A 56,851-nucleotide genomic window follows, 5' to 3' on the forward strand; every position below is an offset into this window, starting at 1 on the left:
TCTACGCGGATACTTCCAGCGTCCGCTGCGCCAGGTACTCAAGGAAGAAGCCGCGCTGCTCGCCTGGCTCGAACGCAAGGCGCAAAAACTCTATGATCGCAAGCAACGCTATGGGGATGCACTCTGATGGCGGGTTGGACACTGGCGCCAGGCTATCAGCCGCTGGCGGCGGACTTTGGCAGTCTCGAAGCGGTGTTCGCCTTGCAGGGCGAACACCTGACCCGTGACCCGTTGAGCGAGGTCATTCGTATCGAGCGTGACGGGGTCAACTACTACGTCAAGCGCTACACCGGCGCCGGTAAACACATGCGCCGCTTCCTTGGACGCCCGCGGATCAAGGCCGAGTGGCAGAACCTCAAGCAGTTCGCCAAGTGGGGTATTCCCACCGCTGACGTGGTGGCCTGGGGGCTCGAGCGCAACGGGCTGTCGTTTGGCCGTGGGGCGATGGTCACCCGCGAGTTGCCGCGCACCGAAGACCTCTCGGTATTGGCCGAGCGTAACGACCCGCGCCTGCACGACCGCGCCTGGGTCGATCACGTGAGCCGGCAACTGGCGCGGCACACCCGCCAGATGCACGACCACCACTTTGCCCACAACGACCTGAAGTGGCGCAACCTGCTGGTGGACGATCAGGGTACGGTGTTCTTCATCGACTGTCCGACGGGGGACTTCTGGCGCGGTTTCATGTTGCGCCATCGCCTGATCAAGGACTTGGCCTGCCTGGACAAGGTCGCCAAGTATCACCTGTCGGCGACCCAGCGCCTGCGTTTCTACTTGCAGTACCGTCGCCATGATCGCCTGACCCCCCGTGACAAGCGGCGTGTGCGTCAGGTGTTGAGCTTTTTCGAGGGAAGGGAATGACCGATTACCTGGCCAGCACCGACCAGGCGCTGCTCAAACGCCACGGCCTGAGCGATTTCGAGACGCTGTGGGCATTGCAGCTCGACGCGGTGGACGAACCCAATACCGGGCGCGGCGGTTGGAGCAGCGTGTTCCGCCTGGAGCTGGAGGGCAAGGGCTACTACCTCAAGCGCCAGAGCGATTACCTCACGCGGACCCTGCACCGTCCCTTCGGCGAGCCGACCCTGGCCCGCGAGTTTCGCAACATCAGCCGCTACCAAAAGCTAGGCATCCCGGCGTTGCAGGCGGTGTTCTACGGCGAGCGCAAGCAAGGCGGACAGCACCGCGCCATGCTCATGACCCGCGCCCTGGACGACTGGCGCGACCTGGATCAGTTGCTCGGCCAATGGCCACAACTGGCCGAGCCGCAGCGCGAGGGCATCCTGCGCGCCTGTGGCCAGTTGGCCCGGACGCTGCACCGGGCCGGCCAGGTACACGGCTGCTTCTACCCTAAGCACATCTTCCTGCGTGAGCGCCGCGAAGACTGGCAGGCGCAGTTGATCGACCTGGAGAAGACCCGCTCGCTGCTGTTCGGCATGCGTGATCGGCTCAAGGATCTGGAGCCGCTGTTGCGCCGCGCCGATACCTGGACCGAGGCCGACGTGCGCGTCCTGTTGTCTGCCTACCTTGAACAGCCGCTCGACAGCGCGTTGGTCGGCACCTGGGTGCAACGCCTGACGCAACGCCGTCGCCACAAAGAGGGCCGCTGATGCGCCTGTCCGAACTCAAGGCCGCCGGGCGCAGCCCGACCCTGCCGCTGACCATCACCCTCGCCGATGCGGCAGGGCCCGCCGACCTGCAACTGCTCAGCCTGCTGCGGGTGCTGCCTGGCCAGCGTTATGTGGGCGCAGGTATCTGGCGCGGCACCAAGGTGCTGGCCAAGCTGTTGGTCGGCGGCAGTGCCGCACGGCACTTCCAGCGCGAACGGGACGGTGCCCGGCTGATGGCCGATCAGGGTCTGAGCACGCCCCGCCTGTTAGCTGACGGCCTGCAGGACGGCGAGGGTGGCTGGTTGCTGTTCGAGTTCCTCGACCACGCCCAGAGCCTGGGGGATGCGTGGGCCGAGGTGGAACACTTGCCGATGCTGGCCGACGCGCAGCATGAGGTGCTCGGTGAGGCGTTGACGGCTGTGGCGCAGATGCACGCCAAGGGGCTGTGGCAAGACGACCTGCACCTGGACAACCTGCTGCGCCAGGACGGTCGGCTGTACCTGATCGATGGTGCCGGGATCAAGGCCGAAACCCCAGGCCAGCAGCTTTCGCGTCAGCGGGTGCTGGAAAACCTCGGGGTGTTCTTCGCGCAATTGCCCAAGCGTCTGGAGCCGTTCATCGAAGAGGCGCTGGTGCACTATCTGTTGGCCAACGCCGAACACGCATTGCCCCTTGAAGCCTTGCTCAAGCAGGTAAACAAGGTGCGCGCCTGGCGCCTGAAGGACTATCTGGAGAAAGCCGGGCGCGAATGCACGCTGTTCAGCGTCGAGCGCAGTCTGTCGGGGTTGCGTGCGATCCGCCGTGAAGAGCGTGAGGCATTGCTACCGGTGCTGGAGCAGGCCGATGCGCTGATCGACCGGGGGCAGTTGTACAAGACTGGCGGCGCCGCCAGCGTGGCGCGGGTCGAAGTGAACGGGCGTGCGCTGTTGCTCAAACGCTACAACATCAAAAGTACCGCCCATTGGTTCAAGCGCTTCTGGCGTCCGAGCCGGGCCTGGCATGCGTGGATCGAAGGCAATCGCCTGGCATTCCTCGATATCGCCACCCCGCGCCCGTTGGCGGTGCTGGAAACCCGCACCTTGGGGCTGCGTAGCCGTGCCTACCTGGTGACCGAGCATATCGATGGCCCCGACCTGGTCGCGTGCTTCGCTCCGTTCGTGGACACTGGCGAGGCCCCAGACGAACAGGTCGAGGCCTTGGTCCACCTGATGCAGCAGCTGATTCGCGAGCGTATCAGCCACGGTGACTTCAAGGGCCACAACCTGTTCTGGGTCGACGGCCAGTGGTCGCTGATCGACCTCGACGCTACGTGCCAGCACGCGACCCAGCTCAGCTTCGCCCCGGCCTTCGCCCGCGACCGGGCGCGCTTGCTGCGCAACTGGCCGAGCAGCAGCGCGTTGCACCAGCGGTTGGATCAAGTGCTGCCGCGTCTACCTGAGTAGTCAGGGTTTGGCCTTGCCGACCGTCAGGTGGGCATCGCCAGCCAGTCACTGCTGCGGCCGGCCTGGCGCACGCGGATGCGCCATTGCCCGTCCACGTCGCGCAGCACCGCCCACACCGGCACGCGACTGGTCGGTACTTGCAGGTGCAGGTGCCCCGGCAGCAGGTGGCGACGCACTGGCAGTTGCCAGTTCGCGATACGCAGGTACAACTGCCCATCGGCGTCGAAAAGGCTGTCGTCGAGCGCAGTGCCGGGGGCGGCGGTCTGGTGCATCCGGTGCGTAGACCAGCAGTGAGGTCAGGTGCGAGGCTTCGGCGTTGATCAACAGCACCCCGGTAACGGTATGCGTGAGGATCAGCAGCTGCCGCACGCTCAGCCGAGGCAGGCCGGGCGCGCTGCGGGTTTCGCTGTTGGGCTGTTCGAGCACCGCCCGGGCCCAGTGGTAGCCGCGTTGGAACGGGTCTTCGAGCAAGTGCCGGGCATAGTGCGCCTTGACCAGCTCGGCGTGCATGCGTGCCTTGTTGATCCGGCCGTGGGCGCGCTCGCGCCAGCCCCCCTCCAACGAATCAAGCAGGTGTTTGCGTACGAAGCGTGTATAGCCGGTGCCCACGTCCAGCTCGCGCACCATGTCCTTGACCCTGGCGGCGCTGAGACTGGGCAGCGCGTTACCTTCAGCGTCGTGCACGCGGGCGGTTAGCCAGTAGTCGGTGTCGAACCATGCGATGTTCATCAAGGCCAGCTCGTCCAGTGGGTAGGTGCGCTTGACCAACTCGATGCTGCCACCATGGCGTTGAGTATTGGCCACGGCTACGTAGCTTGAGGGTTGCAGCGGATTGAGCAGCGCACCGACCTGTCGCGCCAGGGTGACGCTGATCTGAATGCGCTCGGGCGCCAGGTCCAGACCAGGGTCGCGCCGCAGCCGTTCGCGCAAGCGGCTACGGGTCCAGGAAATCAGGTTTTCGCGCTGGTTGAATTGCTGGAGGTCGAGAATTCCCGGCGCTGCGCCTTGCTCGATCGCCACCGCCAGTTCCTGAAGGGTTTGCATGACGTGGCTGAGGGCTTGCGGCGGTGCCTGGCGCAGCCAGCTCGGGAGATGTTTTTCGAGTAGCAGGCTGTAGCGCGTGGCCAAGGCGTGACGGCTGCCCATCGGACCGAGCAGGTCCATGGCGTTACGCAGTGTGTGCTCCAAGGTTGGCAGTGCCGGGGGGCTGACGCCTTGCCAGGCCGTTTGCCAGGCATGCAGGGTGCACGCGTGCTGGCGTTCGATCAGGCTGTCGGTTTGCTGTTCTGTCAGGGCCTCGGCACACCATTCGTAGCGCAATCGGTCCGCTAGCAAGATCCCTTCGACCGGGTGATGAGGACTGAGCAGGCTAAGCAGCGGCAGGCTTTGCCACGGGTCGTCGAGGCGCTCGCATAACTCTGTGTGCAACTGCGCCAGGCTGTCGAATGCCTCGATCCCATGGCTGATGCTGCACAGCAAAGCCGCACCGTTGGTGGTCTCTGGCAGGGCATTGGCACCTTGGGCGTCGCTGGCGATCACCACCAGCACGCCGGGCAGCGGCACCCTGCGGTTGGGACTGAGGGTGTTGAACACCGGGCGGAACAGTTGGGGTTGTTGGTTGGTGGGCAGATGCTGGCGCTGCCAAGGCAGTGGCAGTTCGAGGCACGCGCGCACCAGAGCGGCGTGCTCGGCGGGCAGGGTGTTGTCGGCCTGGCGCAGGTCGAGTTCGGCGTGCAGTTGCTCAAGGCGGATACGCTGAAGTTGCTGTTGGCGCGAGATATTCGCAGGGCCATTTTCGCTCCAGAAGCTGCCCAAATCACCGAACAATTGCTGGCGCATTTGCGCCGGGGGCAGCTCGGTTTGCAAGCGTGGCAATTGCGCTTGCAGTTAGCTGATACGGCTGTCGAGGTGTTCCAGGCGTTGTAGCGGGGTCATGGTCAGAGCTCCTTGAAAGGAGCACAACCCTGCACCTTGGCATATGGCGGCATGCGGTAGTGGGTTAACCCCTGCGCCAGAACCCACTTAGGCCTAGCGCCGCCGAGGCACCGAGCCCCAGCCACGACAGCGCATCCCAGGCACCATCTCCCAGCAATGCCGCGAACAGCCCGGTCAGGCTGAGCACGGCCACCAGCGCCGGCCAGGCGAATATGCGTCGGGTGCTTTGCGGTGTGTTGCTCATGTGCGCACCTCCCTGGGCTTACGCTGCTTGCCCCACCACAGGTACAGCCCACTGCCGAGCACGACGATGCTCAGCACGTCGAGCAGCGCCCAGAGGATCTGCATCGGGCGTGCGCCGTAGTCGCCGAAATGCAGTGGCTGCGACAGGCCCATGGCGTCCATGTACCAGGGGCGCTCGCCCACGGCGGTCACCGCCAGCGAGCGGGCGTCGATCAGCACCGGGGTGAGCAGGTGCGAGGTCAGGTGGCTGGCGCCTTTCATGAACACCGCATAGTGGTGCTCGCTGGAAAAGCGCGTGCCGGGGAAGGCGATGAAATCCGGGCGCATGCCGGGGGCGGCGCGCTCGGCGATGTCCAGCAGTTGCGTGGCCGGTGCGCGTTCGGTGAGCGGCGGGGCATCGCGGTAGGGCGCGACCATCGCGGCCAGGCTGTCGTTGCGCCAAGCCGCGATGACCAGGTCGGACAGCGCGCTGATCACCCCGGTGACGCCCACCACCAGCGCCCAGCTGAGGGTGACCACGCCGATCAGGTTGTGCCGGTCGAGCCAGCGCAGCCGGCGCGACTTGTCATGGCGTACCGTGGCGAACCGCAGCCGGCGCATGAAAGGCGCATACAGCACGCTGCCCGAGACGATCGCCACGACGAACAGCACGCCCATGAAGGCCAGCAGCAGCTTGCCGGGCAGTCCTGCGAACAGGTCCACGTGCAGGCGCAGCATGACCATCATGAAGCCGCCATTGGCTGCCGGCATGGCCAGCGCCTCGCCGGTGCGGGCATCGAGCATGAACGTGTGGGAGGCGTTGGGTTCGGTGGCCGCGCTGGCGGCCATGATCGCCACCACGCCGTTGGGGGCGTCTTCGTCGTAGCCGAAGTATTGCAGCACTTCGCCCGGGCGATGCTGCTCGGCCTTGAGCACCAGCTGCTGCAGGTCCAGATGCGGGGTATCTGCTGGCAACGCGCGCAACTGCGGGGCATCGCCCAGCAGGTGCTCGAGTTCGTGGTGGAAGATCAGCGGCAGGCCTGTGAGCGCGAGCAGCAGCAGGAATACGGTGCAGACCAGGCTGCTCCAGGTATGGACGAAGGACCAGCGGCGGAGGGTTTGGCTTTTCATCGGGTCTTGATCTGACTGTTTTCATGGGGCCATTGCATGGCAGTCAGAATTCCAACTGAGCGGAGAACTGCACGGTACGCGGATCGCCCAAGTAGGAACTGTTCAGCCAATACGCCTTATCGGCCAGGTTGGCTACGTTGAGGCGCAGGGTTACGTCGTTAGCGTCTGCCAGGTGGATTTTGTAGCGGGCGCCGGCATCGAAGGTGGTGAACGATGGCAGGCTGACGGTATTGGCTTCATCAGCGTACTGCTTGCCGGTGTAGTAGGCGCCACCGGTCAGGGCTAGGCCGGGTATGGCATTGATGTCGTACTCGGCGTAGACCTTGGCCATCTGTTTGGCAACGTTGACGGGGGCGTTGCCGTCGTTGGCGGCAGTGGCGCCTTTCTTGATTTTTGGGTCGAGCACGGTGATGCCACCGACTACGGTCAGCTCCGGCGCGAGCTTGCCGGTGACGCTGAATTCCATGCCGTTGTTTTCCTGGCGGCCATCCTGAACGTAGACCCTTTGGCCATTGGTGTAGTTGTTCGGCTTGTCGATGTTGAACAGCGCCAGGGTGAACAACGTTTCGCCCACGGTCGCCTTGACGCCGATCTCGTACTGCTCGCTGACCTGTGGCGCCATTGCCTGGCCTGCGTTCACGGTATTGCTGGGCGCGGTACTGCCCGATTGCAGACCTTCAATGTAGGTGGCGTAGGTGGTCAGCCATGGCACTGGCTTATAGATGATCGAGACGTTCGGCGAGGTTTTGCTCTTGTCGTAGCGCGTCTTCTTCTCCGGGTTGGAGTAGATGAAGTCGTTGCTGTAGCTCTTGATCTGGGTCTGGGTTACGCCAAGGATGGTGGACCACTGCTCGTTGATCGTGATGATGTCGCCGAGCAGGAAATTGTTGTTGGTGGCTGTGCTGGCCAGGCGTTTGTTGCCATGGCCGATAGACCAGTCCGGCTTGTCGACCTGTGGCTGCTCGCCGATCGGCAGTGTGCCGACAGGCGATTGGTACTGCCAGGCCGTGGGGAAGTTGTCGTCGTACTTCTTGATCCGGCTGGTATTGCCCTGATAGCCAAGGGTCAGCTTGTGCCCGAGCGACCCGGTACTGAAGGCGGCGTCGAGGAACAACGAGGCGGATTGCTCCTTGGTTTGCATCGGCGCAAAGGCGTAAATCGGCTGGCTATAGGTGGTCGCGCTGGTCAGCGTCGGTCCAGTGTAGGTGTATTCGTCGGTGTACTGTTGCGCCGCGACTGCCGCGCGCAGGGTGAAGGTGTCGTTCATGCGCCAGTTGGCGCGCACGCCGGCCTTGTCGGTTTCGTTGTCCGAGAACGACCATTTCTGGCTGTAGAGTTTGTCGTTCTTTAGCGACGAGGCGTCCGGGCGCTCGATGCCGGCAGGGACGTACCAGTAGCTGCTCAGGCCGCGCATCTGGGTTTTGCGGTGGGACGCGTCGAACTGGATTTGCAGGTCGTCGCTGACGTTCCAGTCCAGCGCTGCGCTGATCATCTGGCGGCGACGTTTTTGCAGGTCGATGGCGGTCTCGCCATCCTGCGTCAGCAGGTTCAGGCGATAGGCAAATACCCCAGCGTCGTCGATCTTGCCGCCAAAGTCGCCATGCAGGTAGTAGTTCTCACCGCCAGCATTGCCCAGTGTGACGCTGTTGTAGCGTTGGTAGGTTGGGCGCTTGAGCACATAGTTGACCAGCCCGCCTGGGGTCGCCGGGCCATAGAGAAAGCCGGTTAGGCCGGTGATGATTTCCAGCTGTTCGGTGTCTTCGATGAAGTTGCCGGCATCGGCGCCATTGCTGAAGCGCAGGCCGTCGTTGGCGATATTCATGTTGCCTGAGCCGCTAAAGCCACGAATCGCCACGGCGCTGGCATACCCGGCAGCGCGTGGGCTGGAGATCTGCGTGGCTGGATTGCGCTTGAATACGTCGTCCAGGCTGGTGGTGAGGGTGTTCTTCAGATAGTCCTGGGACGCCACGCTCATCGAGTAGGGTGTGTCCTGCAACGTCATGGCGCCGAGGGCGCCGACGTTCCTCACGGTCTCGGCGCGATAGCCGGAAGCGGCGCTACCGTCGGCGTTGGCCAGCGTCGCGTTGATGTCGGTAGTGGGCAGGGCGATGGCATTTTCTTCGACCAACACCAGGCTGTAGCTGCCGGCACTGCTTTGCTGCAGCTGCAACCCGGTCCCCCGCAGCGCCGCTTGAAGTGCCCCGACTGCGTTGTACTGACCTTGTACCGGCGCTGACGTGCGTCCGCTGGCCAGCGCCGGATCCAGTGCCAGGGTAACTCCGGCCTGGCTGGCGATGTGGTTCAGGGTGCTGGCCAGCGGTGCGCTGGGCAGGTCATAGCTGTGTAGCGCCGATTGTTCGGCGGCGAACAGGGCGGGGCTGGCCAACGGGGTGGACAGGCCGATGGCCAAGGCCAACAGGCTGGGGCGAAGCAAGGCATCAACAGCGCGGGACATGCAGCGGCTCCTCGACGGATAAGTGCTAACTGCTTCCTTGCCGAGCGAGATTCAAAAAGTGACAGGGGGAGGAGGGGGAAAGCTGCAAGTTGCGAGCTGCAAGCTGCAAGCTGCAAGCTGCAAGCGGAGCGGTGATCTGCTTTAGCTTCAAGCTTGCCGCTTGCCCGCCTTCAGCGGGCGCTCACGGTCACCCACCACGGCGTATGCCGCTCGATCTTCACCGGCAGCGCCGGTAGCAGCGAGGCCAGGGCCAGGTCGGAATCATGCAACGGGAAGCTGCCGCTGACCCGCAGGTCGGCGACCTCGTCGGCCACGCCCAAGTAGCCGCTGCGGTACTCACCCAGGGTGGCGATCAAGTCGGCCAGGCGCACGTTGTCCACCACCAGCATGCCCCGGGTCCAGGCATCTGCCCCCACCGGCACGGCTTGTACCGGGCCCAGGCCGTCGGCGTTCATCAGCACTTGCCGGCCTTCGCCGAGCACCTGCTCGTCGCCGCTGTTGAGCGGTTTGGCCGCCACCTGCGATTGCAGCACTTCCAGGCGGGTGCCGGCGTCTTCGCGCTTGACCAAAAAGCGCGTGCCCAGCGGACGCAGACGACCGTCGTCGGTGCGTACCAGCAACGGACGGCTGTCCTCGTGACCGGTCTCGACCGAAATCTCGCCCTGGTGCAACACGATCACCCGTGCGCTGCCCTGGAAGTCGATATCCACTGCGGTCTGGGTGTTCAGGCTGAGCAACGTACCGTCTTCCAGGCGCAGGGTGCGTACTTCACCGGTGCGGGTGCGCTGGTCGGCCAGCCAGTAGCTGGCCGACAGGCTCGGTAGCCCGGCCCAGGCCAGCAAACCGCCGAGCACCAGCATGCCGGCCAGTCCACCCAGGCGCTGGCGCATACCCGCGCGCGACTGCAACAGCGCCTGGCGGGCGGGGCCGGCAGCGGCGTTGAAGCGTTGGTCGAGCAGGCCCAGTTGCAGCCAGGCACGTGCGTGTTCTTCGCTGGCGGCATGCCAACGCATGAACGCGTTGCGCTCGTCAGGTGTGCCGCTGTTCTGGTCCAGGCACAGCTTCCAGGCGATGGCCGCTTCCAGCACCTGGCTGGAAACCGGGGCGTCGTTCATGTCGGCTGGCCGTACAGGGCGATGTAGCACTGGCGCATGCCCTGGGCGATGTACTGGCGCACGCGAGACACCGACACGCCCAGTTTCTCGGCGATCTCGGCGTGCCCCATGCCATCCAGGCGGTTGTGCAGAAATGCGGCGCGGGCTTTGCTCGACAGCTTGCCGAGCAGGCGATCAATGGCTTTGAGGTCTTCGAGTATCAGGAGCAGCACTTCTGGCGAGGGGTGTTCGGCCTCGGGCAGTCGTGCCAGCTCCGACAGGTAGGCCTGTTCCAGGGCGGCGCGGCGAAAGTGATCGAACAACAGGCCCTTGGCCACGGCGACCAGAAAGGCCCGGGGCTCACGCGGGGTGTCCAGGTGAGCGCGGCCTAGCAGGCGCACGAAGGTGTCCTGGCTCAGATCCTCGGCACGCTGGCGGCAGGCAGTGCTGCGCTGCAACCAGGCTAGCAGCCAGCCGCGATGGTCGCGATAGAGCGCGCCGACCAGATCGGTGTGTGGGCTTTGCGCTGACGTCAAGGAACGGTCCCCAAGAAAGAATGCGTTAACTAACGATAATTATTCGCGATTCTGGCAGAGGCGGGGATGGGGTTGCAATTGACGCTTATCGGATTGCCACTATGTAAGTTGCATGTCGCAGTTGTGTGTGGACCGGCCGGGAAGGGCTGCACAGCAGCCCCGGCGATTGCGCAGGGTGCTCAGGCCTGGGGCTGCTGCGCGCTTGTGAAATCGGCTGTCTGCCCAAGGGCTGGGTGACCCTTACAAACCATGGCTCTGGATCTTGCGTCGGCGCCACTGTTTGAGCCGCTGCTCCAACTGCAAGGGGCTGTCCATTTGCTGGCGACGTGCCTGGCTGAACAGGATCAGGGCCAGCTCGGCGGTGACCTGGGCGTCGGCGCTGGCATGGTGGCGTGCCTGCACTTGCAGGCCGAAACGCGCGATCCAGTCATCCAGCCCGGCTTCGCGCAGCACCGTGTCGGGGTTGAGCAGCGGGGCTAGCTCGGCCACGTCGATGAACGTATGTTGCAGGCGCAGGCCCAGGCTGTCCTTGAGCGCGCGGGCCAGCATGCGCTGGTCGAAGGGCGCGTGGAAGGCCAGTACCGGACTGTCGCCGATGAACGCCATCAGGTCCAGCAGCGCTTCGGCTGGCTCGACGCCAGCGGCCAGGGCGCTGGGGCCCAGGCCGTGAATCAGTACGCTGGGGTTGGTCTTCTGTTCCGGGCGGTGCAGGGTACGTTCGAAGGGCCGGCCCAGGTCGATGGCGCCGTCTTCGATGGCCACCGCGCCGATCGACAGCACTTGGTCGCGGTTCAGGTTCAGGCCGCTGGTTTCCAGGTCCAGGACCACCCAGCGCTGCTCACGCAGCGAGCACACGCCCAGCGGTGCTGGCGCGGGCAGGTGGGCCAGGCGTTGGCGCAGGGCATCGTCCAGCATCGGGGCGGTTGGGCGCAGCCAGGCGAACAAACTCATAGTTGGTACCGCAAGGCCAGGCTTGCTTGCAGGCGCTGGGCCTGGCGCAGCGATTCGCGCAGGATGCGCCGGTCCAGGTGGTTGAGGCTGTCCGGGTCCAGGCGGTTGGTGTAGGCCAGGTTGTCGCGGCTCTGGCGTTGGTGCTGCTGCATGCGGGTCTGCTGGATGAAGTGGTAGGCCTCTTCATAGGCCGCCCCGTCGAGGGTATCGATAACCCCTTTGGCGATCAGCTCGCGCAGCCGTTCCACGGTGTTGCAGGCCTTCACGCCATTGGCCAGGGCCAGCAGCCGCGCGCCATCGACGAATGGTGTCAGGCCTTGGACCTTGAGGTCGAGGGTGGCGGCCTTGTCATCGCCCTGGCGGGTCAGCACGAATTCGCGCAGGCGCCCGACTGGCGGGCGCTGGCGCAGGGCATTGTCGGCCAGCATGCGCTGGAACAAGCGATTGTCGGCCACCTGGTCGAGCAGCCCCTGGCGCAGTTGCTCGCAGCCGCGTTCATCGCCCCAGACCACCCGCAAGTCGAAGTAGATGCTTGAACCCAGCAGGTTCTCGGGGCTGGCTTCACGCACGAAGCCTGCGAAGCGTCGCGCCCACTCGCTGCGCGACAGGCACAACTCGGGGTTGCCCGCCATCACGTTGCCCTTGCACAGGGTAAAGCCGCACTGGGCGAGCTGGTGGTTGATGTGCTGGGCCAGTGGCAGCAACTTGGCGCGGATGGCCTCAGCCTCGGCGTGGCTTTGCGCTTCGAAGAGGATGCCGTTGTCCTGGTCGGTGTGCAGGGTTTGCTCGCGACGGCCTTCGCTGCCGAAACACAGCCAACTGAACGGCACGCCCGGATCGCCGCGCTCGGCGATGGCCAGTTCGATCACCCGGCATACCGTATGGTCGTTGAGCAGGGTGATGATCTGGGTGATCTGGGTCGAGGAGGCGCCGTGGGCGAGCATGCGTTCGACCAACTGGCCGATCTCGCCGCGCAGCGACACCAGGCTGTCGAGCCTGGGGGCATGGCGGATGGTGCGGGCCAGGTGCACCAGGTCGACCCGTTGCAAGGAGAACAGGTCGCGTTCGGAAATCACCCCGCACAGGCGCTGGTTGTCGACCAGGCAGACGTGGGCGATGTGGCGCTCGGTCATCGCCATGGCCGCGTCGAAGGCGCTGGCGCTGGGGCTCAGGTGGAACGGCCTGGCGGTCATGTAGCGTTCGATCGGCGCGGTCAGCTCGGCGCTGGCGTCGGCCACTACCTGGCGCAGGTCACGCAGGGTGAAGATGCCCAACGGCGTGCGCTGGGCATCGACGATGACGATGCTGCCGACTTGCTGCTCGTGCATCAGGCGCACGGCTTCGCGCAGGGCGGTGTCTGGGTTGCAGACGACCGGGTGGCGTAGCGCCAGCTCTCCGAGCGGGGTATTGAGCGAATACTGGGTGCCGAGGGTCTGCACTGCCTTCTGGCGTACCTGCTGGTTGACCTGCTCAAGCAGGCTGCTCACCCCGCGCAGGGCAAAGTCGCGGAACACCTCGGACATGGAAAACACGCGGATGAACGCAGCCTTGTCCAGTTGCAGGCAGAACGTATCCTCGCCAGCCAGGTGCTCGGTGCGGGTAGCACGCTCGCCCAGCAGTGCGGCCAGGGGGAAGCACTCGCCGCCGGCGATCTCGAAGGTGGTCTCGGTGCCGGCACGGGTGACGTGCTGGCGCTCGCCGACCACTCGGCCTTGCTTGACGATGTAGAAGTGTTCCACAGGGCCGTCAGCAGGTTTGATGATGCTTTCGCCGGTTGCATAAAAGCGCAGCTGGCACTGTTCCACCAGATACGCCAGGTGACCCTGCTCCATCTGGTTGAACGGCGGGAAACGCTGCAGGAACTGCAACGTACCCTGGATGTTTTGCAGCACCGCAGTCCTGCCGGCCTGGGTGTAGGCGTCCTTTTTGCTCATGAAGCTGACCGTATCGCTACGCCGAACTATATATATCTATGTATAGGGCTCGGCTTTGTTGTTCTTGACCTTCATGGTCGGCTGGTGGCCTTGTGGTGCCCATTGGACGTAAGTCTAGAGCGTGGGCTGTCGACGATCCGACGAAAGGTTGGCTGGGTGACCGGCCGTTGCGGTCCAACCGCGTGAGCTAGAGATTCCTGACGAGATGGCCATGGCTGAGCATGACGAAATCCTGAGTGACGCCGAGCGCGAGGCGTTGGCCGTATTGAGTGCGCCCGTGGCACCCAGGCCGGTGGTGCTGGTGGTGGATGACAACCCAGTGAACAGGGATGCGTTGTGCCTCTACCTGAAAAGCCGGGGTATCGAGAGTATGCAGGCCGATGGCGCCCAGGAGGCGATGCTCAAGCTGTATTACGAGCCGCGCATAGCCTTGATGATTACCGACCTGCGCATGCAGCCTGCTGATGGGCTGGAGCTTATTCGGCAGATTCGCGAGTCCGAGCGCGCGGCGCTGTCGATCATCGTGGTGTCGGGCGACACCGATGTGAAGGAGGCGGTGGACGTGATGCACCTGGGGGTGGTGGATTTTCTGCTTAAACCGGTGGATCTGGGGAAACTGCTGGAGTTGGTGAAACGAGAGTTACGCATCGAATAGCGGTGCTGGAGGCGTCGCGGTGGTCCGGCGTACCGGACCCCGCGACTGGCTCTTACAGCCCGTTGCGCGCCTTGAACTCGCGGCGGCGACGGTGCAGCACCGGCTCGGTGTAGCCGTTCGGTTGTTTGGCGCCTTCGATTACCAACTCTACGGCCGCCTGGAACGCGATGTTGTCATCGAAGTTCGGCGCCATCGGGCGGTACTGGGCGTCGCCGGCATTCTGCTTGTCGACCACAGCGGCCATGCGCTTGAGGCTTTCCAGCACCTGTTCCTGGCTGACCACGCCATGGCGCAGCCAGTTGGCCAGCAACTGGGCCGAGATGCGCAGGGTGGCGCGGTCTTCCATCAGGCCGACATCGTTGATGTCTGGCACCTTCGAGCAACCTACGCCCTGGTCGATCCAGCGCACCACATAGCCGAGGATGCCCTGGGCGTTGTTGTCCAGCTCGTTGCGCAGCTCGTCAGCCGACCAATTGGTATTGGCCGCCAGCGGGATGCTCAGGATGTCGTCCACCGACGCTGGGGTGCGCGAAGCCAGCTCGCGCTGGCGGGCCTGCACGTCGACCTTGTGGTAGTGCAGGGCATGCAGGGTGGCGGCGGTCGGCGACGGTACCCAGGCGGTGTTGGCGCCGGCCAGTGGGTGGGCGATCTTCTGTTCGAGCATCGCGGCCATCAGGTCGGGCATGGCCCACATGCCTTTGCCGATCTGCGCACGGCCTTGCAGGCCGGTGGCCAAGCCCACGTCGACGTTGTTGTTCTCGTAGGCGCCGATCCACTTTTCGTTCTTCATGGCGCCCTTGCGCACAACGGCGCCGGCTTCCATGGAGGTGTGGATTTCGTCGCCGGTACGGTCGAGGAAACCGGTGTTGATGAACGCCACGCGCTCGGCGGCGGCCTTGATGCACGACTTGAGGTTCACCGTGGTACGACGCTCCTCGTCCATGATGCCGACCTTGACGGTGTTGCGCGGCATGCCCAGCAGGTCTTCGACGCGGCTGAAGATTTCGGCGGCGAACGCCACTTCTTCAGGGCCGTGCATCTTCGGTTTGACGATGTACACGCTGCCGGTACGGGTGTTCTTGCGCTGGGTGTTGCCGTTGAGATTGTGCAGGGCGATCAGGTTGGTGAACAGACCGTCCTGGATGCCCTCGGGGATTTCGTTGCCCTGGGCGTCGAGAATCGCCGGGTTGGTCATCAGGTGACCGACGTTGCGCACGAACAGCAGCGAACGGCCGTGCAGGGTGACGCTGCCACCGTTCGGGGCGATGTACTCGCGGTCCGGGTTCATGGTGCGGGTGAAGGTCTTGCCGCCTTTACTCACCTCTTCGGCCAGGTCGCCTTTCATCAGGCCCAGCCAGTTGCGGTAGACGATGACCTTGTCGTCGGCATCGACGGCAGCGACGGAGTCTTCGCAGTCCATGATGGTGGTCAGTGCCGACTCCATCAGGATGTCTTTCACGCCGGCGGCGTCGGTGCTGCCGACCGGTGTGCTGGCGTCGACCTGGATCTCGAAGTGCAGGCCGTGGTGCTTGAGCAGCACGGCAGTCGGTGCGCTGGCGTCGCCCTGGAAGCCGATCAGTTGCGCATCGTCACGCAGGCCGCTGTTACTGCCGCCTTTGAGCGAAACCACCAGCTTGCCGTTTTCGATACGGTAGCCGGTGGAGTCGACGTGGGAACCTGCGGCCAAGGGCGCGGCTTCGTCGAGGAAGGCACGCGCGAAGGCGATGACCTTGTCGCCACGGACCTTGTTGTAGCCCTGGCCTTTTTCGGCGCCGCCTGCCTCGCTGATGGCATCAGTGCCGTACAACGCGTCGTACAGCGAGCCCCAGCGGGCGTTGGCAGCGTTCAGGGCGAAGCGCGCGTTCATCACCGGGACGACCAACTGTGGCCCGGCCATGCGTGCGATTTCTTCGTCGACGTTTTGCGTCGTGGCCTGGAAATCGTCCGCTTGTGGCAGCAGGTAGCCGATTTCCTGGAGGAAAGCTTTATAGGCTGCGGCGTCGTGGGCCTGGCCTTTGCGCGCCTGGTGCCAGGCATCGATCTTGGCTTGCAGCTCGTCGCGCTTGGCGAGCAGGGCTTTGTTCTTGGGAGCGAGGTCGTCGATGATTTTTTCTGCCCCGGCCCAGAATGCAGCGGCGTCGATGCCGGTTCCAGGGATCGCTTCGTGATTGACGAAGTCATACAGGGCCTTGGCGACCTGAAGGCCACCGACTTGAACGTATCCAGTCATTGCTTGCCTCACCTCTGCTCAGCTATTTCGCTTTCGCGCATCGTATTAAGCCTGTAGCGCTTCTTTAAACACGGCACCAGTACATACCCGCAAGGGCGGCTGGGTGCGGCCTGGCAGACATGCTGACGGGCAGTTGGCGTATTTTCACAGGCGCCTTGGCAGACATCCAAACGACATTTTGTAGTCCGCGCCGACGCATACTACATGAAGCAGCAGGCCAGTGAACATCAGACTAAAAGCGTCGTTCTGCGACCGTTCGGTCGCATGGGGTCACGCTGGGAGAGAGTATGTTCGCAAAAAACAGGTAGATTGTTCCAGATAAATCTTGAAACGGTACACGATTGATTGGCTGGACTGTCCTGCGGCAGGTTGCCGCGGCTTGCCTATACTGACTCGGTTGCCGATTTTCGACTTGCAGAAGGAGTGGCCTGTGGACCATCTGGTACTCACCGTGATTGCCCCCGACAAAGCCGGGCAGGTCGAGCGTATCGCACAGTGCATCGCCGATCACAACGGCAATTGGCTGGAGAGCCGTATGTCGCGCATGGCCGGGCAGTTCGCCGGGATCTTGCGCGTGGCGGTGCCGGCGGAGCATTACGACGATCTGGTGATCGCACTGCAAACCCTGTCGAGCCATGACATCCGCGTGTTGATCGCCGAGAGCGGCAGCGAACCCGCATGCACCAGCAAGCCCATCGCCATGGAGCTGGTGGGCAATGATCGGCCTGGCATCGTGCGTGATATTACCCGGCTGCTGGCTGAGCAAGGGGTGAACCTTGAGCGTTTTACCACCGAGGTACGTCCGGCGCCGATGAGTAGTGAGCCGCTGTTCCATGCCGATGCGTTGCTGGCGCTGCCATTGACCTTGGCGCTGGAGGACTTGCAACAGCGCTTGGAGAGTCTGGCGGACGACTTGATGGTGGAACTGAGGTTACGGCCTGAGGATTGATCGCTAGCCGTTGGGGCGCGAAGCGCCCCCGACGGTTATCCCGATTTAACGGGGAAGCCCCTGTGGATAACCTGGGGGTTCAGCGCTACAGGCCAGTAGTTCTGAGGGCTACAGAGATTCGATCAAAAAACGTCCATCAATCAATGGCTTGTGCACAAACGGCGGGGACGAGGGTGTGGATAACCTTTGGAGACATTGCTGCAGGCCACGCAGTACGCGGCCTGCAAAAGTTTGATCAATAAATGATCAGGCACGCTTGCGCAGCGATAGCCAGGCATCGACGCTGTAAACCGCCAATCCTGCCCAGATACACGCGAACGCCAGCACGTTGCTCGCCGTCAGGTGCTCGTCGAACAACAGCACCGCTTGCAGCAGCACCAAGGTCGGCGCCAGGTACTGCAAGAAGCCCAGCGTGGTATAGGGCAGGTGCCGGGCAGCGGCGTTGAAGCACACCAGCGGCACCAGGGTCACTGGGCCTGCCGCCATTAACCACAGCGCCTCGCTGCTGCTGAAGAACGCCAGGTTGGCACTGTTGGAGGCGGGGTGCAGCAGCAACCAGCCGATGGCCAGCGGCACCAGCATCCAGGTTTCCACCACCAGCCCCGGCAGCGCTGCCACCGGCGCTTGCTTGCGAATCAGCCCGTAGAAGCCGAACGTCACCGCCAGGGCCAGCGATACCCAGGGCAGGCTGCCCACCTGCCACACCTGCTGGGCCACGCCCAGGGCTGCCAGCGCCACTGCCAGCCATTGCAGGCGGCGCAAGCGTTCGCCAAGCAGCAACATGCCCAGTAGTACGTTGATCAGTGGGTTGATGTAGTAACCCAGGCTGGCCTCGAGCATGCGCCCGTTATTCACCGCCCACACATAGGTCAGCCAGTTAGCGGCGATCAGTGCGCCGCTGAGCGCCAGAATCGCCAGGCGCTTGGGGTTGTCGCGCAGTTCGCGCCACCAGCCGGGGTGTTTCCACACCAGCAGCAGGAGCGAGCCGAACAGCGCCGACCAGAGCACCCGATGGACGATGATTTCCAACGCCGGGACGCTCTGGAGCGCTTTGAAGTACAGAGGGAATAGCCCCCAGATGATGTAGGCGCCGAGGCCCAGTAAGTACCCGCGGCGCGGGTTTGCGGCGTGCATGCAGAATCCTTGCGTGATGGTGCTGAAAAGCGCGATGCGTAGTGTAGCCAGCCCCTAGAACAATTTGAGCGGTTCTTCGTCCAGCGCCGCGATTTGCTCACGCAGGGCAAGGATCTGGTCGCCCCAGTAGCGTGGTTGGCCGAACCACGGGAAGCTCGGAGGAAATGCCGGGTCGTCCCAGCGCCGCGCCAGCCAGGCGCTGTAGTGCAACTGACGCAACGCGCGCAGGGGTTCGATCAGCGCCAGCTCGCGGGGGTCGAAATCGTGGAATTCGTTGTAGCCGTCGATCAGCTCGGCCAGTTGGCCCAGGCGTTCTTCGCGGTTGCCGGCGAGCATCATCCACAGGTCTTGCACGGCCGGACCCATGCGGCAGTCGTCGAGGTCGACCACGTGATAGACCTCGTCGCGGTGCATCAGGTTGCCAGGGTGCAGGTCGCCATGCAGGCGGATCGTTTGGTATGGGGTGCGCGCATAGATGTCCTCGACGCGCTTGAGCAGGTCGCGGGCGACCGACTCGTAGGCGGGCAGCAGTTCACGGGGCACGAAATTGCCGTCGAGCAGGGTGCGCAGCGAGGCGTGGCCGAAGTTGTCCACCGCCAGCGCTTCGCGATGCGCGAAGGCACGGGTGGCGCTGACGGCATGCAGGCGACCGAGCAATTGGCCAAGGCGATAGAGCTGATCGAGGTTACCTGGCTCCGGGGCATGACCACCTCGGCGCGGGAACAAGGCAAAGCGATAGCCCTGATGCTCGAAAAGCGAGCGCCCTTCATGTTGCAACGGCGCCACCACCGGCACCTCGCAGTCGGCCAATTCGGCGCTGAAGGCGTGCTCTTCGAGGATCGCGGCATCGCTCCAGCGTCCAGGGCGGTAGAACTTGGCGACCAGCGGTTGGGCGTCCTCGATGCCCACCTGGTAGACCCGGTTCTCGTAGCTATTGAGCGCCAGGACGCGGGCATCGCTCAAAAAGCCGAGGCTTTCCACGGCATCTAGGACGAGGTCAGGGGTGAGGGCGTCGAACGGGTGGGACATGCGGACTCCGGTGAACAGCGGCATCGCGGCGGCAGGTGCGCGATGCTCAGGTGCGGCAGCGTTACCCAATCCCCCTCATCGCGCAAGCCTCGGCTAGGCTGGCACGCCAAGCAGCACCAACGAGGGGTGGAACTGCACCCGCACCGTGCTGCCGGCTTGCAGGCCTTGCGCGTGCAGCCAGTCGGCCTCGGCGAAGGCGCAGAGGGTCTGACGATTGCCCAACAGCAGCTTCACTTCGGTGGGGCCTTGGCTGGCTGCCAGAAGCGCCTCGATCGTCGCCTCCAGGCAATTGCTCTGAGGGTCTGGCGCAGCGTCTGCGGCAAGCAGTTGGACCCAGCCTGCCTTGAGCAGGGCCACCACCGTGGCGCCCAAGGTCAATCCCAGGCGCTCGGTGCTGTCCTCGGTGATCAGTGCGGCGATCTCCAGCCCGCCGCTCAGTGTCAGGCTGATGCGGTCATAGCGGCCCTCTCGGCGCAGGCCGCAGATCTGTCCCTGCAACTGGTTGCGCGCACTGGTGCGCAACATCAGGCGGCCCAACAGGTCGAGGTCGCCGCTGTGCTCGGCGGCCTCAAGAAATTCTGCCTGCAAAGCGTGCAGGCGCTGGTAAAGCCGCAGGACCCGTTCGCCGGCCTCCGACAACCGTGCACCGCCGCCACCACGCCCCCCGGTGCTGCGCACGACCAGCGGCAGCTCGGCCAGGTTGTTGAGTTCGTCGATGGCATCCCAGGCCGCTTTGTAACTGATACCGGCGGCCTTGGCGGCGCGCGTGATTGAGCCTTGCTCGGCGACATGCTGCAACAGGGCGATGCGCTGCGGGCGGCGGGCGATGTGTTGGGTGAGCAGGACGGGCAAAGACATGGGCGAGCATCGGGCAGTGAGCGTCGTGCGACGGTGCCGCCCGTACCGGCTCAAGTCAAGCCTGGCCGGGCCGCGGTGTGCGGGCCAGGCAATACACATCGACCCGGCGCGCGCCGTGTTGGCGCAGCAGCTGCGCGATGGCTTGGGCAGTGGCGCCAGTGGTCAATACATCATCCACCACTGCCAGGTGCAGGCCTTTGAGGCTATCGGCATTGCGCACGGCGAAGGCCTGGCGCAGGTTGCCTTGCCGGGCCCTGGCATCCAAGGCCTGCTGCGCGCGGGTGTCGCGGGTGCGTTCGAGCAGCCGCTCGTCGCACGGCAGGCGCAGCGGCTTGGCCAGCCAGCGGGCGAGCATCGCGGCCTGGTTGTAGCCGCGCTGGCGCAGTCGAGCCTTTGCCAGGGGGACAGGCAACAACAGGTCTGGGCGTGGCAAACCTTCCCCGTAGCGGTGTTCCAGCGCCTGGACGAGCAGTTCGGCCAGCAGGCGACCCAGCGGCCACTGACGGTTGTGCTTGAAACGGCTGACCAAGGTGTCGACCGGGAAGCGGTAGTGCCAGGCGGCGATCACCCGGCTGAACGCCGGTTTGCGCCGCGTGCACGGCGCGCACAGGAGGCCGTCAAGGGCAAGCGGCAGGGCGCAGCAACGGCATTGCTCGGTCAGCCAGGGCAGTTCGCATTCGCAGGCGGCGCACAGCGGCCAGGGCTGCGCGGCAGGCTCGTCGCAGAGTAAACAGGTGTGGTTATTATTTATACAGATGTTGACTAGAGATTTTGCATTCAGTTGACAGTTCATGGGCCTTCCGTGAGTATTCGTGCTATCCGTGATGCGCGCGTGGACGGTTGTTGTCCAGGCGTCAGTCAGACCCTAGATAAGGAAACGCCGATGAGCGCCAGCCCAATTGCAACCACACGTCACGACTGGTCCCTGGCCGAGGTCAAGGCGCTGTTCCAGCAACCGTTCAACGACCTGCTGTTCCAGGCCCAGACCGTCCACCGCGCGCACTTCGACCCCAACCGCGTGCAGGTCTCGACCCTGCTGTCGATCAAGACCGGCGCCTGCCCGGAAGATTGCAAATATTGTCCGCAGTCCGGCCACTACAACACCGGGCTGGAAAAGCAGAAACTGATGGAAGTGCAGAAAGTGCTGGAGGAGGCGGCCCGGGCCAAGGCCATCGGCTCGACCCGCTTCTGCATGGGGGCTGCCTGGAAGCACCCCTCGGCCAAAGACATGCCCTACGTGCTGGAGATGGTCAAAGGGGTCAAGGCCATGGGCCTGGAAACCTGCATGACCCTCGGCAAGCTCGACCAGGAGCAGACCGAGGCCCTGGCCAAGGCCGGCCTGGACTACTACAACCACAACCTCGACACCTCGCCGGAGTTCTACGGCAGCATCATCACTACCCGCACCTACAGCGAGCGCTTGCAGACCCTGGCTTACGTGCGCGAGGCCGGCATGAAGATCTGCTCTGGCGGTATTCTCGGCATGGGCGAATCGCTGGACGACCGCGCAGGCCTGTTGATCCAGCTGGCCAACCTGCCCGAGCACCCGGAGTCGGTGCCCATCAACATGCTGGTCAAAGTCGCCGGCACCCCGTTGGCCGAAGAAGAAGACGTCGACCCGTTCGACTTCATCCGCATGTTGGCCGTGGCCCGTGTGCTCATGCCCAAGTCCCACGTGCGCCTGTCCGCTGGCCGTGAGCAGATGAACGAACAGATGCAGGCCCTGGCGTTCATGGCCGGTGCCAACTCGATCTTCTATGGCGAGAAACTGCTGACCACCGCCAACCCGCAGGCCGACAAGGACATGCAGCTGTTCGCGCGCCTTGGCATCCAGCCCGAGGCCCGTGAAGAACACGCCGACGAAGTGCACCAAGCGGCCATCGAACAGGCGCTGGTCGAGCAGCGCAGCAGCGAGCTGTTCTACGACGCAGCCACGGCCTGAGCATGGCCTTCGACCTCGCCGCGCGGCTGGCCGAACGGCGCGCCGCAGACCTGTACCGCCAACGCCCCCTGCTGCAAAGCCCGCAGGGGCCGCAGGTGGTGGTCGACGGCCAGCCGCTGCTGGCCTTTTGCAGCAACGATTACCTGGGCCTGGCCAATCACCCCGAGGTGATCGAGGCGTGGCGCGACGGGGCCGCGCGCTGGGGCGTCGGCGGTGGGGCCTCGCATCTGGTGATTGGCCACAGCACCCCGCATCACCAGGTAGAAGAGGCGCTTGCCGAACTGACCGGGCGCCCGCGCGCGTTGCTGTTTTCTACCGGCTACATGGCCAACCTCGGGGCGATCACCGCGCTGGTGGGGCAGGGCGATACCGTGCTGCAAGACCGCCTCAACCATGCCTCGTTGCTCGACGGCGGGTTGCTCAGCGGTGCGCGCTTCAGTCGCTACTTGCACAACGATCCTGCCAGCCTGGCCAGCCGTCTGGACAAGGCCTCTGGTAACACCCTGGTGGTCACTGACGGTGTGTTCAGCATGGACGGCGACTGCGCCGACCTACCGGCCCTGGCCAAGGTGGCGAAGGCGCGCGGCGCCTGGCTGATGGTCGATGATGCCCACGGGTTCGGCACCCTTGGCGCCAACGGCGGTGGTCTGGTGGAGCAGCATGGCCTGGGTATCGAGGATGTACCGGTGCTGATTGGCACCCTGGGCAAGGCCTGTGGCACCTCCGGTGCGTTCGTCGCCGGTAGCGAAGAACTGATCGAAGCGTTGGTACAGTTCGCCCGCCCCTACATCTACACCACTAGCCAGCCTCCGGCGCTTGCGTGCGCCACGTTGAAGGCGCTGACACTGCTGCGTGAGCAAGCCTGGCGGCGTGAGCACCTGGCCGGGTTGATTCGCCAGTTCCGCGAGGGCGCTGAGCAGATTGGCCTGACCTTGATGGATAGCCACACCGCGATCCAGCCGATCCTGATCGGTGATGCCGCGCGCGCCATGGCGCTGTCGCAGCGCCTGCGCGAACGTGGCCTGTTGGTGACTGCCATTCGCCCACCGACGGTGCCAGCGGGCAGCGCGCGCCTGAGGGTCACGTTGAGCGCGGCGCACAGCGAGGCTCAGGTACAGCTATTGTTGAACGCATTGGCCGAGTGCTATTCACCGTTGGAGTCCGCCGATGCGTAACCGACTCATCCTATTGCCTGGCTGGGGCCTGGGCTGCGCCGCGCTGGAGCCTTTGGCCGCCAGCCTGCGCGCCCAGGACCTGCGCCTGCACGTCGAACTGATGCCGCTGCCGGAGTTGGCCGACAGCGACCCCGAGGCGTGGCTCGCGCACCTGGACCGTACCTTGCCCACCGATGTGTGGCTGGGGGGATGGTCATTGGGGGGCATGCTCGCCAGTGCCCTGGCGCACCGGCGTGGCGATCATTGCTGTGGTCTGTTGACCTTGGGCAGCAACCCCAGCTTCGTGGCCCGGGCGGACTGGCCGCATGGCATGCCAGCGGACACCTTCGGCACCTTCTTGGATGGCTGTCGCAGCCACACCCAGGTCACCCTCAAGCGTTTTCGTACGCTATGCAGCGACGGTGCCCAGCAACCGCGCACGTTGCTGCGCCAGTTAGGGGTTGGCGTGCCAGATACCGATCCGCTGTACCTGGCCACTGGCCTTGAGGTGCTGGAGAAACTCGACACCCGTCATGCTCTGGAGCACTACAGCGGCCCGCAGTTGCACGTGTTCGCCGGTAGCGATGCGCTGGTCCCGGCGAGTGCGGCCAAGGCCCTCAGCGACCTGTTGCCTGATGTCGAAGTCGGGCTGGTCGAAGACAGTTCCCACGCCTTCTTGCTGGAGTATCCACAGGAGTTGGCCGCGGGCATCAAGAGTTTCCTGCATGAGAGTGGCGATGACTGACCTTTCCCAGCCCAACCTGCCCGGCCACCTCCCGGACAAGCGCCAGGTGGCGGCTTCCTTCTCCCGCGCAGCGGCCAGCTACGACAGCGTGGCCGCCTTGCAGCGTGCGGTGGGGGTGGCGTTGCTGGGCAGGCTCGACGAAGGGCTGACGCCGCAGCGCTGGCTTGACCTGGGCAGCGGCACTGGGCATTTCAGCCGGTTGCTGGCCGAGCGTTTCAGCGATGCGCAAGGCCTGGCTGTGGATATCGCCGAGGGCATGTTGCGCCATGCCCGTGAACGCGGCGGGGCATGCCATCACGTGGCGGGCGATGCAGAGCGCCTACCGCTGGGCGATGGGACGATCGACCTGCTGTTCAGTAGCCTGGCGCTGCAATGGTGCGATGGCTTCGCTGGCGTGCTCGAGGAGGCCCGACGGGTGCTGCGACCTGGTGGCGTCATGGCGTTCAGCAGCCTGTGCGTGGGCACCCTGGACGAGCTGCGCGCCAGTTGGCAGGCGGTGGATGGCATGGTGCACGTCAACCGTTTTCGCCGCTTCGAGGACTACCAGCGATTGTGCGATGACAGCCCCCTGGAGGTGATCGAACTGCAACGCCGCCCCCAGGTGTTGTATTACCCCGATGTGCGTAGCCTCACCCATGAACTCAAGGCCCTCGGCGCGCACAACCTCAACCCCGGGCGGCCCTCCGGGTTGACCGGCCGCGCGCGCATGCAGGCGCTGTTGCAAGCCTACGAACGGTTCCGCCAGCCCCAGGGCCTGCCGACCACCTACCAGGTGGTCTATGGGGTATTGCGTAAATCCAGGCAGCAGGGGCAATAAGATGAGCCAGGCGTATTTCATTGCCGGAACCGATACCGACGTGGGCAAGACCACCATCGCAGCCGGCTTGCTGCGTGCGGCGCGTGCGCAAAACCTCAGTACCTTGGCCGCCAAGCCGGTGGCCTCGGGGTGCGTGGTGACCCCTAAAGGGTTGCGCAACAGCGATGCGCTGGCGCTGATCGACGAAAGCTCGATCAAGCTGCCATACCGACAGGTCAATCCGTTCGCTTTCGAACCTGCCATCGCGCCGCATGTCGCAGCACGTGAGGCGGGTGTGGCGCTCGAGGTGCCGACCTTGCTCAAGGCCATGCGTCAGGTGCTCGACCAGCAGGCTGATTTCACCCTGGTCGAGGGCGCCGGTGGCTGGCGCGTGCCGTTGTCGGATCATGCCAACTTGTCGGACCTAGCGATTGCCTTGAATCTGCCGGTGATCCTGGTGGTGGGCGTGCGCCTGGGGTGTATCAACCATGCGCTGCTCAGTGCCGAGGCCATTGCCGCCGACGGGTTGCAGTTGGCCGGGTGGGTCGCCAACATCGTCGAACCGAAGACCTCGCGGCTCGAAGAAAACCTGGCCAGCCTCGCCGAGCGCCTGCCGGCCCCCTGCCTGGGGCGCGTACCCTGGCTGAAGCAGGCCAGCGCCGAGGCGGTGGCGGCGCATTTGCACCTGGATTTGCTGGATGAGTGCTGACGTCACGGGCGCAGCATCATTCATCTCTATGGGCTGGCACTAGGCTATTAGGGATTTAAACGGGCCTTTTCGTGCCAGGCCTGCTTTAATTGCAGCAGATTCATTCATTCAGCGTCCACGGAGTACTGACATGGACATCAACACCGGTTCCGCCTTCTATGCGGGCCTTGGTGCCATTCAGACCGGGCAGACCCGCGTCGACCAAGCCGCTCAACAGATTGCCAGCAACACCAGCCAGTCCAGCGACTACCAGGCCGAGCGCCTGCGCGGCGTGGACCGCAGCCAGCAGATGGACCTTGCTACCAGCACCGTGCAGTTGGCGCTGGGCAAGCAGGAAGTCGAGCTGGGCGTGAAGGTGGCCAAGGCCTCCGACGAAATGCTCGGTCGATTGATCGACACCTACGCCTGATCGCTCGATTCATCCGGCATTCCTAGCGGGGCAAGCCCGCTCCTGCGCCTGAGCGCGTGGGGGCGGGCTTGCCCCGCGATGTTTTTGGGGAGGTTTGGCGTAAATGTCATGTTCGGCGGCGTAAATGTCGCTATTGCGTCTCCTTGACAATGGCCCCACCTAAACGTAAGTTTCAAACAACTGTTTGACCGAAAGCCACCAAGAGCTGGTCGGTATCCGCGGTCACCCCACCGAACTCATCACAGAGGTTCATCGCAATGCCTGATTACAAAGCCCCCTTGCGTGATATCCGCTTCGTCCGCGACGAGCTGCTCGGCTATGAGGCGCATTATCAGAGCCTGCCGGGTTGCCAGGACGCCACGCCCGACATGGTCGACGCGATCCTCGAAGAAGGCGCGAAATTCTGTGAGCAGGTGCTGGCCCCGCTGAACCGTGTCGGTGACCAGGAAGGCTGCACCTGGAGTGAGTCGGGTGTTAAGACCCCGACCGGCTTCAAGGAAGCCTATGCGCAGTTCGTCGAAGGTGGCTGGCCGAGTCTGGCGCACGACGTCGCCCACGGCGGCCAAGGCTTGCCTGAGTCGCTGGGCTTGGCCCTGAGCGAGATGGTCGGTGAGGCCAACTGGTCGTGGGGCATGTACCCAGGCCTGTCGCATGGTGCTATGAATACCATTTCCGCGCATGGCACCCCCGAACAGCAGCACACCTACCTGACTAAGCTGGTATCTGGTGAGTGGACCGGGACTATGTGTCTGACCGAGCCGCACTGCGGTACCGATCTGGGCATGCTGCGCACCAAGGCCGAACCCCAGGCCGACGGCAGCTACAAAGTGACCGGCACCAAGATTTTCATCTCGGCCGGTGAACACGACATGGCCGCCAACATCGTCCATATCGTCCTGGCTCGCCTGCCCGATGCGCCGGCTGGCACCAAGGGTATCTCGCTGTTCATCGTGCCGAAGTTCCTGCCCGACGCCCAAGGTGGTGTGGGTGAACGCAACGGCGTGAGCTGCGGCTCCCTCGAGCACAAGATGGGTATCCACGGCAACGCTACCTGCGTGATGAACTTCGATGGCGCTACCGGCTACCTGATCGGCCCGGCCAACAAAGGCCTGAACTGCATGTTCACCTTCATGAACACCGCTCGCCTGGGCACCGCGCTGCAAGGCCTGGCGCACGCCGAGGTGGCGTTCCAGGGCGGCCTGAAGTACGCCCGTGACCGCCTGCAAATGCGTTCGCTGACCGGCCCGAAAGCGCCTGACAAGGCGGCTGACCCGATCATCGTCCACCCCGACGTGCGGCGCATGCTGCTGACCATGAAAGCCTTCGCCGAAGGCAACCGTGCGATGGTCTACTTCACCGCCAAGCAAGTGGATATCGCCAAGTACAGCCAGGACGAAGAAGCGCGCAAGCAGGCCGATGCGCTGCTGGCGTTCCTCACCCCGATCGCCAAGGCGTTCATGACCGAAGTCGGCTTCGAGGCTGCCAACCACGGCGTTCAGATCTACGGTGGCCACGGTTTCATCGCCGAGTGGGGCATGGAGCAGAACGTGCGCGACAGCCGCATCTCGATGCTGTACGAAGGCACCACCGGCATTCAGGCCCTCGACCTGCTCGGGCGTAAGGTCTTGATGACCCAAGGTGAAGCGCTCAAAGGCTTCACCAAGATCGTCCACAAATTCTGCCAGGGCCAGGAAGGCAACGACGCGACTCGCGAATTCGTCGAGCCGCTGGCGGCCCTCAACAAGGAGTGGGGCGAGCTGACCATGAAGATCGGCATGGCCGCGATGAAGGACCGCGAGGAGGTGGGCGCGGCTAGCGTGGACTACCTGATGTACTCCGGCTACGCGTGCCTGGCCTACTTCTGGGCTGACATCGCGCGCCTGGCGGCCGAAAAACTGGCTGCCGGTACCCACGAAGAGGCGTTCTACACCGCTAAGCTGCAAACTGCGCGCTTCTATTTCCAGCGCATCTTGCCGCGCACCCGTAGCCACGTGGCGGCGATCCTGTCCGGCGCCAACAACCTGATGGCCATGAAGGAAGAAGACTTCGGTCTGTCCTGCTGAACCTGAAGGCTGTTCGAAAAACGCCTGCCCTTACCGGCAGGCGTTTTTTTTTTTGCAAAGCTTGGACGGTACAGCACAGGCGGTTTCCGACAAATCGACGCATCCAGTTACGAACACCCCTCAAGCATCCCAGCCAACCGCCGTTAAACCGACGTCAATCTTTATCTATTCATGTGCACTGCCGATGAACTAAAGGCACAATGCCATTATCGATCTGCCGGGTCGGAGATTACCCTTGTTTCGTTTATCCGCTGTACGCGCAAGTCATTTCCTGCCGTCGCTGGTGCTGTTGTTGGCGGGGCTGGCGGCAGCTTATGTCAGGGACCTGAGCGTCTTCTTCACTTCGTTGTTCAACGTGCTGCCAACCTTGGTGCTGCTGCTCGGCGGTGCCTACTGCGCGGTATACCGTCGTCAGCGCGAGTTGTTCCTGATGGTCACGGTATACATCGCCTATTTCCTCCTCGACACCCAGACCGACTACTACCGAGACAACGGCCGGGTCCGTGAAGACGCTGCGGTGATCTTCCACCTGGTCTGCCTGTTGCTACCAGCATTGTTCGGCTTGTACGCCGCGTGGCAGGAGCGTACCCACCTGGCCCAGGATATGCTCGCGCGCTTTGCCGTGTTGTTCGCGGTAGGGAGTGTGGCGGTGGCGCTGGAGCAGAGTTTCCCGCAGGCGCTGCTCAGTTGGCTGGCGGAGATCCGCTGGCCTTCGCTGCATGGCCAGTGGATGAGCTTGATCCAGTTGGCCTACCCATTGTTCCTGGGGGTATTCATCCTGCTGGTGGTGCAGTACCTGCGTGAGCCGCGCCCGCTGCATGCGGCGCAGATCATTGGGCTGCTGGGTATTTTCTGGATGCTGCCCAAGACTTTCATCCTGCCGTTCACGCTCAACATCATGTGCAGCCAGGTGATGCTGATGATCGCCGCAGCGGTGTCCCACGAGGCCTACCAGATGGCCTTCCGCGACGAGCTGACCGGGCTGCCGGGGCGCCGCGCGCTGAACGAGCGCATGCAGCGCCTGGGGCGCAACTATGTGATCGCCATGACCGACGTCGATCACTTCAAGAAATTCAACGATACCCATGGTCACGATGTTGGCGACCAGGTCCTGCGCCTGGTCGCCAGTCGCCTGTCCAAGGTTACCGGTGGCGGGCGTGCCTACCGTTATGGGGGCGAGGAGTTCGCCCTGGTGTTCGCCGGCAAGACCGCCGAGGAGTGCCTGCCGCACCTGGAGGCGGTACGCGAGATGATCGCCAACTACGCGATCCAGCTGCGTGACCAGAGCAACCGCCCGCAGGACGACTCTGCGGGTCGCCAACGCCGCAGCGGCAATGGCAGCCAGACGGTTTCGGTGACCATCAGTATCGGTGTGGCCGAGCGCCAGGTGGAGCACCGCAACCCCGAGGAAGTGCTCAAGTCTGCCGACCAGGCGCTGTATAGCGCCAAAGGTGCCGGGCGTAACTGTGTGATGACGTTCGGTCAGCAATCACGGCGAGGCGCCATTCGCATGGTGTGACCGTGGCTGACTATTCAGTCGCATGATGACCCTATGTCTCGTAAAAGTTGTTCGGTTACACTGCTTCCAACCCAGTGCCGCGGTCCCGTAGGACCGCTCCGACCCTTATAGCGAGAGGTTGTCATGGCTGACTATAAAGCGCCCCTGCGCGATATGCGCTTCGTTCTCAATGAAGTCTTCGACGTGGCCACGCTCTGGTCGCAACTCCCTGGCCTGGCCGATGTGGTCGATGCCGACACGGCCATGGCCGTGCTGGAGGAGGCCGGCAAGGTCACCAGCAAGACCATCGCCCCGCTCAGCCGCGCCGCTGACGAAGAGGGCTGCCACTGGGATAACGGCGCGGTCAGAACCCCCGCAGGCTTCATTCAGGCTTATGCCACCTACGCCGAAGGTGGCTGGGTAGGCGTGGGTGGTGATCCGCTGTTTGGTGGCATGGGCATGCCCAAGGCCATTTCGGCCCAGGTCGAGGAGATGATCAATGCCTCCAGCCTGGCCTTTGGTTTGTACCCGATGCTGACCGCTGGCGCCTGCCTGTCGATCAATGCCCATGCCAGCGAGGCGTTGAAGGCAAAGTACCTGCCGAACATGTACGCCGGCGTCTGGGCCGGTTCCATGTGCCTGACCGAGCCCCACGCCGGTACTGACCTGGGCATCATCCGCACCAAGGCCGACCCCCAGGCCGATGGCAGCTATAGGATCAGTGGCACCAAGATCTTCATCACCGGGGGTGAGCACGACCTGACCGAGAACATCATTCATCTGGTGCTGGCCAAGCTGCCGGACGCCCCGGCGGGGCCCAAGGGTATTTCGCTGTTCCTGGTGCCTAAGTTCATGGTCAACGATGACGGTAGCCTGGGTGCACGCAACCCGGTCACCTGCGGCTCGATCGAGCACAAGATGGGCATTCAGGCCTCGGCCACCTGTGTGATGAACTTCGACCAAGCCGTCGGTTATCTCGTGGGCGAGCCGAACAAAGGCCTGGCGGCGATGTTCACCATGATGAACTACGAGCGCCTCGGGGTCGGCATCCAGGGCCTGGCCTCGGCTGAGCGTTCCTATCAGAATGCCGTCGAGTACGCCCGTGATCGCCTGCAAAGCCGCGCCCCGACCGGCCCGCAGGCCAAGGACAAGGTCGCCGACCCGATCATCGTGCACCCGGATGTGCGGCGCATGCTGCTGACCATGAAGGCGCTGATCGAGGGCGGCCGGGCGTTTTCTACCTACGTGGCAATGCAGCTGGACAGCGCCAAGTTCAGTGAGGACAAGGCCACCCGCGAGCGCAGCGACGCCCTGGTCGCGTTGCTGACCCCGGTGGCCAAGGCCTTCCTCACCGACCTGGGCCTGGAGTGCACCGTGCATGGCCAGCAGGTATTCGGTGGGCACGGCTATATCCGCGAGTGGGGCCAGGAACAGTTGGTTCGCGACGTGCGCATTACCCAGATCTACGAAGGCACCAACGGTATCCAGGCCCTCGACCTGATGGGGCGCAAGGTGGTGGGCAGCGGCGGCGCCTACTACACGCTGTTCGCCGACGAAATCCGCCAGTTCATCGCCAGCGCCGAGGGCGAGCACGGCGAGTTCACCCGCCCACTGGCGGCCGCTCTGGGCCAGCTCGACGAACTGACCGCCTGGGTACTCGACAAGGCCAAGGGCAACCCTGACGAGATCGGCGCGGCCTCGGTGGAGTACCTGCACGCGTTCGGCTATGTGGCCTACGCCTATATGTGGGCCTTGATGGCTCGTGCGGCCAAGGCTGGGCAAGGCGATGCGGACTTCTATGCAGCCAAGCTGGGAACCGCACGATTCTACTTCGCGCGTCTGTTGCCACGGGTGCAGTCGCTGGTGGCGTCGGTCAAGGCGGGCAGTGAGTCGCTTTACCTACTCGACGCGGCACAGTTCTGATTCAGCCTGGCCGCCTTCGCGGCACACGCTGAGCCGTGTGCCGACGGGGCGCGGTGGGTGCCATAGGCGAATGTAGGGCGCTTGTAAGCTTTCTCTTACGTGACGTGGCGGCTTTTCTCCACTTTCCTAAAATTGGATCCACAGTTAATCTTTCTTACATGGACGGAGCGCAGGAAGCGCAATGGACAGAACAGGGACACACGAAGGATGTCTCGCCAGGACGGCGGGAAGAAAAGGAAGTCAAAAAGGGAAACAGTCTGGAAAACCCCGCTTCGGCGGGGTTTTCTTTGTGCGCGTGATTTAGCCCAGAACATCCAGGGGCGATCCACTCAAGTGGCGCGCGTCGGTTTCTTCTTCGAGCAAGGTACGTAGCAGCTCCACTGACGCCTGCTGACGTTGTGCATCGCGAAACACCAGCCCTACCTTCAGCGGCACCCGTGGCTCGCTCAACGGTTTCCACAGCAACGCTTGGTCGTCTTCGGCGGCATCCTTGGCCCGGCCTGGCAGAATGGTCGCCAGTGAGGTGTGGGCCAGGCTGTCGAGAATCCCCGCCATGTTGTTCATCTCGGCCTGCACCTGCGGCCTGCGTCCCTGATTGGCCAACTGCGCTTTCCAGATCTGACGGACCTGGAACTCCTCGCCGAGCATCAGCATCGGCAGTTCCGCTGCCTGGCGAATGGACACCTTCTTGAAATCTTTCAGCGGGTGGGTTTTGGGGATGACCAGTTGCAACTCATCTTCGTACAGCAGCAAACCATGCAGGCCCGGTTGGCGTGGCGGCAGGTAGCTGATGCCGATGTCCAGGTGGCCGTTGAGCAGGCGCCGTTCGATCTCCAGGCCAGACAATTCATAGATCTGCACCACCAGATGCGGCTGAGCCTTGCGTACCCGTTCCAGCAATTGGGGTACCAGGCTTGGGCGTACGGTTTGCAGCACGCCGATGGCCAGGGTCCGCAGTGATTGGCCCTTGAAGTTGCGCATCGCCTCGTGCGCCCGTTGCAGCCCGTCGAGCAGCGGCAGGGCGTGGTTGTACAGCGTATGTGCAGCCAAGGTGGGCAGCAGGCGCTTGTTGCTGCGCTCGAACAGGTTCAGGTCGAGGCTGTGCTCAAGTTGGCGGATCTGCTGCGACAGGGCCGGCTGCGAGAGGGACAGGCGCTCGGCGGCGCGCCCCACGTGGCCCTCTTCATACACCGCGACGAAATAACGCAGTTGGCGAAAATCCATAAGTATTACTTATTGAAAAAGCTGCTAAAACGAAATGGCCGAGCGGCCTGCTGACACTTAGTCTATCGCCGTATTACAGCGGGTTACAGCGATCAAGAGCGTGATTGTTACCCCGAATGAAAAACATTTTTGATAGGCAAGGCAAAATATCTATCCGGCGCTCGACCGGCTGCCTTGACCGCTGATTACCGTGACTGGCTGGAGCCCTGATGAACCTGTTCAAGCTGCGCCGTCCGGCGCCCGCCGCTGCCGAGCCCATCCGTGCCCTGGCAGTTGCTGCCGTGCAGCCTGGCGCTGAGCGCCTGATGCCTGGCAGCAAGCGCGCGCCCCAGGTGTTCGTACGCGGCCAGGGCTCCTGGCTGTGGGACAACGCCGGGGTCGCCTATCTGGATTTCACCCAAGGCGGTGCGGTCAACAGCCTAGGGCATAGCCCGAGCGTGCTGGTGAAGGCGTTGGGTAACCAGGCCCAAGCGCTGATCACGCCGGGGGCTGGTTTTCATAGCCACAGCTTGCTGAGCTTGGCCGAGCAGCTATGCCAGAGCACCGGCAGTGACCAGGCCTATCTGCTCAACAGTGGTGCCGAGGCCTGCGAAGGCGCGATCAAGCTGGCGCGCAAGTGGGGCCAACGGCATCGCAACGGGGCTTATCACATCATCACCGTCAGCCAGGCCTGCCACGGTCGCAGCCTGGGGGCACTGTCGGCATCCGATCCACTGCCGTGCAACCGCTGCGAGCCGGGCTTGCCCGGTTTCAGCAAAGTGCCGTTCAACGACCTTGCCGCGCTGCATGCCGAGGTCGACTCGCGCACGGTGGCGATCATGCTCGAACCGATCCAGGGCGAAGCAGGCGTGATCCCGGCCACGCGTGAATACCTGCAAGGGGTCGAGCGGTTGTGCCGTGAGCTAGGCATTTTGCTGATCCTCGATGAGGTGCAAACCGGCGCAGGACGCTGTGGCGCCCTGTTGGCAGAGCACACCTACGGCGTTCGGGCCGACATCATCACCCTGGGCAAGGGGCTGGGCGGCGGCGTACCGCTAGCCGCGCTGCTGGCGCGGGGCAGCGCTTGCTGCGCCGAGCCTGGCGAACTGCAGGGCAGCCACCACGGTAATGCGCTGATGTGCGCAGCGGGTTTAGCGGTGTTGGAGACGCTGCTGGCCCCGGGTTTCTTCGAGCAGGTCCAGGACACCGGCCGTCACCTGCGCGAGGGCTTGAGTCGCCTGGCAGGCCGTTATGCCCAGGGCGAGGTACGTGGCCAGGGCTTGCTGTGGGCCTTGCAGTTGCGTGAGGACGATGCTCAGGCGTTGGTCGCGGCGGCCTTGGAGGAAGGGCTGCTGCTCGATGCGCCGCAGGCCGACGTGGTGCGCTTCTCCCCGGCGCTGACGGTGAGCAAGGGCAACATCGACGAAATGCTGCTGCGCCTGGCGCGTGCATTCGCACGCCTACATGCCCGCCCGCGCAAACACCGCGAAAGACTAGCCTGATCAACGAATTTCAACGAACCGTCTCGCGTTTCTGCGCATCGCCCTTGGCCTGTAGTGGTTGGCCCGGGGCGTTTTTTTTGCGCGTTGTGCAAGGGTGGAACCTCTGGGCTGTACGGCGGGTCTGTGAAGTAACCCTTCAAGGAGCGTAACGCATGGACTTCATTCGCATCATCATCGCCATCCTCTTGCCGCCGCTGGGTGTGTTTCTCCAGGTCGGCTTCGGCGGGGCCTTCTGGCTGAACATTCTGCTGACCTTGCTGGGATACATCCCGGGGATCGTGCATGCGGTGTACATCATCGCCAAACGGTGACTTGACACATCACTTGTGGAGCGGCCTTGCCGGACCGATCGGAAAGAGGGGCGCGGCAGCCCTAGGACTTAAGCATCATATGACATCGCCGGGGCTGCTTCGCAGCCCTTCGCGACACAGGGCCGCTCATGGAGCTGCACATAACTTGTTGATTTAGCAAGGCTCTGTGGGAGCGGGCTTGCCCGCGAAGCAGGCGACTCAGTGTATGGCACCGGCTTCGCCGGTGTTCGCGGGCAAGTCGGGGCGCCGAACCGCCGCTCCCACAGGGGGCGCGGCGCGCTTGCGAAGTCAGTTCTCTGCGCGACAGCGCAGCCCAAAGGGCTGGGTAATCTCCTACACGGGGTCAGCCAGCACCTTGCAATAGAACTTCCACTCCTCTTCCAGCGCATGGGCCAGGTTGGCCGCCTGGCGAAAGCCATGGCGCTCGTGCGCGTAGAAATGTCCCTCGGCGCGGATGCCATTGGCTTTGAGCGCCGCCAGCATGCTGCGGGTCTGTTCGGGCACCACCACCGCATCCAGTTCCCCCTGAAAGAAGATCACCGGCGCGCTGATGCGCTGAGCATGCAGCAGCGGCGTGCGCTGGCGGTAGCGCGCAGCGTCGTGCTCGGGGTCGCCGATCAGCCAGTCCAGATAGTCGCCTTCGAACTTGTGCGTGGTACGGCTCAGTGCCAACGGGTCACTGACCCCATACAGGCTGGCACCGGCGCGGAACACCGTATGGAAGGCCAGGGCGCAGAGGGTGGTGTAGCCGCCTGCGCTACCGCCACGGATGAAGGCTTGCTGCGGATCGATCAGGCCAAGGCCTGCCAGGTGCGTGACTGCCGCGCAGGCATCCTGCACATCGGCTTCGCCCCAGCGCAGGTGCAGGGCCTGGCGATAGGCTCGACCATAGCCACTGCTGCCGCGGTAATTGAGGTCGGCCACGGCGAAGCCGCGCTGGGTCCAGTACTGGATGCGCGGGTCGAGGACCGGGTAGCAGGCCGACGTGGGCCCGCCGTGTATGAACAGTACCAGCGGCGATGGTCCCTGGCCGGTCATTGCCGGATAGAAGAACCCGTGGGCCTGGCTATCGCCGCTGGGGTAGTGGATCGGCTGTGGTTGGCTGATACGTGAGGCTGGCAGCACTTCGGCGCCGCCAGCCAGGATGCTCACCGCATGGCTGCGCCGGTCGATGGCGATCACCGCAGGTGGGCTGATCGGGGAGGCGGCGATGGCGTAGAGCTGCTCGCCATCCATGGCCAGGCTACGGAAACGGGTGTAGGCGCTGGCATAGCGCTGGGTGTGGCCATCGGGCTGGCGCAGGCCGAGTTGCCCGAAGCCCGCCTCGAACCAACTGGCCAGGTAGTGCTCTGGCCCCAAAGCGATCCAAGTGCTGGCGCCCAGTTGCCACGGCGCGCCCGCATGGTCGGCAGCGGCGGCAGGTAGCGCTTGCCAGTGCCCATCGACTTCACCCCAGGGTTGCCAGAAACCGTTGCGATCAGACAGACAATACAGCCGTCCAGCGGCATCGAAGCGGGGCTGTTGCAGTGACTCTTGGTGCCCGGCAACGCAGCGCGCAGGGCCCCAGTGGCCAGCGCTATCGCGCGTGCTGCACATCAGGCGGGTGAAGGTCCAGGGTTGGGCGGGGCGGTCCCATTCGATCCAGGCCAGCCGGCTGCCATCCTCGCTCAGCGTGGGGGCTGCATAGAAGTCGGCCCCTTCGGCTACGATCACGCGCGTGCCCTCGGCTAGTGCCACCAGGCGGTGTTCCACCTGTTCGGCATGCCGTTCCTCGACTGCCAGCACTTGTCCGGCGTGCCACTGTACATCGCCGTAGCGGCAGTCGCTGGCGGCGGTCAGTGCACGTGGCGCCGAGCCGTCCAGGTTCTGGGTGTAGAGCTGCTGGTCCTTCTCGTTGACGAACACCAGTCCGTCAGCGCCCAGGCAGAAGCTGCCGCCGCCATATTCATACACCCGGCTGCGCACGCTGAAGCCGTCCGGGGTCAGGCAGCGGGCCTGGTGGTAGAGCCAGTGCCAGACCCGGCAAGCGCCGTCGGCGGGGCGGAATTCGAGCCAGAACAACCCGTCGATGCTGACCTTGAGTTCAGCGAAATCGGTGCCGGCAGCCACCGCCTGGGCGGCACTGAATTCAGCCTCGGGCGATGACATTGGCGTTTCGTTCATTACGGAAAATCATCTGTTCGATCTCCAAGGTGGCGTGCTCGGCTTCTTCGCGGGCCTTGAGGATGATGCCATGGTCTGGCGACTTGCCGCACACCGGGTCCGCCTTGCTGGCATCGCCGGTGAGCATGAATGCCTGGCAGCGGCAGCCGCCGAAGTCCTTCTCTTTCTCGTCGCACGAGCGGCACGGTTCGGGCATCCAATCGTATCCACGGAAGCGGTTGAAACCGAACGAGTCGTACCAGATGTGCTGCAAGTCATGCTCACGTACGTTGGGGAACTGCACTGGTAGCTGACGCGCGCCGTGACAGGGCAGGGCGGTGCCGTCGGGGGTGATGGTCAGGAACAGGCTGCCCCAGCCGTTCATGCACGCCTTGGGGCGTTCTTCGTAGTAGTCCGGGGTGACGAAGATCAGCTTGCACGGATGACCGTCTGCCTTGAGCTTCTCGCGGTACTCGTTGGTGATGCGTTCGGCACGTTGCAGTTGCTCGCGGGTCGGCAGCAGCCCGAGGCGGTTGAGGTGCGCCCAGCCGTAGAACTGGCAGGTGGCCAACTCGACGAAGTCCGCCTCCAGTGCGATGCACAGCTCGATGATGCGGTCGATCTTGTCGATGTTGTGCCGGTGGGTGACGAAGTTGAGCACCATCGGATAGCCGTGGGCTTTCACCGCCCGGGCCATCTCCAGCTTTTGCGCGAAGGCTTTCTTCGAGCCTGCCAGCAGGTTGTTCACCTGCTCATCACTGGCCTGGAAGCTGATCTGGATGTGGTCCAGCCCGGCCTCTTTGAAGGCGCCGATCTTCTGTTCGGTCAGGCCGATGCCCGAGGTGATCAGGTTGGTGTAGTAGCCCAGGCGCCGCGCTTCGCCGATCAGCTCGACAAGGTCCTGGCGCACCAACGGCTCGCCGCCGGAGAAACCGATCTGCGCCGCGCCCATCTCGCGGGCTTCGGCCATGACCTTGAACCACTGCTCGGTGCTCAGCTCCTGGCCCTGCTGGGCGAAGTCCAGCGGGTTGGAGCAGTACGGGCACTGCAGTGGGCAGCGGTAGGTAAGCTCGGCCAGCAACCACAACGGCAGGCCGATCTGATCGCGGGGCACGCTGGCCTCAGGCGAGGGTGATCCAGTGTTCGGCACGCGCCACCTCCATGAATTGCTCGATATCGTCAGCGACTTCGGGCACACCGGGGAATTGCTGTTCCAGCTCGCTGATGATTGCCGCGACGCTGCGCTGGCCATCGATCAGGCCGCCGATCAATCCGGCGCTGTCGTTGAGCTTGATCATGCCTTCGGGGTACAGCAGCACGTGGCCTTTCTGCGCCGGTTCGTACTGGAAACGATAGCCCGGGCGCCAGCTAGGCACTTGTTGACGGTCAAGACTCATAGGGCGATTCCCTTGTGCCAGACCCGCTCGTGGGTGACGCTGTGGTACGGCGGGCGGTTCAGTTCATAGGCCATGCTCATGGCATCGAGCATGCTCCACAGGATATCCAGCTTGAATTGCAGGATCTCCAGCATGCGCTGCTGGCCTGCATAAGTGGTGTAGTGCTGCAGGGTGATTGCCAGGCCATGCTCCACGTCGCGTCGGGCTTGGCCCAGGCGGGTACGGAAGTAGGCGTAGCCGGCCGGGTCGATCCAGGGGTAGTGCTGCGGCCAGCTGTCCAGGCGCGACTGATGGATCTGCGGGGCGAACAGCTCGGTCAGCGAGCTGCTGGCGGCCTCTTGCCAGCTGGCGCGGCGGGCGAAGTTGACGTAGGCATCGACCGCGAAGCGCACGCCGGGCAGCACCAGTTCCTGGCTGCGCAACTGGTCTGGGTCCAGACCCACGGCCTGCCCCAGGCGTAGCCATGCCTCGATGCCGCCGTCCTCGCCAGGGGCGCCGTCGTGGTCGAGCAGGCGCTGGATCCACTCCCGGCGTACTTCGCGGTCCGGGCAGTTAGCCAGGATCGCCGCGTCCTTCATGGGAATGTTGACTTGGTAATAGAAGCGGTTGGCCACCCAGCCCTGAATTTGCTCACGGGTGGCGCGGCCTTGGTACATCGCCACATGGTACGGGTGGTGGATGTGGTAGTAGGCGCCCTTGGCGCGCAGGGCCTGCTCGAACTCGGCCGGGGACATCGGTGTTGCGTCGCTCACAGGGCCTCCTTATAGCGCGATGCTCATGCCGTCGAACGCGACTTCCACGCCACGGCGCTCGACTTCGGCGCGCTCTGGCGAGTCTTCATCGAGGATCGGGTTGGTGTTGTTGATGTGAATGAGCACCTTGCGCTGGCGCGGGAAACCGTCCAGCACTTCGAGCATGCCGCCCGGGCCGTTCTGCGCCAGGTGGCCCATCTCGCGGCCGGTGCGGGTGCCCACGCCTCGCCGCTGCATTTCATCATCCTCCCAGAGCGTACCGTCCACCAGCAGGCAGTCGGCGCCGTGCATCATTTGCAGCAGCGAGTCGTCGACCTGGCCCAGGCCCGGCGCATAGAACAGCTTGCCGCCTGTGCGGGTGTCCTCGACCAGCAGGCCAAGGTTGTCGCCTGGGTGCGGGTCGAAGCGGTGCGGCGAGTAGGGCGGTGCGGCACTGCGCAGCGGGAAGGGCGTGAAGCGCAGGTTCGGACAGGCGTCGATGACGAAGCTGCCGTGCAGCTCGATGCGGTTCCATTGCAGGCCACCGTTCCAGTGGCTGAGCATGTTGAACAGGGGGAAACCGGTGGTCAGGTCCTGGTGGACCATGTCGGTGCACCAGACCTTGTGTGGGCAGCCCTCGCGCAGGCTGAGCAGGCCAGTGGTGTGGTCGATCTGGCTGTCCAGCAGGACGATGGCGTCGATGCCGGTATCGCGCAGCGCACGGGCCGGCTGCAGCGGAGCGAAGGCCTGGAGCTGGGCGCGGATATCGGGGGAGGCGTTGCACAGGATCCAATGCTCGCCATCATCGGACAGGGCGATGGACGATTGGGTGCGCGCCGTGGCGCGCAAGCTGCCCTCGCGGTAACCCTTGCAGTTGACGCAGTTGCAGTTCCACTGCGGGAACCCACCACCGGCTGCTGAGCCGAGAATCTGGATGTACATGGCCACTCTCTATCCGAAAAACCCAATCCGAAAACGAAAACGCCCCGGCAGGCCGAGGCGTCGAACCGCAGCGCTGCTTAGCGGTTGGCGAAGTACATGGTGACTTCGAAGCCGATACGCAGGTCGGTGTACGCAGGTTTGGTCCACATGGGATGTCTCCTTCGGGATGGGTTTGGGTTGAATGACTGTCTATGGACACCGCGTTTAGCAGAAGGGTCCAAAAAACAAGATTGCGCTATCTTACAAGAATTGAATGTACTGAAAGGTTAATTCTTCGAAAAGCGCCGTTACATTTCAGGTAACAATCCGTGGGGCTCTTACTGCCAGCGAGCGTCCGGTGCGTGGGCATTGGCTAGACAGAGCCAGCCGTGGCGGGCACTGATCAGTTGCTGCAACAACGCGTCCAGCGAGGGCTGCTCAAGCTTCAGGATAGACGTGCTGATGCAGGAGAGGTCTGAATTGTGTTTCCCAATGTGCGCTTGCCAGGCCCATTGCGCCACCTCCGCGTTAGGCATGGCGGCCTCGTCGAATTGCTTGGCCAGTTGCTCGCGGGCCGCAGCGTTCAGGCCGATGCCCTCACCCAGCAGCGTCAACAGGTGATCGAGGATTTGCGCGTGACTGCCGCGGGGCGACTGCACCCCGAACAGCAACCCGCCGACGCCGTCGATCTGACGAAAGGTGCTGAACACCGCATAGCCCAATTGCAACTCAACCCGTAGACGTTGGTAAACCGGGCCTTGCAGCAACTGCGCGAGCAGGCGTCCGGCGGCTTGGAGTGCCTCTGGCAACGGACAGAACAGCAACAGCGCCGCTTCACTGCCCGGCACGTGCACTTGCTGCCAGCGCCGACCTGCAGGCGAACGAACCGCGCAGGGCTCGCCCGGCTGGCCCATGACGCCTTTCAGTGCGGCCCCCAGGGCGCCGAGCTGGGCGTTGTCGAAGCCTATGGCCAGGCCGTGCCAGCGGGCCTGCTGCCAGAGGCCGTCCAGCGATGCTTGTGTCGGTTGGCAGGCTGGCGGTGTGGGTGGATCGTAGGCATGTAGTGCATCGGGCAAGGCTTTGAGCAGCGCCCGCAGTGGAATCAGCGCAGGTTCGGCCGCCGCTTCGCGGTGCCAGTGCTCGGCAGCCGGAGCGCGCAACAGCGCCAGTGCTTCAGCCGTCGCCCGGATCACAGACAGCGGATCCCCAGCGATGCGTAACTCCCAGTGCTCGCCAGCGGCGCTCAGGTTCAGTTGCAGTGAGGCACGCTCGGCACGCGTCTGCAGCGGTCGTAGGGCGCTTTGCAGGATCAACAGCAGGCGCGCGCGCAGCGGCGAGGGGATCTGCCAACGCAGGTACAGCGCTGCGAACTGACGCGTACACGGCAAACCGTCACTGAGGCTCAGGCTCGCCGGGAGTGGCGCGCTGGCAGCCAGGTGGGCGGTGTCCAGCAACGGTTCTTCGCCTGGCAGCCGCCAGTGGCCGTCAGTGCCTTGGGGCAGGTCGCTTAGCAGGGCTTCGAGGGCCTTCAGGCCATGCGCATCCAATCCGGCGAACGGCCGCCCTTCACTGTCTCTGCGCGCCAGCTCCAGGGCCTCTGCGGCCTGGGCACGGCGCTGTTGCACTTGTGCGTAGGCGTGATTGAGGTGTAGGAGATCCTGTCGCTGGAGAAAGCCCAGCCAGCCGTGTAGCAGGGCTTGTGCCTGGGTATGCGAGGCCTGCTCGGTCAGTTGCAGCGCGATGTGCCACAGCAGTTGCCCAGCATGCGCATGCAGTGTGTGCGCCGTGCACTCGCGCAGCCAGCCTCGCAGGTCCAGTTCGGCCAGCCAGCCGCCGGCGCGGGTGTCGGTGAGGTGGCTCAGCAGCAGGTCGAGTGCGTGCTGTGCGCCGGGTGGCAGGTGATCGTGGGCGAACAGCAGCGCGTCGCTGCGCAGCGGCCCGTCGAGCAGCGGCGGCGGGCTTTTTTGCACAGCCCGTCGCCCTGCTCTGAAGAGCACTGCGTACTGTCTGCCAAGTTGTTCCAATTCATCCAGGGCTTGCGGGCCGGCCAGGCTGAGGACGAGTTGCCCGCCTTGGTAGAAGTCGTGATGGAACCGCGCCAGCGCCTGCTGAAAGGCGGCGTCACCCAACGCCAGGGTGTAGCGGTTGCCAGCGTGGAAGGCGCATAGCGGATGACGGGGCGAGACTGCCTGCAACAGGGCGAACTGGCGCTGCGCTTCGGGGTTGCGCGACCAGGCGATGAATTCGGCGTGAATCACCTCGCGCTCGCGACGCTGGCGGGCGAGCGACAGGTCCGGCTCGGCAAGCATTTGGCACAGGCGCTCCAGCCCGCCGCCTAGGGCGTTGGGTGGAACTTCGAAAAAGTAGTCGGTGGTGCGCTCGCGGGTGCTGGCGTTCACCTGGCCGCCCAGGCCTTGGACGTAACGCATCAAGCCGTCTTCCAGTGGAAAGCGTGGCGTGCCTAGAAAGAACAGGTGTTCGAGAAAGTGCGCCAGGCCCGGCCAGCGACGCGGGGCGTCATGGCTGCCCGCGTGGACCCGCAACGCCGCGGCCGCGCGCTTGAGGCGCGGGGCATGCCGCAGGGTGAGCTGCAAGCCGTTGGGCAGAGTGATGTGGCGAATGGCATCGGGCATGGGCGAATGCTAGCGCGCGGCCGTGTCTGGAACCAGTGCGCAGCGTATCCGGCGACGAGCTTTTCAGCGCTGGCGCCAATGCAGATCCTGGCGCAGGTCAGCCAGATACGGGAATGCCTCGCGCCCACGTGCCACGCGCTCACGCTCAATGTCTGCCAGCAGCAGGCCTGGTTCTTGCGCGGCCAGCGCCAGCTGACTGCCGTCTGGCCCGACGATGCTGCTCTGGCCGCAATAGTGGATGTCGCCCTCTGCACCACAATAGTTGGCGTACACCAGGTAACACTGGTTTTCCTGCGCCCGCGAGCGCACGGTCACCTGGCAGACGAAATCGTAAGGCGCCATGTTCGCCGTTGGGACCAGGATCAGCTCGGCACCGGCCAAGGCTAGGCGCCGCGCGTTCTCCGGGAACTCGATGTCGTAGCAGATCAGCATGCCGACCTTCCAGCCGTCTAGCTCGACCACTGGGAAGTGATTGGCGCCAGGGCTGAACATAGCCCGGTCGAGCGTGCCGAACAGGTGGGTCTTGCGGTAGTTGCACAGGCTGCGACCCTGGGCGTCGATCAGTTGCACGCTGTTGTACAGCGCGCCGTCGCCGGCCCGCTCGGGGTAGCCGTAAACGATGGCGATGCGCTGGGCCTGGGCGATCTCCGCCACCGCCAGTGCCGACCGACCGTCGGCAGGCTCAGCCAGGCGGCTCACCTGTGCCAGGCCGATGTTGTAGCCGCTCAGGAACATCTCCGGGCACACCAGCAACTGGGCACCACGCGCGGCGGCATATTCGGCCTGCTGGCGCAGGCGTACGAGGTTGCCGGGAACGTCCAGCGGGCCGGGGTGGCCCTGGTACAGGGCGATGCGCATGCGACGACTCCTTGGGTTCAGTCGGCCAGAGCGATTGGCCCGATGTCGTCGAACACATCGCCCGGTCCTGGGTTGTCCGGGTGGGTCCGGCCACCGAAGTGGGTCATGATACCCCACACCGCATTCAACGATGTCTGCACTGCGCCTTCCACCCAAGCCGGTGTCCATGACACATCGTCACCAGCGATGAACATGCCACGCTGCTCGGCCGGCATGTCCTGCTGCATGAAGTGCGCATACATGCGCTGGTTGTAGCGGTAGTGGCCCGGCAGTGCACCCTTGAAAGCGCCCAGGAAGTAGGGGTCGGCCTCCCACGAGATGGTGATCGGGTCACCGATGATATGCCCGGCGATGTCGGTCTTGGGGTAGATCTTTTTCAGTGCATCGAGGGCCAGTTGTACGCGCTTTTCGGTGGGGTGCGGCAGCATCTTCAGGGCATCGCTCATCCAGGCGTAGGACAGGCAGATCACCCCCGGTTTGTCGTCGCCGTTGTCGAACAGGTAAGTGCCGCGGGTGAGGCGATCGGTGAGGGTCATGCTCATCAGGTCGCGCCCGGTCTGCGGGTCCTTGTCCTTCCAGAATGGCCGATCCACCATCACGAAGGTCTTCGACGCCTGCATGTAGCGGGTACGGTCCAGGGCCATCCACATCTTCTGCGAGAACAGCGACTCCTCGCAGTCGATCTGCGTGGTCAGCAGCCAGCTCTGGCAGGTAATGAGCACGGCGGCGTAGTGACGCACGTCGCCATAGTTGTCGGTGACCGCCAGGCGACCGTCACTGGCGCGGGCGATGCGCTTGACCCCGGTACGCGGCGCGCCGCCGTGCAGCCCGCTGAGGCTGGTGCCGGCCGGCCAGTGAGCGCAGCGCTGTGGCACATGGCGCCAGATGCCTTGGGGCACTTGCTCGACCCCGCCCACCACCAGATGCTGGTGATCGTCGCAGTTGGTCATGACCACGCGGAAGATCTCCAGCATCGAGTTGGGGAAATCCGAATCCCAGCCCCCGGTGCCAAAGCCGACCTGGCCGAACACCTCGCGGTGCTGGAAGCTCAGCTTGGCGAACGAACGCGAGGTGGCGACGAAGTCGTAGAAGGTGCGGTCGTCCCACAGCGGCACCAGTGTGTTCCACAGGGCCTTGAGGCGCGGTACGTCGCGCTCGCGGATGGCCTGCTGGATCTCGCTGAACTGCGCGCCGCTCTCCAGTGCGTCGGCCCAGGCATCGGCCACTTCATGGAACAGCGCCGGCAGGTCGGCGGCTTTTTCGGCGTAATAGGTCTGGCCTTCCAGGTCGATCACCGTGCTGCCCGAGGCGGGGGTGAGCGGGTTGGGGAATGGCTTGGTCTCAAGCCCCAGTTTGTCGACGTAGTGATAGAAGGCCGTCGAAGACACCGGGAAACGCATGCCCCCCAACTCGGCGACGATGCCATCGGTGCCGTTGAATACTTGCGAGCGCAGCCGGCCACCGAGTTTCGAGGCCTCGTACACCACAGGCTTGAGGCCTAGCTTCATCAATTCGTAAGCCGCCACCAGCCCAGCAATCCCGCCGCCAACGATCGCCACCTCTTCCCCGTGCCGCTCGGGCGGGATGCTGCCCAGCCCGGCCGGGTGTTCCAGCCAGTCGTCGAAGGCGAACGGAAAGTCCGGGCCGAAGATCGTGATGGGCTTCTTGCCGTCGGCGGGGTGGCGGTTGTTCTTGTTCATGAAATGACCTTGCCAGAGGGCTGCGCAGGGGGGCGGAGCCTGAGTATAGAAAATGCCTGGAGGTCATTTTAGGCAGCGGGGTGTTCGTAAATAAGAGGCAGAGTGCTGTCGATATGTTGATTGTTTCGTCGTTATGAATGACTTTTATGGCAAATCGTCAGCTCGGCTGCCCACGGTCCACCTTGCTGCTGAGGATGATCGACGTGGTGGTTTTCTCCACGCCGTCGAGGCTGCCGATCTGATCGAGCAATTGGTCCAGTTGCTCGGGCGAATCGCTGTGCAGCCAGGCCACGTAGTCGAACTCGCCACTGACCGCGCAGAGCTGCTGGACTTGGCCCATGGCGCTGAGGTGGCGGACGATGTCCTTGCCCGAGCGCGGTTGCACCTTGATGCCGACGTAGGCTTGCAGCCCACCCCCGACCAGGCGCTGGCCCAGGCGCACGCCATAACCGGTGATGACCTTGTGCCGTTCGAGGCGCTCCAGGCGCGAGTTCACCGTGGTGCGTGCGATACCGAGGTGACGGGCGAGGGTAGCGACGCTTTCGCGTGCGTTGATTTGCAGCAGCGCGATCAGCTGACGGTCGATCTCGTCGAGGGTGATGGTGGAAGTGGCCGGCATGGTAGGTCCCTGAATTCGGACCGCTAGCCTATCGCAATCGACGGCTGTCGCCAGCACTCGCTGTTGTCGTGGGGGCTGGCGGTAGTCAGCGGGCGCTGTCAGTTGAGCAAGGTGTCCTGTTCAACGTGCGGCGCTGGTCGGCGCGGCAGTTGCGGAGCAGGGCGAATAGCTGCTCCCGGTCAGGCCCTCGATCCAGTACCCAAGCGCTGCACGGGATTCTGTAGCGGGGTATCGAGGGAGAAAATAGAACGAGTGTGCTAAAGGCACATTGCCGTAGGTGGCTGCCAAAGTGGGTTCAGAAACGCAAAAGCCGCGCAGTAGCGCGGCTTCGGTCGTTTGGTGGGCCCACACGGACTCGAACCGTGGACCAAAGGATTATGAGTCCTCTGCTCTAACCGACTGAGCTATAGGCCCTCAGTAGGAGCGCCGGATTATAACGACGGTTTCGATCGTGTGCCATCTGAAAGATCCGATAGTGCTATGCGCAGGAAGGTCGCGGCAAACTCCTCGGGGGGGAGCGGCAAGCTGACGATGTAGCCCTGGATCTGTGCGCAGCCTTCGGCGGCGAGGAAACGTTGCTGGGCCTGGTTCTCCACGCCCTCGGCGATGATGGTCAGCTGCATGCTGCGGCCCAGGGCAATGATCGCGCGGGCGATGGCGGCGTCGTGGGGGTCGTCGGGTAGGCCGCGAATGAACGATTGGTCGATCTTCAGGATATCCAGCGGCAGGCGCTTGAGGTAACTGAGCGAAGAATAACCAGTGCCGAAATCGTCGATGGCCAGCTGTACGCCAAGCTGCTTGAGCTGATACAGCACGCTCAGCGCTTCCTCGGCCTGGCTCATGATGAAGTTTTCGGTGATCTCCAGTTGCAGGTCGCCGGCCTTGAGTTGATAGGTCTTGAGCAACTGTTCTATGCGCTTGGCCAGGTTGGGTTGGCGCAACTGGGCACCGGCCAGGTTGATCGACAGCGGGCCGAAGGGGCAGTAGGTGCGTTTCCAGGTGTGCATCTGCCGGCAGGCCTGCTCGAGCACCCAGTCGCCGAGTTGCAGGATGGTGCCGTTCTCTTCGGCCAGGTGAATGAACTGCTCGGGTGGCACTTCGCCGAAGGTCGGGTGGGTCCAGCGCACGAGCGCTTCGGCGCCGACCAGGGATTGGGTCTTGAGGCTGAACTTGGGCTGGAAGCTCAGGCTCATCTCGTTGCGCTCGATGGCGCGGCGCAGTTCGTGTTCCAGGGCTATGCGCTCGCTGGCCTGGGCGGTGAGGTCGCGGGTGTAGGCCTCTACCCGGTTGCGGCCCTTAGCTTTGGAGCGGTACATCGCGGCATCGGCATTGCGGATCAGCTCGGCGGTGTCGGCGCCGTCCTGTGGATACAGGCTGATCCCGATACTGGCGCTGGTGAAGAACTCGTGCTCGCCTGCCTGGAACGGGGCGTGGAAGCAGGCCAGCAGCTTGTTGGCGATGGCGCTGGCGTCACTGGGCTTGTGCAGGCCGGGCAGCAGGATGATGAACTCGTCGCCGCCCAGACGGGCCACGGTGTCGACGTCGCGCACCTGTTCCTTGAGGCGCTGGGCGATGCCCTTGAGCAGCAGGTCGCCGACCGGATGGCCGAGGCTGTCGTTGATGTGCTTGAAACGGTCGAGGTCGAGGAACAGCACCGCGCCCTGACGGTTGGACGCCTGCGCACAGGCCAAGGCGGCCTGTAGGCGGTTTTCGAACAAGGTGCGGTTGGGCAGGCCGGTCAGTGGGTCGTGGTGGGCCTGGTAGTCGAGCTTGGCCTGGGCGTGCTTGAGGCTGGAGATATCCGCGAACACGGCAACGAAGTGGGTGGTCTCGCGCTCGTGGTTGCGCACCGCGCTGATGGTCAGCCAGCCGGGGTACAGCTCGCCGTTCTTGCGCTTGTTGTAGATCTCGCCTTGCCAGTGACCTTCGGCATTCAGCTGATGCCACATGGCGGCGTAGAATGCGCTGTCGTGCTGGCCGGAGGCGAGCAGGCGCGGGGTCTGGCCGAGGGCTTCGATCTCGCTGTAGCCGGTGATTTCGCTGAACGCGCGGTTGACCGCGCTGATGCGTTGGTCGGGGTCTGTGATCAGCACGCCTTCGGCAGTGTTTTCGAACACCGTGGCGGCCAGTTGCAGTTTCTCCTGCATCAGGTGGCGTTCGGTAATGTCGCGGGCGATGGTCAGCATACAGTCGACCCCGCCAATTGGCAGAGGTCGGGCGGACAGCTCGCACAGGCGGATCTGGCCGTCGCTGCGGCGAATGTGGCAACTGAAGTCGCGCACGAAGCCCTCGCGCTGAAGGCCGTCGACTAAGCGCTGGCGTTCGTTCAGGTCGACCCAGATCCCAAGGTCGAGCGAGGTCTGGTCGACCGTGGGTGTGATGTTGTAGCCGGTCAGGCGGCAGAAGCCTTCGTTCACCTCCAGCAGCAAGCCGTCGCTCTGGCGCGACAACAGCAAGCCGTCTGGAGAGGCGTGGAAGGCCTTGGCGAATTTTTCTTCGGAAATCTGCAACTGCTCCTGGGTTTCCTTGAGCTGGCTGATGTCGCGCACCGCGACCACGAAGGCCTGGTTGCCATCCAAGTCGAAGGTTTCGGCCGAGGTCAGGCCGGTGAACAGTTGCCCATTGCTGCGCCGGAAGGTCATTTCCATGTTGCGGATACCACCGCGTTGCAGGCGTTCGAGCAACAGTGGGCCAGTACCGTTCTCGCCCCACAGGTCCAGCTCGGTGGCCGTGCGCCCGAGAACCTGACCGGGGCTCAGGCCGATTTGCTCCTCGAAGGCTTCGTTCACTTCGAGCAGACAGCCGTCGCTGTGCCGGGCAATCACCAGGATGTCGGGGCATTGCTGGAATACCGAGGCGAACTTCTGTTCCGACAGGCGCAGGGCATCCTCGGTCTTCTTGGTTTCGCTGATGTCGATCATCAGGCCGCGCATCAGCGGTTTGGGGCCGTGCTGGATCATGCTGACGATGTTGCGTACCCACAGGGCGTGGCCATCGGCGCGGATCACCCGATAGTCAAGGCTGTGGTCGCGGCCAGCGGCGGTCTCGCTGTCGCAGAACGCCTGGGCCCACAACGCATCTTCAGGGTGCAGGATGCTGCGCCAGAAACCGGGCTTGAGCCATTCGGCCAGCGGGTAGCCGAGCAGGTCCTCGGCATGCGGCGAGACATAGCTGTAGGTGAAGTCGTTGGCGTCGGCTTCCCAGGCGATGGCGGAGAGGCTTTCGATCAGGCCCCGGTAGTGATACTCGCTGCTGCGCAGCTCCTGCTCCAGAGCGATGCGCCGTGAAATCTCGGAGCTGAGCCTGCGGTTGATGCGGATCACCACGATCAGCACGCTCATCAACAGCACGGCCGTTGGTAGGCCGTATATCAGCATGTCGTTCCAGAAGCTGCGCTGGTCGACCACATTGCCCACCCAGCGTTGCTGGATCTGGCTGACCTCGGCACTGCTCATGTCGGCCATGACTTTGTCGAGGATGCCCACCAGGATCTTTTGCTCGCGTGGTGCGGCCATGGCCAGCTGGTAGCGGTAGGGCGTCTCGCCGCTGACATACAGGCCGTCGAGCTTGAGCTGGCGCAGGCTCCAGATGCTCGAGGCCAGGTCGCCCACCACTGCGTCCACTTCATCGGTGGCCAAGGCTTGCAGCGCGGAGCTGACGTTGGGCATGGCCACTAGGTTGAGGTCGGGGTGGTGGGTGCGCAGCAGCTCGTGGGGTGCGTAGTTCTCGACCACCGCGATCTTCAAGCCATACAGGTCCTTGAGGTTGCGTGGCTGGGCTGCGCCGGAGTGGGCGAGAATGACGATCGGAAAGTCCAGGTAGGGGCGCGTGAAGGCCAGGTAATTCTGCCTCTCAGGCGTGGACATGATGCCGGGCAGCAGGTCGATCTGGTTGCTGCGCGCCTGTTCGAGCACTTCTGTCCAACTGCTCGGCTCGACAGGCTTGAGCGTGATGCCCAAACGCTCCTGAATCAATGCGATGTAATCGGCGGCCAATCCCTGGTAGCGACCTTCCTGGTCGCGAAACTCGAACGGTGGCCAGGACGCATCTACGCCAAGGCGCAACTGCGGATGGGCACCGAGCCAGGCTTTTTCCTCGTCAGTCAGGGCAAGCGCGCCGGCCGTTGTGTTCCACAGGCACAGGAACACCAACAGAAGGGCCGGCATCAGGGGCATAACGGCCTCTCGAATCAGGGGGGTCTGACGTCGAGTGTAGACGGGCAGGCGGGCCGGGTAGGCCCTGTACGCGACCTTTTTGCGGATAAAAAAACCCCGGCGTGTGCCGGGGTTGTTCATCACTCGTCGAGGAACGAGCGTAGGTGCTCGCTTCGCGTCGGGTGGCGCAGCTTGCGCAGCGCCTTGGCTTCGATCTGACGGATCCGCTCGCGGGTCACGTCGAACTGCTTGCCGACCTCTTCGAGGGTGTGGTCGGTGTTCATGTCGATACCGAAACGCATGCGCAGCACTTTGGCTTCGCGTGCGGTCAGGCCCGAGAGCACGTCACGGGTCGCTTCCTTGAGGCTTTCGACCGTGGCCACATCGATCGGGGACTGCATGGTGGAGTCCTCGATGAAGTCGCCCAGGTGCGAATCTTCGTCGTCACCGATCGGGGTTTCCATGGAGATCGGCTCTTTGGCGATCTTCAGGACCTTGCGGATCTTGTCCTCAGGCATCTCCATGCGCTCACCCAGCTCTTCCGGGGTCGGTTCACGACCCATTTCCTGCAACATCTGGCGGGAAATGCGGTTGAGCTTGTTGATGGTCTCGATCATGTGCACCGGAATTCGGATGGTGCGCGCCTGGTCGGCAATTGAGCGGGTGATCGCCTGGCGAATCCACCAGGTAGCGTAGGTCGAGAACTTGTAGCCACGACGGTATTCGAACTTGTCCACCGCCTTCATCAGACCGATGTTGCCTTCCTGAATCAGGTCGAGGAACTGCAGGCCACGGTTGGTGTACTTCTTGGCGATGGAAATCACCAGACGCAGGTTCGCCTCGACCATTTCTTTCTTGGCGCGGCGGGCCTTGGCCTCGCCGATCGACATGCGACGGTTGATTTCCTTGATCTCGGCGACGGTCAGGCCGGTTTCGGTCTCAAGGTCGATCAGTTTCTGCTGGCATGCGACGATCGCGGCGTCTTTCTCACCCAGGGCGGCAGCCCATTTGGTGTTGCGCTTGGCGAGGTCGCCGGACCAGGTCTGGTCGGTCTCGTTGCTCGGGAACAGGCGCAGGAAGTCGGCACGCGGCATACGCGCGTCACGCACGCACAGCTGCATGATCGCACGCTCTTGCTGGCGCAGGCGGTCCAGAGCACCGCGCACGCGCTCTACCAGCGCATCGAACTGCTTGGGTACCAGCTTGATCGGCATGAACAGGTCGGCCAGTGCCTGCATCGCTGCGATGCTGTCGGCGTGGCTGCGACCGTGCTTCTTCAATACCTTGAGGGTAATCGCGAGCTGGTCGGCGACGGCGCCGAAGCGCTGACGGGCAACTTCCGGGTCCGGACCGCTCTCGGTCTCTTCCTCGTCGTCGCTGCTCTCTTCGCTGTCTTCTTCCTCGTCCTCTTCTTCCTTCGCGGCAGCGGCCTTGGCGCCTGGGATCGGCACCTCTTCGGTCGGCGCGGCGATGTTGTCGTCAGGATCGATGTAACCGCTGAGGACGTCGGAGAGGCGGCCACCTTCGGTGGTGACGCGGTCGTATTCGCCGAGGATGTGGTCGACGGTGCCCGGGAAGTGGGCGATAGCGCCCATGACTTCACGAATGCCTTCCTCGATACGCTTGGCGATTTCGATTTCGCCTTCGCGGGTCAGCAGCTCGACGGTACCCATTTCGCGCATGTACATGCGCACAGGGTCGGTCGTGCGGCCGATATCGGTTTCGACTGCAGCCAACGCGGCTGCGGCTTCTTCGGCTGCGGCTTCGTCGGTGTCGGCTTCCGCCAACAACAGGGCATCCGCATCCGGAGCACTCTCGAATACGTTGATCCCCATGTCGTTGATCATGCGGATGATGTCTTCCACCTGTTCCGGATCTGAAATATCCTCAGGCAGGTGGTCGTTGACCTCCGCGTAAGTCAGGTAGCCCTGCTCACGACCGCGGGTGATCAACTCTTTGATACGAGATTGCTGTTGCGCTTTTCCGGACATAACACCCTATCCACTGAAGGTCTTGGCGGGCAAAAAACAAGCCGAGGATTATACCCGAGCATGGACCTCACGCGCCAGATGAGGTCGGGTTTTGTGCGGGAACATTCCGACTGAGTAGGGCGAGCAGCTGGGATTTTTCCTCTGTGCTCAACTCGCTTTGACGCGATTTCCTCAGCAATTGTTCCAGGCTTCGCTCGCGCTGGCGGGCGGTCAAGCTAGTTATAGTGTCGAAAAACTGTTGTTCAAGGTTGTCGGCATCGATCAGCCATTCCTTTTCGGCCAGCGCCCGCAGCAAGCGGCCTTGCTCGGTTCCGTGCCAGCGTGCGATCAGCTGCATTGAGCTTAGCTTAGGATTCTTCTGTGCGGCCTCGATCAGGGCCACCAGCAACTGGCTGTAGAGCTGCTCTTCGTCGGCAAAATGACTTGCGTCGTCGACCTTGCCGGCCAGCAGCGGGTGGTGCAGCAGGGTGCGCAGCGCTGACAGGGTCGGCGGCTCCACCGGCGCCGGCACCCGCGGTGGGGCTTCGTCGCGCTGGCCATCGCGGCGCCAGGGCTTACCGCCTTTCTTGTCCCACGGCTTGCCATCCCACGACTTCTTGCCGCCGCCTTTGTGGGGTGTCCAGGCCGGTTGCTCCTGGCTCGCCGGGGCGTAGTCGGGCATGTGCTGCATATCGCCGTAGTCTGGCGCGTAGCTGGCCATGGCGTCATAGTCGTAGCCAGGGTCGTAGTTCGGTACGCTGTTGCTGGCTGGCGCCTTTTGCGCCAGTTGCTCCACCTGCTGTGGATCGAGCCCGGTAATTTCTCGCAGGCGGTTGCGCATCAACTGGCGCAGATTGGCGCCAGGTACTTGCTCGATCAGCGGCGCCGCGAGGGTTGCCATGTGTGCCTTGCCTTCGAGCGAGCGCGGATCGGCCTCGCTGCTCAGTTGCTCGAAGAAGTAGTCCGCCAGGGGCTGTGCGTGCTGGTTGATGCGTGCCAGGAAGGCGTCGGTGCCTTCGGCGCGTACGAGGCTGTCCGGGTCCTCGCCTTCGGGCAGGAACAGAAAGCGCGCGCGGCGTCCGTCTTGCAGGCTCAACAGCGTCGATTCCAGGGCGCGCCAGGCGGCCTTGCGGCCGGCCTGGTCGCCGTCGAAACAGAACAGCACGCTGGGCACCACGCGAAACAGTCGCTTGAGGTGCTCCTCGCTGGTGGCCGTGCCGAGGGTGGCCACGGCATTGCGCAGGCCCTGTTGGGCCAGGGCGATCACGTCCATGTAGCCCTCGACCACGATGATCTCGTCGAGGTTGCGGTTGTGCTTGCGCGCCTCGTACAGGCCGTACAGCTCCTGGCCTTTGTGGAATACCGGGGTTTCCGGGGAGTTCAGGTACTTGGGCTTGTCGTCGCCCAGTACCCGACCGCCGAAGGCGATCACCCGGCCGCGGCTGTCGCGGATAGGGAACATCACCCGGTCGCGGAAGCGGTCATAGCGCTTGCCGCTTTCGGCGTTCTCGATCAGCAGTCCGGCGTCGATCATCACCTTCTGTTGCAGGCTATCGGCGCCCAGGTGCTTGAGCAGGTTGTCCCAGCCGGGTGGGGCGAAACCCAGGCTGAAGTCGCGGGCGATTTCCCCCGACAGCCCGCGGCCCTTGAGGTACGCCACCGCGGCTTTGCGGGTCGGATGGCTGCGCAGGGCCTGGCGGTAGAACTCAGTGGCGGCTTCGAGCAGCGGGTATAGGGGCGAATCGACCGGCTGTCGGGGCTTTTGTCCACGCCTGCCCTCCTCGCGGGGCACTTCCATGCCGGCGGCTCGGGCCAGTTCCTCGACGGCCTGGGGAAAATCCAGGTTGTCGTGGTCCATGATGAAGCCGAGTGCGTTGCCACCGGCACCGCAACCGAAGCAGTAGTAGAACTGCTTGTCGGGGCTGACGGTGAAGGAAGGGGATTTTTCCTTGTGGAACGGGCAGCAGGCGGAGAGATTCTTGCCGGTCTTCTTGAGTTGGACGCGCGAACTCACCACATCGACGATGTCGGTGCGGTTCAGAAGATCATCGATGAAACTTTGGGGAATCAGCCCGGCCATGGCAGCCTCGTCATCTGGCAACTGGCAAGTCTAAACGCTTGTGCGCGGGTTTGGCGTGGGGTTTTGCAGGAGAGGGTGTGTGCTCGTCACCAGCCACGAATGGCTCGTCAGAAAGGACGTGCACGCCTGGTCAAAGACCAGTTCTGACGCGTTGTTGCAGATTGCCCATGGCTTTTGCCGGGGCACCCAAGGCGCATGGCCTAGGGCTTGAAGCAACCGCTACCATCAACCCGGCACGAGGCCGGGCTTGGCAGAAGCTTTGCGAAGAACGTCTGTATTAGTACAGACGAACGGCGCGGCGCTGTTCGCGCTGAACTTTCTTGGCGTGACGCTTAACAGCGGCAGCGGCTTTGCGCTTACGCTCGGCGGTCGGCTTCTCGTAAAACTCGCGGCTACGAACTTCAGCCAGTACACCGGCTTTTTCGCAGGAGCGCTTGAAACGACGCAGAGCTACGTCGAAGGGTTCGTTCTCTTTAACTTTGACGGCTGGCATCCAGGGCTACCTTAATTCATTACCGGGGTAGACGTGCTCCTGGCAAAACATAAGGTGTGCTGGAGAACGTCGGTTTTCAAGGGTTGCGGATGTTAACCCTTAGCTGGCCGGAATGCAAAGCCTCTGATCGAAAACCGCTGGTCGGCACAGGGTACGGGGACTATCATGCGCGCCTTCGAATTCAGCCTCCACAAGGCACGGACCCATGCTAGTACTGGGATTAGAAACATCCTGCGACGAAACCGGTGTCGCATTATACGACAGTGAACGCGGCCTGTTGGCCGATGCGCTGTTCAGTCAAATCGACCTGCACCGCGTCTATGGCGGCGTGGTGCCGGAGCTTGCCTCGCGCGATCACGTCAAGCGCATGCTGCCGCTGATCCGCCAGGTGTTGCAGGAGGCCGACCGCGTCGCTGCAGATATCGACGCCATCGCCTACACCGCAGGTCCTGGCCTGGTCGGTGCGCTGCTGGTGGGGGCCTCGTGCGCCCAGGCCCTGGCGTTCGCCTGGGATATTCCGGCCATTGGCGTGCACCATATGGAAGGCCATTTGCTGGCGCCGATGCTCGAAGAGCAGCCGCCAGCGTTTCCGTTCGTCGCTTTGTTGGTCTCCGGTGGGCACACCCAGCTGGTGCGTGTCGATGGTATCGGTCGCTATGAGTTGCTCGGCGAGAGCCTGGACGATGCCGCTGGCGAGGCCTTCGACAAGACCGCCAAGCTGATCGGGCTCAATTATCCGGGCGGCCCCGAGATCGCCCGTTTGGCCGAGCAGGGTACGCCGGGGCGCTTCGTGTTCCCACGTCCGATGTGCGACCGCCCAGGTTTGCAATTCAGCTTCAGTGGTCTCAAGACCTTTGCCTTGAACACCTGGCAGCAGTGCCGCGATGCCGGAGACGACAACGAACAAACCCGTTGCGACGTGTCGCTGGCCTTCCAACAGGCCGTGGTGGAGACTCTCACCTTCAAGTGCAAGCGCGCCCTCAAGCAGACCGGCCTCAAGCGCTTGGTCATTGCCGGTGGGGTGAGTGCCAATCAGGCCCTGCGTACCTCGCTCGAGGCGATGCTGGACAGTATCAAGGGCAATGTTTATTACGCCCGCCCGCGTTTTTGCACCGACAACGGCGCGATGATCGCTTATGCCGGCTGCCAGCGCCTGTTGGCCGGACAGCAACAAGACCTGGCAATCAGCGTGCAGGCACGCTGGCCGATGGAGCAGTTGCCGCCGGTCTGAAAGTCAGTGGTTGTGGGCGCGGCGTGTCAGAAATGCCGTTCGCGCCCGGCGAACAGGTCACGTAGGTTGCTGCGGTGACGCCAGACGATCATGACCGTCAGTACGCTCATCGGCAGCAGGGCCGCAGGCTCGCGCCAGGCCAGCAGAGGCAGGATCAGGGGCGTGGCGATCAGCGCCGCCAGCGAGCTGGTGCGGGTCAGCCAGAAGGTCAGCAGCCATGCGCCGATGGCCAGCAGCGCTGCCGGGAAATACAACGCCATGAGCATGCCGGCGGCGGTGGCGACGCCCTTGCCGCCCTGGAAGCGGAAGTACAGCGGGAACAGGTGGCCCAGTACCGCGCAAACCCCGACCCAGGCTTGCGCTTGCAGGTCGAGCCCGGCCAGGCGTGCCAGCAGCACGGGCAACAGGCCCTTGCACAGATCGCCGAGCAGGGTGAGGATCGCCAGTTTGCGGCCTGCCAGACGCAGCATGTTGGTCGCGCCCGCGTTGCCCGAGCCACAGGAACGTGGGTCGGGGCTGCCATTGAGGCGGCTCAGGACGATGGCGAAGGACACAGAGCCAAGCAGGTAGGCAAGCAGCGCCAGTGACCAAAACATGCTAACTATTCCGGGCGAGGACGCCCTGATTCTAACGGCGCCCGTCGCCCTTGTCGTGCTGTGGAGAGAAGTGCTTGGACAGAGTGTTCATCGAAGGCCTGGAAGTCGATACCGTCATCGGTGCCTATGACTGGGAGCGGGATATTCGCCAGTGCCTGCGCCTGGACCTGAGTTTCGCCTGGGACAACCGCCCGGCAGCGGCCGGTGACGACCTGGCCCTGGCGCTGGACTATGCCAGCGTGTCAGCGCGGATCCAGGCCTTTGCCGAGCAGGCCCGCTTCGAGTTGGTCGAGACCTTCGCCGAGCGTTTGGTGGCCGTGCTGATGGCCGAGTTCGACATTCCTTGGGTGCGCTTGAAGCTGACCAAGCCGGGCGCTGTGCCGGCGGCCCGTGGTGGTGTAGGCGTGGAGATCGAGCGCGGATGTCTCTGAGTACGGTTTACCTCGGGCTGGGCAGCAATATCGACCGCGAGCGGCACCTGTGCGCGGGCCTCGATGCCCTGGCGGGCATGTTGAGCGACATGCACTGTTCCACGGTATTCGAAAGCCAGCCGGTGGGGATCAAGAGTGGGCCGTTCCTCAACCTGGTGGTGTGTGGCAAGACCGACTTGCCCTTGCTGGAACTCGATCGCCGGCTCAAGTTCATCGAGGCTGACAATGGTCGCTATGCGCCTGAGCGCAAAGGCTTGCCATTGGATATCGACGTGCTGATGTATGACGAGCTACATGGCACATTCAACGGGCTGGTGTTGCCACGCGCCGAGATACTGAAGAACGCCTTCGTACTCTGGCCGCTGTCGCTGCTGGCGCCCGAGCTGGTGCACCCGGAGGTGGGCAAGTCGATGGCGCAGTTGTGGCAAGAGGCGCGCATCGAGCAGGTGCTGGCGCCGGTGCCGTTCGAATGGCG

Annotated in this window: 49 protein-coding genes and 1 tRNA gene (2 of these 50 only partly in view); 20 read left to right on the forward strand and 30 right to left on the reverse strand. The window is 63.8% G+C overall.

Annotated features, from left to right (window positions below):
* The 4 genes in view from rfaP to ACNFIC_RS10360 are tightly spaced (each overlapping or abutting the next) and all read left to right on the forward strand, a layout consistent with a single transcriptional unit that may run on beyond the window.
* Window positions 1-127, forward strand: partial view of a lipopolysaccharide core heptose(I) kinase RfaP gene (rfaP, locus tag ACNFIC_RS10345; protein ID WP_138220407.1) — the final stretch only. The gene continues 680 nt to the left of window position 1, outside the view; the window shows 127 of its 807 coding nt (coding positions 681-807); its start codon lies off the left edge, out of view; it ends in the stop codon at window positions 125-127.
* Window positions 127-861, forward strand: a complete 735-nt coding sequence (locus tag ACNFIC_RS10350) for a lipopolysaccharide kinase InaA family protein (RefSeq protein WP_138220406.1) — start codon at window positions 127-129, stop codon at window positions 859-861. The genes rfaP and ACNFIC_RS10350 overlap by 1 nt, the downstream gene beginning before the upstream one ends.
* Window positions 858-1,610, forward strand: coding sequence for a lipopolysaccharide kinase InaA family protein (locus tag ACNFIC_RS10355; RefSeq protein ID WP_416780944.1), 753 nt, complete (start codon window positions 858-860; stop codon window positions 1,608-1,610). The genes ACNFIC_RS10350 and ACNFIC_RS10355 overlap by 4 nt, the downstream gene beginning before the upstream one ends.
* On the forward strand, window positions 1,610-3,052 hold the full coding sequence (locus ACNFIC_RS10360; RefSeq protein ID WP_416780945.1) for a lipopolysaccharide kinase InaA family protein: 1,443 nt from the start codon (window positions 1,610-1,612) through the stop codon (window positions 3,050-3,052). Before ACNFIC_RS10355 ends, ACNFIC_RS10360 begins: the two co-directional genes overlap by 1 nt.
* A 45-nt stretch (window positions 3,053-3,097) precedes the next feature.
* On the opposite strand, the gene ACNFIC_RS10365 is transcribed toward ACNFIC_RS10360, so the two are convergent.
* The 8 genes from ACNFIC_RS10365 to ACNFIC_RS10400 all read right to left on the reverse strand — a co-directional run bounded on the left by ACNFIC_RS10365 (window position 3,098) and on the right by ACNFIC_RS10400 (window position 13,310).
* Window positions 3,098-4,927 (reverse strand): dermonecrotic toxin domain-containing protein, encoded by a 1,830-nt coding sequence (locus ACNFIC_RS10365; RefSeq protein ID WP_416780946.1) that lies wholly within the window; start codon window positions 4,925-4,927, stop codon window positions 3,098-3,100.
* Between the two features lie 124 nt (window positions 4,928-5,051).
* Window positions 5,052-5,231 carry a hypothetical protein gene (locus ACNFIC_RS10370; protein WP_416780947.1) on the reverse strand — a complete coding sequence of 60 codons (180 nt, stop codon included), beginning with the start codon at window positions 5,229-5,231 and terminating at the stop codon, window positions 5,052-5,054.
* Complete coding sequence (locus ACNFIC_RS10375) at window positions 5,228-6,340, reverse strand: PepSY-associated TM helix domain-containing protein (RefSeq protein ID WP_416780948.1); 1,113 nt, start codon at window positions 6,338-6,340, stop codon at window positions 5,228-5,230. Before ACNFIC_RS10375 ends, ACNFIC_RS10370 begins: the two co-directional genes overlap by 4 nt.
* Before the next feature lie 43 nt (window positions 6,341-6,383).
* Window positions 6,384-8,795 (reverse strand): TonB-dependent siderophore receptor, encoded by a 2,412-nt coding sequence (locus tag ACNFIC_RS10380; RefSeq protein ID WP_416780949.1) that lies wholly within the window; start codon window positions 8,793-8,795, stop codon window positions 6,384-6,386.
* A gap of 170 nt (window positions 8,796-8,965) precedes the next feature.
* Complete coding sequence (locus ACNFIC_RS10385; protein ID WP_138220399.1) at window positions 8,966-9,910, reverse strand: FecR domain-containing protein; 945 nt, start codon at window positions 9,908-9,910, stop codon at window positions 8,966-8,968.
* Entirely contained in the window at window positions 9,907-10,425 is a 519-nt protein-coding gene (locus tag ACNFIC_RS10390) for an RNA polymerase sigma factor (RefSeq protein ID WP_416780950.1), read from the reverse strand. The genes ACNFIC_RS10385 and ACNFIC_RS10390 overlap by 4 nt, the downstream gene beginning before the upstream one ends.
* 240 nt (window positions 10,426-10,665) lie before the next feature.
* Window positions 10,666-11,376 (reverse strand): PolC-type DNA polymerase III, encoded by a 711-nt coding sequence (locus tag ACNFIC_RS10395; RefSeq protein ID WP_138220397.1) that lies wholly within the window; start codon window positions 11,374-11,376, stop codon window positions 10,666-10,668.
* Window positions 11,373-13,310, reverse strand: coding sequence for a DUF294 nucleotidyltransferase-like domain-containing protein (locus tag ACNFIC_RS10400; protein WP_138220396.1), 1,938 nt, complete (start codon window positions 13,308-13,310; stop codon window positions 11,373-11,375). Before ACNFIC_RS10400 ends, ACNFIC_RS10395 begins: the two co-directional genes overlap by 4 nt.
* A gap of 211 nt (window positions 13,311-13,521) precedes the next feature.
* On the opposite strand from ACNFIC_RS10400, the gene ACNFIC_RS10405 reads away from it, so the two are divergent.
* Window positions 13,522-13,965, forward strand: coding sequence for a response regulator (locus ACNFIC_RS10405; protein ID WP_138220395.1), 444 nt, complete (start codon window positions 13,522-13,524; stop codon window positions 13,963-13,965).
* Between the two features lie 52 nt (window positions 13,966-14,017).
* Here the strand turns inward: ACNFIC_RS10405 and ACNFIC_RS10410 are convergent, their stop codons facing one another.
* Window positions 14,018-16,195: a malate synthase G gene (locus tag ACNFIC_RS10410; RefSeq protein ID WP_416780951.1), complete on the reverse strand. Its 2,178-nt coding sequence runs from the start codon at window positions 16,193-16,195 to the stop codon at window positions 14,018-14,020.
* Between the two features lie 430 nt (window positions 16,196-16,625).
* Between ACNFIC_RS10410 and ACNFIC_RS10415 the strand changes: the two genes are divergently transcribed.
* The gene (locus tag ACNFIC_RS10415) at window positions 16,626-17,144 is read left to right on the forward strand and encodes a glycine cleavage system protein R (RefSeq protein ID WP_138220393.1); all 519 of its coding nucleotides are present in this window, start codon (window positions 16,626-16,628) and stop codon (window positions 17,142-17,144) included.
* Between the two features lie 246 nt (window positions 17,145-17,390).
* Here the strand turns inward: ACNFIC_RS10415 and rarD are convergent, their stop codons facing one another.
* The 4 genes from rarD to ACNFIC_RS10435 all read right to left on the reverse strand — a co-directional run bounded on the left by rarD (window position 17,391) and on the right by ACNFIC_RS10435 (window position 20,958).
* The gene (gene rarD, locus ACNFIC_RS10420) at window positions 17,391-18,278 is read right to left on the reverse strand and encodes an EamA family transporter RarD (protein ID WP_138220392.1); all 888 of its coding nucleotides are present in this window, start codon (window positions 18,276-18,278) and stop codon (window positions 17,391-17,393) included.
* 54 nt (window positions 18,279-18,332) lie between these two features.
* A complete protein-coding gene (locus ACNFIC_RS10425) occupies window positions 18,333-19,307 on the reverse strand; it encodes a serine/threonine protein kinase (protein WP_138220391.1) in 975 nt (324 codons plus the stop codon).
* Between the two features lie 93 nt (window positions 19,308-19,400).
* A complete protein-coding gene (locus ACNFIC_RS10430; RefSeq protein ID WP_138220390.1) occupies window positions 19,401-20,165 on the reverse strand; it encodes a TOBE domain-containing protein in 765 nt (254 codons plus the stop codon).
* 55 nt (window positions 20,166-20,220) lie between these two features.
* Complete coding sequence (locus ACNFIC_RS10435; RefSeq protein ID WP_416780952.1) at window positions 20,221-20,958, reverse strand: ComF family protein; 738 nt, start codon at window positions 20,956-20,958, stop codon at window positions 20,221-20,223.
* A gap of 90 nt (window positions 20,959-21,048) precedes the next feature.
* Between ACNFIC_RS10435 and bioB the strand changes: the two genes are divergently transcribed.
* The 9 genes from bioB (at window position 21,049) to ACNFIC_RS10480 (ending at window position 31,404) form a co-directional block, all read left to right on the forward strand.
* Entirely contained in the window at window positions 21,049-22,107 is a 1,059-nt protein-coding gene (bioB, locus tag ACNFIC_RS10440) for a biotin synthase BioB (protein WP_138220388.1), read from the forward strand.
* 2 nt (window positions 22,108-22,109) lie between these two features.
* Window positions 22,110-23,282 carry an 8-amino-7-oxononanoate synthase gene (gene bioF / locus ACNFIC_RS10445; RefSeq protein WP_416780953.1) on the forward strand — a complete coding sequence of 391 codons (1,173 nt, stop codon included), beginning with the start codon at window positions 22,110-22,112 and terminating at the stop codon, window positions 23,280-23,282.
* Window positions 23,275-24,006, forward strand: coding sequence for an alpha/beta fold hydrolase (locus ACNFIC_RS10450; protein ID WP_138220386.1), 732 nt, complete (start codon window positions 23,275-23,277; stop codon window positions 24,004-24,006). The genes bioF and ACNFIC_RS10450 overlap by 8 nt, the downstream gene beginning before the upstream one ends.
* On the forward strand, window positions 23,999-24,823 hold the full coding sequence (bioC, locus tag ACNFIC_RS10455; RefSeq protein ID WP_171030974.1) for a malonyl-ACP O-methyltransferase BioC: 825 nt from the start codon (window positions 23,999-24,001) through the stop codon (window positions 24,821-24,823). Before ACNFIC_RS10450 ends, bioC begins: the two co-directional genes overlap by 8 nt.
* Window position 24,824: 1 nt before the next feature.
* Complete coding sequence (gene bioD, locus ACNFIC_RS10460; protein WP_138220384.1) at window positions 24,825-25,511, forward strand: dethiobiotin synthase; 687 nt, start codon at window positions 24,825-24,827, stop codon at window positions 25,509-25,511.
* 130 nt (window positions 25,512-25,641) lie between these two features.
* The gene (locus ACNFIC_RS10465) at window positions 25,642-25,920 is read left to right on the forward strand and encodes a pyrroloquinoline quinone biosynthesis protein PqqE (RefSeq protein WP_138220383.1); all 279 of its coding nucleotides are present in this window, start codon (window positions 25,642-25,644) and stop codon (window positions 25,918-25,920) included.
* Between the two features lie 257 nt (window positions 25,921-26,177).
* A complete protein-coding gene (locus tag ACNFIC_RS10470; protein ID WP_138220382.1) occupies window positions 26,178-27,983 on the forward strand; it encodes a phenylacyl-CoA dehydrogenase in 1,806 nt (601 codons plus the stop codon).
* Window positions 27,984-28,218: 235 nt separating this feature from the next.
* A complete protein-coding gene (locus ACNFIC_RS10475; protein WP_416780954.1) occupies window positions 28,219-29,502 on the forward strand; it encodes a diguanylate cyclase in 1,284 nt (427 codons plus the stop codon).
* 123 nt (window positions 29,503-29,625) lie between these two features.
* The gene (locus tag ACNFIC_RS10480; RefSeq protein ID WP_138220380.1) at window positions 29,626-31,404 is read left to right on the forward strand and encodes an acyl-CoA dehydrogenase C-terminal domain-containing protein; all 1,779 of its coding nucleotides are present in this window, start codon (window positions 29,626-29,628) and stop codon (window positions 31,402-31,404) included.
* Window positions 31,405-31,704: 300 nt separating this feature from the next.
* On the opposite strand, the gene ACNFIC_RS10485 is transcribed toward ACNFIC_RS10480, so the two are convergent.
* Entirely contained in the window at window positions 31,705-32,628 is a 924-nt protein-coding gene (locus ACNFIC_RS10485) for a LysR family transcriptional regulator (protein ID WP_416780955.1), read from the reverse strand.
* Between the two features lie 209 nt (window positions 32,629-32,837).
* Between ACNFIC_RS10485 and ACNFIC_RS10490 the strand changes: the two genes are divergently transcribed.
* Together ACNFIC_RS10490 and ACNFIC_RS10495 are read left to right on the forward strand one after the other, a co-directional pair.
* Window positions 32,838-34,109, forward strand: a complete 1,272-nt coding sequence (locus ACNFIC_RS10490; protein WP_416780956.1) for an aspartate aminotransferase family protein — start codon at window positions 32,838-32,840, stop codon at window positions 34,107-34,109.
* A 152-nt stretch (window positions 34,110-34,261) separates the two neighbouring features.
* Complete coding sequence (locus ACNFIC_RS10495) at window positions 34,262-34,420, forward strand: YqaE/Pmp3 family membrane protein (RefSeq protein WP_003177654.1); 159 nt, start codon at window positions 34,262-34,264, stop codon at window positions 34,418-34,420.
* Window positions 34,421-34,753: 333 nt separating this feature from the next.
* On the opposite strand, the gene ACNFIC_RS10500 is transcribed toward ACNFIC_RS10495, so the two are convergent.
* From ACNFIC_RS10500 to rpsU, 15 genes are all read right to left on the reverse strand, one after another.
* Window positions 34,754-36,583: a S9 family peptidase gene (locus ACNFIC_RS10500; RefSeq protein ID WP_416780957.1), complete on the reverse strand. Its 1,830-nt coding sequence runs from the start codon at window positions 36,581-36,583 to the stop codon at window positions 34,754-34,756.
* Window positions 36,549-37,712: a pyrroloquinoline quinone biosynthesis protein PqqE gene (pqqE, locus tag ACNFIC_RS10505; protein ID WP_416780958.1), complete on the reverse strand. Its 1,164-nt coding sequence runs from the start codon at window positions 37,710-37,712 to the stop codon at window positions 36,549-36,551. The genes ACNFIC_RS10500 and pqqE overlap by 35 nt, the downstream gene beginning before the upstream one ends.
* On the reverse strand, window positions 37,684-37,959 hold the full coding sequence (pqqD, locus tag ACNFIC_RS10510; RefSeq protein WP_138220375.1) for a pyrroloquinoline quinone biosynthesis peptide chaperone PqqD: 276 nt from the start codon (window positions 37,957-37,959) through the stop codon (window positions 37,684-37,686). Before pqqD ends, pqqE begins: the two co-directional genes overlap by 29 nt.
* Window positions 37,956-38,693, reverse strand: a complete 738-nt coding sequence (pqqC, locus tag ACNFIC_RS10515) for a pyrroloquinoline-quinone synthase PqqC (RefSeq protein WP_171030979.1) — start codon at window positions 38,691-38,693, stop codon at window positions 37,956-37,958. Before pqqC ends, pqqD begins: the two co-directional genes overlap by 4 nt.
* A 27-nt stretch (window positions 38,694-38,720) precedes the next feature.
* Window positions 38,721-39,632 carry a pyrroloquinoline quinone biosynthesis protein PqqB gene (gene pqqB / locus ACNFIC_RS10520; protein ID WP_138220373.1) on the reverse strand — a complete coding sequence of 304 codons (912 nt, stop codon included), beginning with the start codon at window positions 39,630-39,632 and terminating at the stop codon, window positions 38,721-38,723.
* 77 nt (window positions 39,633-39,709) lie between these two features.
* Window positions 39,710-39,781 (reverse strand): pyrroloquinoline quinone precursor peptide PqqA, encoded by a 72-nt coding sequence (pqqA, locus tag ACNFIC_RS10525; protein WP_003243383.1) that lies wholly within the window; start codon window positions 39,779-39,781, stop codon window positions 39,710-39,712.
* Window positions 39,782-39,949: 168 nt separating this feature from the next.
* On the reverse strand, window positions 39,950-42,244 hold the full coding sequence (gene pqqF / locus ACNFIC_RS10530; RefSeq protein ID WP_416780959.1) for a pyrroloquinoline quinone biosynthesis protein PqqF: 2,295 nt from the start codon (window positions 42,242-42,244) through the stop codon (window positions 39,950-39,952).
* A gap of 63 nt (window positions 42,245-42,307) precedes the next feature.
* On the reverse strand, window positions 42,308-43,102 hold the full coding sequence (locus tag ACNFIC_RS10535; RefSeq protein WP_416780960.1) for a carbon-nitrogen hydrolase family protein: 795 nt from the start codon (window positions 43,100-43,102) through the stop codon (window positions 42,308-42,310).
* Window positions 43,103-43,119: 17 nt separating this feature from the next.
* Entirely contained in the window at window positions 43,120-44,802 is a 1,683-nt protein-coding gene (locus ACNFIC_RS10540) for a flavin monoamine oxidase family protein (protein WP_416780961.1), read from the reverse strand.
* 157 nt (window positions 44,803-44,959) lie between these two features.
* Complete coding sequence (locus tag ACNFIC_RS10545; protein ID WP_138220369.1) at window positions 44,960-45,421, reverse strand: Lrp/AsnC family transcriptional regulator; 462 nt, start codon at window positions 45,419-45,421, stop codon at window positions 44,960-44,962.
* 337 nt (window positions 45,422-45,758) lie between these two features.
* Window positions 45,759-45,835, reverse strand: a tRNA-Ile gene (locus tag ACNFIC_RS10550).
* 17 nt (window positions 45,836-45,852) lie between these two features.
* Window positions 45,853-49,596 (reverse strand): bifunctional diguanylate cyclase/phosphodiesterase, encoded by a 3,744-nt coding sequence (locus tag ACNFIC_RS10555; protein ID WP_416780962.1) that lies wholly within the window; start codon window positions 49,594-49,596, stop codon window positions 45,853-45,855.
* 119 nt (window positions 49,597-49,715) lie between these two features.
* Window positions 49,716-51,566 (reverse strand): RNA polymerase sigma factor RpoD, encoded by a 1,851-nt coding sequence (rpoD, locus tag ACNFIC_RS10560; RefSeq protein WP_416780963.1) that lies wholly within the window; start codon window positions 51,564-51,566, stop codon window positions 49,716-49,718.
* A gap of 67 nt (window positions 51,567-51,633) precedes the next feature.
* On the reverse strand, window positions 51,634-53,625 hold the full coding sequence (dnaG, locus tag ACNFIC_RS10565) for a DNA primase (protein ID WP_416780964.1): 1,992 nt from the start codon (window positions 53,623-53,625) through the stop codon (window positions 51,634-51,636).
* Between the two features lie 277 nt (window positions 53,626-53,902).
* Window positions 53,903-54,118 carry a 30S ribosomal protein S21 gene (gene rpsU / locus ACNFIC_RS10570; RefSeq protein ID WP_003255575.1) on the reverse strand — a complete coding sequence of 72 codons (216 nt, stop codon included), beginning with the start codon at window positions 54,116-54,118 and terminating at the stop codon, window positions 53,903-53,905.
* Window positions 54,119-54,323: 205 nt separating this feature from the next.
* On the opposite strand from rpsU, the gene tsaD reads away from it, so the two are divergent.
* Window positions 54,324-55,349: a tRNA (adenosine(37)-N6)-threonylcarbamoyltransferase complex transferase subunit TsaD gene (gene tsaD, locus ACNFIC_RS10575; protein ID WP_138220365.1), complete on the forward strand. Its 1,026-nt coding sequence runs from the start codon at window positions 54,324-54,326 to the stop codon at window positions 55,347-55,349.
* 26 nt (window positions 55,350-55,375) lie between these two features.
* On the opposite strand, the gene plsY is transcribed toward tsaD, so the two are convergent.
* The gene (plsY, locus tag ACNFIC_RS10580) at window positions 55,376-55,945 is read right to left on the reverse strand and encodes a glycerol-3-phosphate 1-O-acyltransferase PlsY (protein ID WP_138220364.1); all 570 of its coding nucleotides are present in this window, start codon (window positions 55,943-55,945) and stop codon (window positions 55,376-55,378) included.
* 74 nt (window positions 55,946-56,019) lie between these two features.
* On the opposite strand from plsY, the gene folB reads away from it, so the two are divergent.
* On the forward strand, window positions 56,020-56,376 hold the full coding sequence (folB, locus tag ACNFIC_RS10585; protein ID WP_138220363.1) for a dihydroneopterin aldolase: 357 nt from the start codon (window positions 56,020-56,022) through the stop codon (window positions 56,374-56,376).
* A protein-coding gene (folK, locus tag ACNFIC_RS10590) for a 2-amino-4-hydroxy-6-hydroxymethyldihydropteridine diphosphokinase (RefSeq protein ID WP_138220362.1) crosses the window boundary here: on the forward strand, window positions 56,367-56,851 show its 5' portion. 25 nt of this gene lie beyond the right edge of the window; only the first 485 of its 510 coding nucleotides appear in the window; the start codon lies at window positions 56,367-56,369; the stop codon falls past the right edge of the window. Before folB ends, folK begins: the two co-directional genes overlap by 10 nt.

This window comes from Pseudomonas sp. NY15463 (assembly GCF_048068415.1).
GTDB lineage: Bacteria > Pseudomonadota > Gammaproteobacteria > Pseudomonadales > Pseudomonadaceae > Aquipseudomonas > Aquipseudomonas mosselii_C.

Coding starts and splice junctions, on each gene's coding strand:
- pqqD (WP_138220375.1), bottom strand. CDS start 37,959: ATGAGTCTTGACCGTCAACAAGTGCCTAGCTGGCGCCCGGGCTATCGT.
- ACNFIC_RS10485 (WP_416780955.1), bottom strand. CDS start 32,628: ATGGATTTTCGCCAACTGCGTTATTTCGTCGCGGTGTATGAAGAGGGC.
- ACNFIC_RS10480 (WP_138220380.1), top strand. CDS start 29,626: ATGGCTGACTATAAAGCGCCCCTGCGCGATATGCGCTTCGTTCTCAAT.
- ACNFIC_RS10410 (WP_416780951.1), bottom strand. CDS start 16,195: ATGACTGGATACGTTCAAGTCGGTGGCCTTCAGGTCGCCAAGGCCCTG.
- ACNFIC_RS10425 (WP_138220391.1), bottom strand. CDS start 19,307: ATGTCCCACCCGTTCGACGCCCTCACCCCTGACCTCGTCCTAGATGCC.
- bioD (WP_138220384.1), top strand. CDS start 24,825: ATGAGCCAGGCGTATTTCATTGCCGGAACCGATACCGACGTGGGCAAG.
- bioB (WP_138220388.1), top strand. CDS start 21,049: ATGAGCGCCAGCCCAATTGCAACCACACGTCACGACTGGTCCCTGGCC.
- ACNFIC_RS10385 (WP_138220399.1), bottom strand. CDS start 9,910: ATGAACGACGCCCCGGTTTCCAGCCAGGTGCTGGAAGCGGCCATCGCC.
- rarD (WP_138220392.1), bottom strand. CDS start 18,278: ATGCACGCCGCAAACCCGCGCCGCGGGTACTTACTGGGCCTCGGCGCC.
- ACNFIC_RS10450 (WP_138220386.1), top strand. CDS start 23,275: ATGCGTAACCGACTCATCCTATTGCCTGGCTGGGGCCTGGGCTGCGCC.
- ACNFIC_RS10470 (WP_138220382.1), top strand. CDS start 26,178: ATGCCTGATTACAAAGCCCCCTTGCGTGATATCCGCTTCGTCCGCGAC.
- ACNFIC_RS10465 (WP_138220383.1), top strand. CDS start 25,642: ATGGACATCAACACCGGTTCCGCCTTCTATGCGGGCCTTGGTGCCATT.
- ACNFIC_RS10370 (WP_416780947.1), bottom strand. CDS start 5,231: ATGAGCAACACACCGCAAAGCACCCGACGCATATTCGCCTGGCCGGCG.
- ACNFIC_RS10360 (WP_416780945.1), top strand. CDS start 1,610: ATGCGCCTGTCCGAACTCAAGGCCGCCGGGCGCAGCCCGACCCTGCCG.
- ACNFIC_RS10380 (WP_416780949.1), bottom strand. CDS start 8,795: ATGTCCCGCGCTGTTGATGCCTTGCTTCGCCCCAGCCTGTTGGCCTTG.
- pqqC (WP_171030979.1), bottom strand. CDS start 38,693: ATGTCCCCGGCCGAGTTCGAGCAGGCCCTGCGCGCCAAGGGCGCCTAC.
- ACNFIC_RS10395 (WP_138220397.1), bottom strand. CDS start 11,376: ATGAGTTTGTTCGCCTGGCTGCGCCCAACCGCCCCGATGCTGGACGAT.
- ACNFIC_RS10555 (WP_416780962.1), bottom strand. CDS start 49,596: ATGCCCCTGATGCCGGCCCTTCTGTTGGTGTTCCTGTGCCTGTGGAAC.
- ACNFIC_RS10375 (WP_416780948.1), bottom strand. CDS start 6,340: ATGAAAAGCCAAACCCTCCGCCGCTGGTCCTTCGTCCATACCTGGAGC.
- bioC (WP_171030974.1), top strand. CDS start 23,999: ATGACTGACCTTTCCCAGCCCAACCTGCCCGGCCACCTCCCGGACAAG.
- dnaG (WP_416780964.1), bottom strand. CDS start 53,625: ATGGCCGGGCTGATTCCCCAAAGTTTCATCGATGATCTTCTGAACCGC.
- ACNFIC_RS10535 (WP_416780960.1), bottom strand. CDS start 43,102: ATGCGCATCGCCCTGTACCAGGGCCACCCCGGCCCGCTGGACGTTCCC.
- rpoD (WP_416780963.1), bottom strand. CDS start 51,566: ATGTCCGGAAAAGCGCAACAGCAATCTCGTATCAAAGAGTTGATCACC.
- pqqB (WP_138220373.1), bottom strand. CDS start 39,632: ATGTACATCCAGATTCTCGGCTCAGCAGCCGGTGGTGGGTTCCCGCAG.
- ACNFIC_RS10540 (WP_416780961.1), bottom strand. CDS start 44,802: ATGAACAAGAACAACCGCCACCCCGCCGACGGCAAGAAGCCCATCACG.
- tsaD (WP_138220365.1), top strand. CDS start 54,324: ATGCTAGTACTGGGATTAGAAACATCCTGCGACGAAACCGGTGTCGCA.
- ACNFIC_RS10545 (WP_138220369.1), bottom strand. CDS start 45,421: ATGCCGGCCACTTCCACCATCACCCTCGACGAGATCGACCGTCAGCTG.
- pqqF (WP_416780959.1), bottom strand. CDS start 42,244: ATGCCCGATGCCATTCGCCACATCACTCTGCCCAACGGCTTGCAGCTC.
- ACNFIC_RS10400 (WP_138220396.1), bottom strand. CDS start 13,310: ATGAGCAAAAAGGACGCCTACACCCAGGCCGGCAGGACTGCGGTGCTG.
- ACNFIC_RS10435 (WP_416780952.1), bottom strand. CDS start 20,958: ATGAACTGTCAACTGAATGCAAAATCTCTAGTCAACATCTGTATAAAT.
- bioF (WP_416780953.1), top strand. CDS start 22,110: ATGGCCTTCGACCTCGCCGCGCGGCTGGCCGAACGGCGCGCCGCAGAC.
- ACNFIC_RS10430 (WP_138220390.1), bottom strand. CDS start 20,165: ATGTCTTTGCCCGTCCTGCTCACCCAACACATCGCCCGCCGCCCGCAG.
- ACNFIC_RS10405 (WP_138220395.1), top strand. CDS start 13,522: ATGGCTGAGCATGACGAAATCCTGAGTGACGCCGAGCGCGAGGCGTTG.
- ACNFIC_RS10495 (WP_003177654.1), top strand. CDS start 34,262: ATGGACTTCATTCGCATCATCATCGCCATCCTCTTGCCGCCGCTGGGT.
- ACNFIC_RS10355 (WP_416780944.1), top strand. CDS start 858: ATGACCGATTACCTGGCCAGCACCGACCAGGCGCTGCTCAAACGCCAC.
- plsY (WP_138220364.1), bottom strand. CDS start 55,945: ATGTTTTGGTCACTGGCGCTGCTTGCCTACCTGCTTGGCTCTGTGTCC.
- rpsU (WP_003255575.1), bottom strand. CDS start 54,118: ATGCCAGCCGTCAAAGTTAAAGAGAACGAACCCTTCGACGTAGCTCTG.
- ACNFIC_RS10490 (WP_416780956.1), top strand. CDS start 32,838: ATGAACCTGTTCAAGCTGCGCCGTCCGGCGCCCGCCGCTGCCGAGCCC.
- ACNFIC_RS10500 (WP_416780957.1), bottom strand. CDS start 36,583: ATGAACGAAACGCCAATGTCATCGCCCGAGGCTGAATTCAGTGCCGCC.
- ACNFIC_RS10350 (WP_138220406.1), top strand. CDS start 127: ATGGCGGGTTGGACACTGGCGCCAGGCTATCAGCCGCTGGCGGCGGAC.